This window comes from Streptomyces aureus (assembly GCF_000725495.1).
GTDB classification, from domain to species: Bacteria; Actinomycetota; Actinomycetes; order Streptomycetales; family Streptomycetaceae; genus Streptomyces; species Streptomyces aureus_B.
This window is the reverse complement of sequence record NZ_JNZD01000037.1, coordinates 1-49,131: the sequence shown is the minus strand read 5'-3', so window position 1 is coordinate 49,131 and position 49,131 is coordinate 1. Positions and strand designations below refer to the sequence as shown.

Annotated in this window: 31 protein-coding genes, 1 tRNA gene and 1 pseudogene; 25 read left to right on the top strand and 8 right to left on the bottom strand. The window is 72.3% G+C overall.

Translation table 11 applies throughout. The features are described 5' to 3' along the window. Positions 1 to 122: 122 nt before the first annotated feature. Positions 123 to 2,510 carry a SulP family inorganic anion transporter gene (locus IO36_RS33245; protein WP_037625446.1) on the bottom strand — a complete coding sequence of 796 codons (2,388 nt, stop codon included), beginning with the start codon at positions 2,508 to 2,510 and terminating at the stop codon, positions 123 to 125. Between the two features lie 328 nt (positions 2,511 to 2,838). Between IO36_RS33245 and IO36_RS33240 the strand changes: the two genes are divergently transcribed. Next, on the top strand, positions 2,839 to 4,110 hold the full coding sequence (locus tag IO36_RS33240; protein ID WP_037625444.1) for a polysaccharide deacetylase family protein: 1,272 nt from the start codon (positions 2,839 to 2,841) through the stop codon (positions 4,108 to 4,110). Positions 4,111 to 4,234: 124 nt separating this feature from the next. On the opposite strand, the gene IO36_RS33235 is transcribed toward IO36_RS33240, so the two are convergent. Beyond that, a complete protein-coding gene (locus IO36_RS33235; RefSeq protein WP_037625442.1) occupies positions 4,235 to 5,215 on the bottom strand; it encodes an ATP-binding protein in 981 nt (326 codons plus the stop codon). Positions 5,216 to 5,316: 101 nt separating this feature from the next. Here IO36_RS33235 and IO36_RS33230 point away from each other — a divergent pair, with 101 nt between their 5' ends. Then, positions 5,317 to 6,141, top strand: coding sequence for a Fic family protein (locus tag IO36_RS33230; RefSeq protein WP_037625440.1), 825 nt, complete (start codon positions 5,317 to 5,319; stop codon positions 6,139 to 6,141). A 411-nt stretch (positions 6,142 to 6,552) separates the two neighbouring features. On the opposite strand, the gene IO36_RS33225 is transcribed toward IO36_RS33230, so the two are convergent. After that, the gene (locus IO36_RS33225; RefSeq protein ID WP_037625437.1) at positions 6,553 to 7,386 is read right to left on the bottom strand and encodes an HAD family hydrolase; all 834 of its coding nucleotides are present in this window, start codon (positions 7,384 to 7,386) and stop codon (positions 6,553 to 6,555) included. A gap of 572 nt (positions 7,387 to 7,958) precedes the next feature. Between IO36_RS33225 and ssd the strand changes: the two genes are divergently transcribed. The 7 genes and pseudogenes from ssd to IO36_RS33190 all read left to right on the top strand — a co-directional run bounded on the left by ssd (position 7,959) and on the right by IO36_RS33190 (position 13,437). Then, positions 7,959 to 9,053 (top strand): septum site-determining protein Ssd, encoded by a 1,095-nt coding sequence (gene ssd / locus IO36_RS33220; protein WP_037625435.1) that lies wholly within the window; start codon positions 7,959 to 7,961, stop codon positions 9,051 to 9,053. Continuing rightward, positions 9,050 to 10,444, top strand: coding sequence for a TadA family conjugal transfer-associated ATPase (locus IO36_RS33215; RefSeq protein WP_078943601.1), 1,395 nt, complete (start codon positions 9,050 to 9,052; stop codon positions 10,442 to 10,444). The genes ssd and IO36_RS33215 overlap by 4 nt, the downstream gene beginning before the upstream one ends. 11 nt (positions 10,445 to 10,455) lie before the next feature. Further along, positions 10,456 to 11,313: a type II secretion system F family protein gene (locus IO36_RS33210; protein ID WP_245173577.1), complete on the top strand. Its 858-nt coding sequence runs from the start codon at positions 10,456 to 10,458 to the stop codon at positions 11,311 to 11,313. Continuing rightward, entirely contained in the window at positions 11,310 to 12,092 is a 783-nt protein-coding gene (locus tag IO36_RS33205; RefSeq protein WP_037625433.1) for a type II secretion system F family protein, read from the top strand. The genes IO36_RS33210 and IO36_RS33205 overlap by 4 nt, the downstream gene beginning before the upstream one ends. A 214-nt stretch (positions 12,093 to 12,306) precedes the next feature. After that, positions 12,307 to 12,444 (top strand): DUF4244 domain-containing protein, encoded by a 138-nt coding sequence (locus IO36_RS33200; RefSeq protein ID WP_382783924.1) that lies wholly within the window; start codon positions 12,307 to 12,309, stop codon positions 12,442 to 12,444. Further along, positions 12,431 to 12,832: pseudogene (locus IO36_RS33195) on the top strand (TadE family type IV pilus minor pilin); the annotation flags it as partial. The gene IO36_RS33200 and the pseudogene IO36_RS33195, both read left to right, overlap by 14 nt. A gap of 179 nt (positions 12,833 to 13,011) precedes the next feature. After that, the gene (locus IO36_RS33190) at positions 13,012 to 13,437 is read left to right on the top strand and encodes an Rv3654c family TadE-like protein (RefSeq protein ID WP_078943599.1); all 426 of its coding nucleotides are present in this window, start codon (positions 13,012 to 13,014) and stop codon (positions 13,435 to 13,437) included. Between the two features lie 183 nt (positions 13,438 to 13,620). Here the strand turns inward: IO36_RS33190 and IO36_RS33185 are convergent, their stop codons facing one another. Then, the gene (locus tag IO36_RS33185; RefSeq protein WP_037625429.1) at positions 13,621 to 16,131 is read right to left on the bottom strand and encodes a DEAD/DEAH box helicase; all 2,511 of its coding nucleotides are present in this window, start codon (positions 16,129 to 16,131) and stop codon (positions 13,621 to 13,623) included. Between the two features lie 80 nt (positions 16,132 to 16,211). On the opposite strand from IO36_RS33185, the gene bldG reads away from it, so the two are divergent. The 11 genes from bldG to IO36_RS33130 all read left to right on the top strand — a co-directional run bounded on the left by bldG (position 16,212) and on the right by IO36_RS33130 (position 33,708). Then, positions 16,212 to 16,565, top strand: coding sequence for an anti-sigma factor antagonist BldG (gene bldG / locus IO36_RS33180; protein WP_037625427.1), 354 nt, complete (start codon positions 16,212 to 16,214; stop codon positions 16,563 to 16,565). Positions 16,566 to 16,667: 102 nt separating this feature from the next. Beyond that, positions 16,668 to 17,105: an ATP-binding protein gene (locus IO36_RS33175; RefSeq protein WP_037625424.1), complete on the top strand. Its 438-nt coding sequence runs from the start codon at positions 16,668 to 16,670 to the stop codon at positions 17,103 to 17,105. Positions 17,106 to 17,417: 312 nt separating this feature from the next. Further along, positions 17,418 to 19,826: a sodium-translocating pyrophosphatase gene (locus IO36_RS33170; RefSeq protein ID WP_037625422.1), complete on the top strand. Its 2,409-nt coding sequence runs from the start codon at positions 17,418 to 17,420 to the stop codon at positions 19,824 to 19,826. Positions 19,827 to 20,057: 231 nt separating this feature from the next. Next, a complete protein-coding gene (locus IO36_RS33165; protein WP_037625420.1) occupies positions 20,058 to 20,654 on the top strand; it encodes a hypothetical protein in 597 nt (198 codons plus the stop codon). Positions 20,655 to 20,869: 215 nt separating this feature from the next. After that, entirely contained in the window at positions 20,870 to 22,399 is a 1,530-nt protein-coding gene (locus IO36_RS33160; RefSeq protein ID WP_209441307.1) for a DUF7059 domain-containing protein, read from the top strand. 795 nt (positions 22,400 to 23,194) lie between these two features. Further along, entirely contained in the window at positions 23,195 to 23,392 is a 198-nt protein-coding gene (locus IO36_RS33155) for a hypothetical protein (RefSeq protein ID WP_037625419.1), read from the top strand. Positions 23,393 to 23,640: 248 nt separating this feature from the next. Beyond that, the gene (gene topA / locus IO36_RS33150) at positions 23,641 to 26,457 is read left to right on the top strand and encodes a type I DNA topoisomerase (RefSeq protein ID WP_037625417.1); all 2,817 of its coding nucleotides are present in this window, start codon (positions 23,641 to 23,643) and stop codon (positions 26,455 to 26,457) included. A gap of 255 nt (positions 26,458 to 26,712) precedes the next feature. Continuing rightward, on the top strand, positions 26,713 to 30,135 hold the full coding sequence (tmk, locus tag IO36_RS33145) for a dTMP kinase (RefSeq protein WP_037625415.1): 3,423 nt from the start codon (positions 26,713 to 26,715) through the stop codon (positions 30,133 to 30,135). Positions 30,136 to 30,538: 403 nt separating this feature from the next. Then, the gene (locus IO36_RS33140; RefSeq protein ID WP_037625414.1) at positions 30,539 to 31,744 is read left to right on the top strand and encodes a DNA polymerase III subunit delta'; all 1,206 of its coding nucleotides are present in this window, start codon (positions 30,539 to 30,541) and stop codon (positions 31,742 to 31,744) included. 183 nt (positions 31,745 to 31,927) lie between these two features. Then, positions 31,928 to 33,523: an alpha/beta hydrolase gene (locus tag IO36_RS33135; protein ID WP_037625412.1), complete on the top strand. Its 1,596-nt coding sequence runs from the start codon at positions 31,928 to 31,930 to the stop codon at positions 33,521 to 33,523. Positions 33,524 to 33,631: 108 nt separating this feature from the next. Continuing rightward, positions 33,632 to 33,708: transfer RNA gene (locus IO36_RS33130), tRNA-Thr, on the top strand. Positions 33,709 to 33,962: 254 nt separating this feature from the next. Here the strand turns inward: IO36_RS33130 and IO36_RS33125 are convergent. Next, positions 33,963 to 34,931 (bottom strand): CU044_5270 family protein, encoded by a 969-nt coding sequence (locus IO36_RS33125; protein ID WP_037625410.1) that lies wholly within the window; start codon positions 34,929 to 34,931, stop codon positions 33,963 to 33,965. Positions 34,932 to 34,933: 2 nt separating this feature from the next. Continuing rightward, complete coding sequence (locus IO36_RS33120; protein ID WP_037625408.1) at positions 34,934 to 35,539, bottom strand: RNA polymerase sigma factor; 606 nt, start codon at positions 35,537 to 35,539, stop codon at positions 34,934 to 34,936. A 249-nt stretch (positions 35,540 to 35,788) separates the two neighbouring features. Here IO36_RS33120 and IO36_RS33115 point away from each other — a divergent pair, with 249 nt between their 5' ends. Then, positions 35,789 to 36,463 carry an ABC transporter ATP-binding protein gene (locus tag IO36_RS33115; RefSeq protein WP_037625406.1) on the top strand — a complete coding sequence of 225 codons (675 nt, stop codon included), beginning with the start codon at positions 35,789 to 35,791 and terminating at the stop codon, positions 36,461 to 36,463. Continuing rightward, positions 36,460 to 38,748 (top strand): FtsX-like permease family protein, encoded by a 2,289-nt coding sequence (locus IO36_RS33110; protein WP_037625404.1) that lies wholly within the window; start codon positions 36,460 to 36,462, stop codon positions 38,746 to 38,748. The genes IO36_RS33115 and IO36_RS33110 overlap by 4 nt, the downstream gene beginning before the upstream one ends. 104 nt (positions 38,749 to 38,852) lie before the next feature. Here the strand turns inward: IO36_RS33110 and IO36_RS33105 are convergent, their stop codons facing one another. Next, on the bottom strand, positions 38,853 to 40,415 hold the full coding sequence (locus IO36_RS33105; RefSeq protein WP_051901134.1) for an APC family permease: 1,563 nt from the start codon (positions 40,413 to 40,415) through the stop codon (positions 38,853 to 38,855). A 246-nt stretch (positions 40,416 to 40,661) separates the two neighbouring features. On the opposite strand from IO36_RS33105, the gene IO36_RS33100 reads away from it, so the two are divergent. The 3 genes from IO36_RS33100 (at position 40,662) to IO36_RS48595 (ending at position 46,876) form a co-directional block, all read left to right on the top strand. Continuing rightward, positions 40,662 to 41,087: a hypothetical protein gene (locus IO36_RS33100; protein WP_037625403.1), complete on the top strand. Its 426-nt coding sequence runs from the start codon at positions 40,662 to 40,664 to the stop codon at positions 41,085 to 41,087. Positions 41,088 to 41,234: 147 nt separating this feature from the next. Then, positions 41,235 to 42,149, top strand: coding sequence for a glycosyltransferase family 2 protein (locus tag IO36_RS33095; RefSeq protein ID WP_037625401.1), 915 nt, complete (start codon positions 41,235 to 41,237; stop codon positions 42,147 to 42,149). A gap of 593 nt (positions 42,150 to 42,742) precedes the next feature. Then, the gene (locus IO36_RS48595) at positions 42,743 to 46,876 is read left to right on the top strand and encodes an AfsR/SARP family transcriptional regulator (RefSeq protein ID WP_051901132.1); all 4,134 of its coding nucleotides are present in this window, start codon (positions 42,743 to 42,745) and stop codon (positions 46,874 to 46,876) included. 315 nt (positions 46,877 to 47,191) lie between these two features. Here IO36_RS48595 and IO36_RS33085 read toward each other — a convergent pair whose 3' ends face one another. After that, positions 47,192 to 48,883 carry a bifunctional 3'-5' exonuclease/DNA polymerase gene (locus tag IO36_RS33085; protein ID WP_037625398.1) on the bottom strand — a complete coding sequence of 564 codons (1,692 nt, stop codon included), beginning with the start codon at positions 48,881 to 48,883 and terminating at the stop codon, positions 47,192 to 47,194. Positions 48,884 to 49,131 lie beyond the last annotated feature (248 nt).

Sequence of the window (49,131 nt, the reverse complement as noted above, 5' to 3'; positions counted from 1 at the left end):
CGTCGACACCCCGCCCCGTGACCGGTGTGTCGACGCCCCGCCCCAGCCCGGTGCCGGTGCACCGGCACCGGGCCTTGCGTGGTGCGCGGCCCCGTCGGCCAGGGCCGCGCACCACCGTTCGATCACACGGGATGCGGCATCTCCTCCGCCGTCACCACATGGTCGAACGCGCCTACGTGAGCGAACAGTTCGGCTCCGTCGGCCTCGGTCAGCAGATACGCCTGGGCCTCCCCGACGTGGAAGTACATCCCCTGCAGTTCGAGCACGCCCGCCTTCAGTGCGCGCGCGACGGACTCATGGGCCCGCAGGTGCTCCAGCTGCTGCACCACATTGGTCAGGCAGAGCTGCTCCACCGAGTCGGCGGGAGCCCGGCCGACGATCCGTGCCCGGGTTCCTCCGTCGGCGGCCATCCGGTCAAGGCTCGGCCGCCCGTGCCGCAGCCACCGCTTGAGCGGCGTGAGGGCGCCCTTGGGCTCCGACGCCAGCAGGGCCTGCATGGCGCCGCATCCGGAGTGCCCGCACACCGTGATGGACCGCACGTTCAGTACGTCCACCGCGTACTCGATGGCGGCGGCCACAGAGTCGTCCCCACTCTCCTTGCCGGGCAGCGGCACGAGATTGCCGACGTTCCGCACGACGAAGAGGTCGCCCGGACCACTGGATGTGATCATCGAGGTGACGAGCCGGGAGTCCGCACAGGTCAGGAACAGCTGGGACGGCTGTTGCCCTTCCCGGGCCAGCCGGGCCAGCTCGTCGCGCACGAGGGGTGCGGTGTTGCGCTGGAACGCGCTGATTCCGCGGGCCAGTTGGTGTCCGCTCGGTCTGGCTTCGCCGGTCTCCTCCTCCTGTCGGTCCGAGGGTGTCATCGAGAGAGTGGACTCCGGTTCCGTGGCGGTGTCGCACTGGTGGTTCCGCCAGGGTGTCCACGGCCGGCAGCGGCAGTGTCCGGAGCTCACGGGTTCGGCGATCCGCGTCCCGGTCCGTCCGCCGAGGTCGACCGTGCCGCCCTGGGCGACGTGGGTGGTCTGCCAGTCCTGCAGTGCCTCGTACGCGGCGTGGTCCATGAACGAGCCGTCCAGTCTCACGACGACGTCCGCCCCGCGGGGGACGAGGTGCAGGGTGCGGCTGAGCCGGGGCACGGCGAGGAACGTCAACTGGCCTCGTACGTGGACGTGATGGACTCCTTCCTTCTCGTCGTGGGTGATGCGGGTGCGGCCGAGACGGTGCAGGGCGACGCCGACGGCCACGGCGACGCCGAGGGCCACACCCTCGAGAACTCCGAGGAACACGACGCCGAGCGTGGTGACGACGTACACCAGAACCTCACGGTGGCGGGTGACCGTGCGGATGTGGAGCAGGGAGACCATCTGGATGCCGACGGCCATCACCAGGGCGGCGAGCGACGCGAGGGGGATCAGCTCGAGGATCGGGACCATCAGCAGCGCGGCAATCACTACGAAAACGCCGTGCAGGATCGTGGAGTTCCGGCTGACGGCTCCCGCTTGCACATTCGCGGAACTTCGCACGGCGACCCCGGCGACGGGCAGGCCGCCGAGTGCGCCGGAGACGACATTGGCGGCGCCCTGCCCGAGCAGCTCACGATCGAGGCGGGAACGGCCCACGCGGCCCTGGAGCTCCGGGCGGCCGCTCACGAGCTTGTCCACGGCGACGGCGCCGAGCAGCGACTGCACGCTGCACACCAGCGTCACGGTCAGGACGGCGGCGACGACCCCGAGCACCGGGCCCTCTGGCAGCCCCGCGAGCGCGTGGCTTCTCCAGGAGGGCAGCTCGACCCGGGGGAGCTTCAGCCCGGCGAGGGTGGCGGTCAGGGTGGCTCCGGCGACGGCGATCAGCGCGGCGGGAACCTTGCGCAGCAGCTGCCCGGTCCGCCCCGGAAGGCGCGGCCAAGCGAACAGCAGCACCAGGGTCAGCACGCTCATCGACACGGCCGCGGAGTGCATGGCGGCCACCTGGTCCGGCAGTGCGATCAGGTTGTCGAGGACGGAGCTCTCCGGCACGCCCCCCAGCACGATGTGCAGCTGGGCGACGGCGATGGTCACCCCGATGCCGGCGAGCATGCCGTGCACGATGGCGGGGCTGACGGCCAGGGCCGTACGGGCCACACGCAGGCAGCCGAGGCCCATTTGGGCGACGCCCGCGAGCACGGTGATGGCGCAGGTGGCGCGCCAGCCGTAGCGCTGGATGAGCTCGGCCGTGACGAGGGTGAGCCCGGCGGCGGGGCCGCTCACCTGGAGCGGTGAGCCGCCGAGCCGTCCCACGATCAGTCCGCCGGCGGCGGCGGCGACCAGGCCGGCCTGGAGCGGCGCGCCGGTGGCGAGGGCGATGCCCAGGGACAGGGGTAGGGCGATCAGGAAGACCGCGATGGAGGCGGACAGGTCGGCGCCCGCGACGCGGAAGCGGCGGGGCGGGGTCGGCGGGGGGCTGTGGGGCTGGTGGCTCTGTGCGGGCCGAGTGGGGTCGGCGGCGCGGGTGGGGACGCAGGCAGACATGGTTCCCGTCTCCTCCGGGGCAGCGCGGTCGCGGAACAGGTGATCCCCCGTCGGTGGTGGCGGGGGGCGGGTCGCGGCCGTGGGTCACGGCGTGCAGCGGCGGGATTCTTCAACGCTCGGTAAATGGATCGTAATGCAGAGTAAAGGGTTGATGTCGAAAATAGGAGCAAATGGGGCATCAATTCATCCCTTGGGGTGGCTTGGGCATTTGATCGGCTTGTCGTACTTATTTCTTTTCGGTCCCGTGAAACCTTGACGGCGCCGCCGGCCCACAGCCGCGCCAGCGCCCCCGCCGGCGCTGCCCGACCGAGGAGAAGGAGGGCGGAACATGGCCGCCACCCAGAGGATCGCCACGGGCGCGGCACTCGCCGCTGCCTGCGCCACGGCGCTCGCCGGTTGCACGGGCGGCACCATGGGACCGCGGGAGGGCGCGCAGGGCACGAAGAAGGCGGCGCCGCACCCGGCGCCCCGGGCTGCGGTCCGCCTGATCGGCGACGGTTCCACCTCGTACACCGGGGCGCAGCCGCATCTGCCGCGGCCCGAACGGCTGAAGCAGGGCCGGCGGCCGCCTCAGTTCGTGGTCTTCTCCTGGGACGGCGCCGGCGAGGACGGCCAGAAGCTCTTCTCCCACTTCCGCCGCCTCGCCAAGGCCAACAGGGCGACGATGACGTACTTCCTGAGCGGCGTTTACATGCTGCCGGAGGACAAGCGGGACCTGTACCGGCCTCCGCAGCACTCGCCCGGCAGCTCGGAGATCGGCTTCAACGACGAGCGGGGCATCAAGGACACCGTCGAGCAGCTGCGCGGAGCGTGGCTGGAGGGCAACGAGATCGGCACGCACTTCAACGGGCACTTCTGCGGCGCGGAGGCCGGGGTCGGCCAGTGGTCGGTCGCGGACTGGAAGAGCGAGATCGCCCAAGCGAAGTCGTTCGTGAAGTCTTGGCGGACCAACGCGGGCCTGAAGGGCGAGGCGTCGCTGCCCTTCGACTACGACAAGGAGCTCATCGGTGCCCGAACCCCCTGTCTGGAGGGCCGGGAGAACTTCATGAAGGCGGCGCGCGAGCTGGGCTTCCGCTACGACACGAGCGGTGTCGGCGACCAGGTCTGGCCGAAGCGGAAGGAGGGGCTGTGGGACCTGTCGATGCAGCTCGTGCCCTTCCCCGGACACTCCTACGAGCAGCTCACCATGGACTACAACTTCATGGTCAACCAGTCGGGCACGAAGACCCAGGGCGACCCGGCCAAGCAGGCGCTCTGGGGCGACCAGATGCGCGACGGACTGCTGAAGGGCTTCGACCGCGCCTACGACGGCAACCGGGCGCCCCTGATCATCGGCAACCACTTCGAGTCCTGGAACGGCGGTGCCTACATGCGTGCCGTCGACGAGGTCGTCGAACGCGTCTGCACCAAGCCCGAGGTGCGCTGCGTCTCCTTCCGGCAGCTGGCCGACTGGCTCGACGCCCAGGACCCGGCCATCCTCGGCAAGCTCCGCGGCCTCCAGGTCGGAGAGGCGCCGAAGCAGGGATGGGCGGCCTTCCTGGCCCGGCGTCCGGCTCCGGCCCCGAAGGGGGTTCCCGGGGCGCCGGCCGTCAAGCCGTAGCGGAGCCCCGGGTCGTCCCGTCCCTCAAGCCCTGGTGACGCTAGGGGCTTGTTTGTCTCTCAAGCTCTGGTGATGCATCGGTCCGGCCGGTGCTCAGCGGGGAACGTGCGCTCTGGCCGGGCGGTCACGCGGTGGCCAGGGGGCTCTCGCCGAGCACGAAACCGGGGTCGACCTGCTCCGTGAGGTCCGCTCCGGTCCTGGCATTGCCCCAGCCGGCGGCGTTCTTCAGGTGGAACTGCACCATCTGGCGTGTGTACCGCTCCCAGTCGCGTGTCTCGTAGGTGGCGTCGGCGGCGGTCCGCAGGGCCTGCAGCGAGCGCCGGTTGGCTTCCTCCAGGACCTCGAACCGAGGCGGGCGGCCCTTCTCCATGGCGCGCACCCAGTCCGAGTGCCCGACCGTGACCAGGAGGTCTTCGCCGACCTCCGCTCGCAGGAAGTCGACGTCGTCCTCGTTCTGCACCTTGTTGCCGACGACCTTCAGGGTGACGCCGAAGTCGCGGGCGTACTCCTTGTACTGGCGGTAGACGGAGACTCCCTTCCGGGTCGGCTCGGCGACGAGGAACGTGATGTCGAAGCGGGTGAACAGGCCGGACGCGAAGGAGTCGGAGCCCGCCGTCATGTCGACGACGACGTACTCGCCCGGGCCGTCGACGAGGTGGTTCAGGCAGAGCTCCACCGCGCCGGTCTTGGAGTGGTAGCAGGCCACCCCCACATCGGCCTCGGTGAACGGGCCGGTGACCATCAAACGGACGACGCCGCCGTCGAGTTCCACCGGCCGGGCGCATGCGTCGTACACCGGATTGGTCTCGCCGACCCGCAGCAGCCGGGAGCCCGTCCCGGGCGGGGTCGTCTTGATCATCGTCTCGGCGGACGCGATGCGGGGGTTGGAGCCGCGCAGATAGTCCTTGATGAGCGGCAGCCGCTCTCCCATGGCGGGGAGCGCCGCGGCCTCCGTCTCTTCGAGCCCGAGCGCGGCCCCCAGATGCTGGTTGATGTCGGCGTCCACGGCGACGACAGGTGCCCCCGAGGCGGCGAGGTGGCGGATGAAGAGCGACGACAGCGTGGTCTTGCCGCTGCCGCCCTTCCCGACGAAAGCAATTTTCATGTTCACCAAGAGTAGTGCGACCGTCGCTCCTGGTGCTCGCACTGCGTGAAGAAGACCACTCCTTCGTGGGGTGCGGGCCCGGGGTGCGTAATGTCGTACTCATGAGTACGACAGGTGCGTCCGCCGATCCGCTCGCGGCCCTCGGGTCACTTCCCGGGGTGGCCGATTCCGTGGAGTCCGTGCGCAAGGCCGTGGACCGGGTCTACGGACACCGGATCATGCGCCGCCGCAGCAACGCGATCACGTCGGAGGCCGCGCTGCGCGGGGCCCGTGGTTCCGCGGCGCTGTCCGGTGCCGACTGGGCCCTCGAGGAGGTGCGCCGGCGTACCGACTTCGGCGTGGAGGAGGAGGACCGTACGGTCGGCGCCGCGCTGCGGCTGACCGCCGAAGCGGGCCAGCTCCTGTCCATCTGGCGCCAGTCGCCCCTGCGTGTCCTGGCCCGGCTCCACCTGGTGGCCGCGGCCGACCGGGGTGACGCGGTGGGCCGGCCGAGGCAGGCCGGGGAGACGGCGGACGAGCCCCTGGTGGAGCTGCCGCTGCCGGACGCGGACGAGGTCGCGGGCCGTCTGGAAGGGCTGTCCCAGCTGATCATCGCCGGTGGTTCCGCCCCTGCGCTGGTCACGGCGGCCGTCGTCCACGGCGAACTGATCGCCCTGCGCCCCTTCGCCTCGTACAACGGACTGGTCGCGCGCGCGGCCGAGCGCATCGTCCTGATCGGCAGCGGTCTCGACCCGAAGTCCATCTGTCCGGCGGAGGTCGGCCACGCGGAACTGGGCCGTGCGGCCTATCTCGCGGCGCTGGACGGCTACGTGTCCGGAACCCCGGACGGCATGGCTGCCTGGATCGCGCACTGCGGCCGGGCCGTCGAGCTGGGCGCCAGGGAGTCCGCCGCGGTCTGTGAGGCGCTGCAGCGCGGCGCCGCGTAAGCGACGGTCAAAGGCCCGTACAAGGGTTGCGGCGGTACGAGGACTCGTACCGCCGCTGGCATGTTCACCGGGGTACCAAGCGTCCTCGAAATATGCCCATCAGGCCGGGAACTTTTGCCCGTCACCTGGTGCGGCTGGCCCGTAATCGACGGGTCGACGTCGCGTGGGTGCTCGATGTCCATGCTCGGTCCGTGGGGCCTAAATGCGTTTGAAGGTGATCCTCGCGGATGTCCTTGGTCTCGCGGGCCGTTAAACCCTTTGTACTCCAGGTCCCGGGCAAGCGAAACCCCTGACCCCACTTCTTTACTTTTAGGTTCAAAAGGGTGATATATGGACTTCTTCAGAGTCGCCCCGCCGGCGAACGGGCCGGCGGCGTCGTGATCGTCGCCTCGACGCCCCGCCCGTGATCGCTCACACCGCCGTCGCGCGGCGCCGGCTGGCGTACCAGACGAGACCCGCCGTGGCCGCCGCGGCGCCCACCGCCGCCGCGACGACGAGGGCGGGCCGGGGAGGCACGGACAGGGCGGGCAGCCGCTGCTTCAGCCGGACCGGGCGGTGGAAGTCCAGAATCGGCCACGAGCGGGCGACGGCCTCGCGGCGCAGCGTGCGATCCGGGTTCACCGCGTGCGGGTGCCCGACGGACTCCAGCATCGGCAGGTCGGTCGCGGAGTCGCTGTAGGCGTAGCAGCGGGGCAGGTCGTACCCCTCGGACGCCGCCAGCTCCTTGATCGCTTCGGCCTTGGTCGGCCCGTAGGCGTAGTACTCCACTTCGCCGGTGAAGCAGCCGTCCTCGCCGACGACCATGCGCGTGGCCACGACCCGGTCGGCGCCGAGCAGCTCGCCGATCGGCTCGACGACCTCGGCACCAGACGTGGACACGATCACGACGTCCCGGCCGGCCTTGTGGTGCTGCTCGATGAGCGAGGCCGCCTCGTCGTAGATGATCGGGTCGATGAGGTCGTGCAGCGTCTCGGCGACGATCTCCTTGACCTGCTGGACGTTCCAGCCGCGGCACATCGCCGACAGGTACTTGCGCATCCGCTCCATCTGGTCGTGGTCGGCGCCGCCCGCCAGGAACACGAACTGGATGTATGCGGTGCGCAAGGCCGCCCTGCGGCTGATCAGTCCGCCTTGGTAGAACGACTTGCTGAAGGTGAGCGTGCTCGACTTCGCAATGACCGTCTTGTCCAGGTCGAAGAAGGCCGCTGTACGAGGCAAGGAGTGGTTTTCCACGAGGTCGAGCATAGGGCCCACCATTCGGCGTAAGGTGAGGCGCGTGGGTTTGCCTGAGAGGGCTCTCGGGTACACCATGGAAGTCACGGATCGTTCGCGACCGTGCTAACCCGGCCCGACTCCTCCCCCCCCGAGTCGGCCGTGGGGACGACCCCCGCTCTCCCCCCCGGCGGGGGTCGTCGCATGTCCGGACGGGTTTTCCCCTCCTCTGCGCGACCCTGTCGCCTCCCCTGCACCGATGGTTCCGCACCTTTCGTGTGCTCATGATCCATCACTGTGCGTAGCCGTCGGGATGCTCTGCGGAAGTCGTTGAGCGTTCACCGTTAGGCGTGAAGGCGATATTCACAGCCGTCGAGTTGTCCACAGTTTTCGACCAAGATCCACACGATTTCCGGGATCGCTGCACCGTGAATCCCACGCGCTCCGTTCGCGGCCAGTTCATGGCCGGGTTCCGTTTACCGGACGCGTTCGGCCGGTTCGTATCGGCCGTTCATATGGAGGCCGCTTGACGGCTCTTCACACGAGCGGGAATCGCGGGGTCCTGGAGGGCCCCGCGCAGGAAGCAGCGAAGGGGGCTGGAGAACGTGGCGGGAACCATCATCCATGACCGGCCGCCCACCGCCGACGGGCGGCAGGGCGGACCGTTGATCGTCACCGAGGACGTCGACCTCCTCGACGACCTGCTGCGCCTGTGCGCGGCGGCGGGCGCCCGGCCCGAGGTCCATCACGGGATTCCGGAACACAGGGGCGGCTGGGAGGCGGCACCGCTAGTCCTGGTCGGGGACGACGCGGTTCCGCGCGTGCGGGGCGCCGCGCGGAGAAGGGGAGTGGTCCTGGTCGGCAGGGACCAGGACGACCCCGGGGTCTGGCGGCGTGCCGTCGAGATCGGCGCGGACCATGTTCTGGTGCTGCCGGACGGCGAGCAGTGGCTCGTCGACCGCATCGCCGACGTGGCCGAGGGAGTCGGCCGGCCCGCTCTGACCGTCGGCGTGCTCGGCGGCCGTGGCGGGGCCGGGGCGTCCACGCTGGCCTGCGCGCTCGCCGTCACCTCGGCGCGTGAGGGCAAGCGCACCCTGCTCGTGGACGCGGACCCGCTCGGAGGCGGACTCGACGTACTCCTGGGCGGGGAGGCGGCCGAGGGGCTGCGCTGGCCGGCGTTCGCGGCGTCCCGCGGCAGGGTCGGCGGCGGCGCGCTGGAGGAGTCCCTGCCCCGGCTGCACTCCCTGCGGGTCCTCAGCTGGGACCGGAGTGACGCCGTCACCGTTCCCCCGCAGGCCGTGCGCGCGGTGCTGGCCGCCGCCCGGCGGCGCGGCGGCGTCGTGGTCGTCGACCTGCCCCGCCGCATCGACGAAGGCGTCGTCGAGATCCTCGCCCAACTCGACATGGGGCTGCTGGTGGTCCCCGCAGACCTGCGCTCCGTCGCGGCGGCGGGACGGGTGGCGTCCGCGGCCGGCATGGTCCTGCGCGATCTGCGGATCGTGGTCCGCGGACCCTGCGCACCGGGTCTAGGCGACCGCGATGTCGCCCGTCTGCTCGACCTGCCCTTGGTGGGTGAACTGCCTTCGGAATCCTTCCCGTTGGAGGGCGGTCCGCCGCCGGGGAGCGCGGCGAAGGGGCCCCTGGCCCGTTTCTGTTCGGCTTTCTGGGAGCGGGTGCCGGTCGAGGGAGCGGGCGTATGAACGGGAGTCTCGTGTCCGCGGGCGCGGGGGCGTCGGAGGGGTCCGGGGGCGGGCCGGACGGTGGCGTGGGGCTGCTCGACGGCGTGCGGCAGTGGCTGGCCGAGAGCGGGGCCGAACCGACCCCCGCCCACGTGGCACAGGCGCTGCGCGCGCAGGGGAGGGTGCTCGGAGACGCCGAAGTCCTCGGCGCGGCGGAGCGGTTGAGGTCCGAACTGGTCGGCAGCGGCCCGCTGGAACCACTGCTCGCCGACCCGTCCGTCACCGACGTGCTCGTGTCCGCCCCTGACCGGGTCTGGGTGGACCGCGGCCGCGGCCTGGAGCTGACGTCCGTCTCCTTCCCGGACGCGGCGGCCGTGCGGCGTCTGGCCCAGCGCCTCGCGGCCGTGGCCGGCCGACGGCTCGACGACGCCCGTCCCTGGGTGGATGCCCGGCTGCCGGACGGAACACGTCTGCACGCCGTGCTCCCACCGGTCGCCGTCGGATCGACCTGCCTGTCCCTGCGGGTCGTACGGCCGCGCGCCTTCACCCTCGACGAACTGGTGGCGGCGGGAACCGTCCCGCCCGGCGGGGACCAGGTGCTCGGAGCACTCGTGGACGCCCGGCTGTCCTTCCTCATCAGCGGAGGCACGGGCTCGGGGAAGACGACCCTGCTGAGCGCGCTGCTGGGGCTGGTGGGCCCGGGAGAGCGGATCGTGCTCGCCGAGGACTCGGCCGAGCTGCGGCCCGATCATCCGCACGTGGTGCGCCTGGAAGGGCGTCCCGCCAATCAGGAGGGCGTCGGCCTCGTCTCGCTCCAGGATCTCGTCCGGCAGGCCCTGCGCATGAGACCGGACCGGCTGGTCGTCGGCGAGGTGCGCGGTCCCGAGGTCGTCTCGCTGCTCGCCGCCCTGAACACGGGACACGAGGGCGGCTCGGGGACGCTCCACGCCAACGCGGCGGCGCAGGTCCCGGCCCGCCTGGAGGCCCTGGGCACCGCGGCCGGACTCGACAGGGCCGCGCTGCACAGCCAGTTGGCGGCGGCCCTCTCCGTGGTTCTGCACCTCGTGCGGGATCCGGCGGGACGGCGCCGCATCGCCGAGGTGCATGTGCTGGAACGCGATCCGTCGGGGCTGGTGGTGACGGTGCCCGCGCTGCGGTGGGGCGAGGACGCGTTCGTCCGTGAGCGGGGATGGGAGCGGCTGAGCGACCTGCTCCGGGCGGGAAGCCGGGGATGGCGGGGCCCGGTATGCGGAGACGGGCGAGGTCGTGGTCAGGGCCGGCACGAGTCGACCGGTCTCGGGAGAGGGGGAAGTCCGTGCGGACAGGCGCAGCGCGAGGAGCCCTTCGCGTGTGGTGCCGACCGAGGTGCTGATCAGACCCGGACGCCGGGATGCGAGAGGGGACGGGGATGAGGATCGGCGAGATGGCGGACGCACCGGCGGGAGCGGCCGTTGCGTGTGCGGGGATCGCGGCCTGGTTGATCGGCGGTCACAACTCCGGCGCGCGCAGGGCGAGGGTGCTCCTCGCCGGTGGAGGGGCGGCGACCGGACCGCCCCGATGGGAGCGGGTTCGCGTCGACTGGCCAGGACTGCGCGCGCGGCTTGGACCCGAAGCCTGGTCACTGGTGGCCGGCGGGGTGATCGCGGTGCTGGGCGCCTCGCTCGTGCCCCTCTTCCTCGGCGCCGCTGGCATGCCCCTGCTACGCCGGGTGCGGCGGGCGGGGGAGGCTCGGCGCGAGCGGGAGCGACGGGGCCACGCGGTGATCGCCCTGTGCGGCGCGCTCGCCGGGGAGGTGAGGGCCGGCCGCCAGCCCGGCGAGGCGTTGCTCGCGGCCGCACGCGATGCCGGAGGACTCGCCGAGGCGCAGCCGTTGGTCCTGGCCGCGGCGAGATTCGGCGGGGATGTCCCGGCTGCCCTCACCGAGGCGGCGGGGCAGCCCGGCGCCGAGGGGCTGGTGGGTCTCGCCGCCTGCTGGCGCGTGGCCGTGGACCGGGGAGCGGGATTGGCGGCCGGACTCGACCGGCTGGAGGCCGCTCTGAGAGCCGAACGCGATCAACGAGCGGACATGCGAGCTCAGTTGGCGGGATCGCGTTCGACGGCATCGATGCTCGCGGGCCTGCCCGTCCTCGGCCTCCTGCTCGGCACCGCGCTGGGTGCGGACCCCCTGCACGTGCTGCTGCACACAGCTCCCGGACTGGGCTGCCTGGCCGTCGGCGGAGTGCTGGAGAGCGTGGGGCTGTGGTGGGCGCTGCGGATCGTCAGAGGAGCTGAGGCCGCATGAACGCGGAAGTTGTCCACAGGCTGGGGGTATTGGTGTGCGGAGCGCTCCTGATCGGTTCGCCGGCACGCTGGCTCGGGACGGTGCGGCGGGCGAGGAAGGCGCGCAGACGGCTGGCCGAGCTGCTGGTCCCGGCAGCAGCGCCGACACCGCGCCGACCCGAGATGAGGGGCTACGCCCGACGGTGGCTGCCCTTGCTGGGAGTGGTGTGCGCCGGCTGGGTGCTGGTCGGCGGTCTCGTCGGGGTTCTGGTGGGACTGGCGGCGGGTGTCGGCGTCCGGTGGTGGCTCCGGCGACGGAATCCGGTACCCCCGGAGGAGTACGACGTGACGCTCGCCGCCCGCCAACTCCCGCTGGCCGCAGATCTGGTGGCCGCCTGCATCGCGGCGGGCGCGAGCCCGGTGGCGGCCGCCCACGCCGTCGGTGAAGCACTGGGTGGACCGGTGGGCGAGCGGCTGGCGAGAGGCGCGGCAGAGGTACGCCTCGGCGGTGAACCAGTCGATGCCTGGCGGAAGTTGGCGGCCCTGCCGGGAGCCCGGGGGCTCGCGCGCCTGCTGGAGCGGGCGGGTGACTCGGGTGTTCCGGCCGCCTTGCCGGTCGGCCGGCTCGCGGCGGAGGCACGTGCCGAGTGGGGGCGCACCGCCACGGCGCGGGCGCGCAGGGCGGCCGTCATGGTCACCGCGCCGGTGGGGCTGTGCTTCCTGCCCGCCTTCCTCGCGATCGGGGTGCTGCCCGTGGTGATCGGGCTGGCCGGCGGACTGCTGAGAGGAGGTGGTGGGTGACGGGCGGAGGGGGCGGCGAGCCGCGGGCAGCGAATGGGCGAAGTAGCCAACAGGACTGACATACATGGAGGTTGAGATGAGCAGGACGGTGCGTGTTTCCGGGCTGGAGCGAGGACGAGGATGGGGACGGAGCCGGCGGAAGGTGCGCGGGCATCGGTACGCGCGGACGCGGGCCCGGGCCCTCGCGGCGGTCGCGGCGCGGAAGGACGCGGGGATGGTCACGTCCGAGTACGCGGTGGGCGTCATCGCTGCCGTGGCCTTCGCGGCGGCCCTCTACAAGGTGGTGACGAGCGGGCAGGTCGGTGAGGAACTTCAGGGCATCGTGGGGCGGGCCCTCAATGTCCAGATGTGAACACGGGCCGGGAACGGCTCGGTTGGGGGACGGGCCGGTTCCACGGCGGGACGGTGGATTCGTCACCGCGGAGGCCGCCGTGGTGCTGCCCTCCCTGGTGCTCGTCGGCCTGGCGCTGGTCTGGGCCCTGCTCGCCGCGTCCGCGCAGATCCAGTGCGTGGACGCGGCGAGGGCGGGTGCCCGGTCGGCGGCGCGCCAGGACCCGCCGGAAACGGTCCTGGCGACGGCCCGCGGGGCGGCCCCGCCCGGTGCGACGGTCACGGTGGGACGGGAAGGCGACCTGGTCCGGGTGACGGTCGCCGCGAGAACACCAGGGCCTGCCGCGCTGTCGCTGGAGCTGAAGGACGCGGCGGTGGCACTGGCGGAGGAGACGGTCGGGCACGGGACCGAGAGGGGCTCGACGGCGGGAGGCTCGTCGGCAGGGGACGGGACTGAGGGGGACGCGGCGACAGGGCGCACGGCGAGGGATGGGACTGAGGGGGACGCGGCGGTGGGCCGCTCGACGGTGAGGGACGGGACCGAGGGGGTCACGACGGTGGGGCGCTCGACCGTGGGGGTGAAGGGGAGATGAGGAGCCGGAGCCAGCGGTGCCTGCAGCGACGGAGGTGGCCACGTGCTGGGCGAAGAGGACGCCATGCGCCATGGAGTGCCTCCCGCGACAGAGGGTCGGCGACGGTGTGGACGGTGGGCGCGATCGCCGTGCTGTGTGCCGTCTTCGGGGCGGTGCTGTCGATGGGGCAGGCCGTCGTGGTCAGGCATCGGGCGGCGGGGGCCGCGGATCTGGCGGCCCTCGCGGCGGCGGATCACTGGAGCGACGGAGGCACGGCTGCCTGCGCCCGCGCGGAACGGGTGGCCCGGGCGCAGGGCGCGCGGATCGTGCGGTGCTCGGTCGACGGCCAGATCTCGGAGGTGACGGCGGCGTCCGGTACCGGTCTGATCACCGCCGAGGTGAGATCGCGGGCTGGGCCGGCAGGTCTCGCAGGCCGTTCCTGATGCCTCGGCCCTCCTTCGGGCTCCCCGTCAGGCTCCCGGCACCGGTCGAATCCCACCCGCGTTCAGCCGTTCGGCCGTACGCACCCAACTTTTGTCCAACCGGCCGACGACTGACTCTCCCCCGACCCGGCGGGTCCCCACCCGACTGCACCCGCCCTGTCGTCCCGCCCGGCTGCCGCCCACCTACACCCCGTCCGGCTGCACCGCACCCGAAGGCTCTCCACCCGAACGCTCCCCACCTGGCTCCTCCGGTGCCGCCCGGAGGAGTTCCGTGAGGAGGCGTACGGCGCCCCGTTTGTGCAGGGGTTCGTTGCCGTTCCCGCATTTGGGGGACTGGATGCAGGACGGGCAGCCGGCGTCGCACTCGCAGGAGGCGATGGCCCCCCGGGTGGCCGTGAGCCAGGAGCGGGCGGTGTGGAAGGCGCGCTCGGCGAATCCGGCGCCGCCCGGGTGGCCGTCGTAGACGAAGACGGTGGGCAGGAGCGTGTCCGGGTGGAGGGGGACGGAGACGCCGCCGATGTCCCAGCGGTCGCAGGTGGCGAACAGCGGGAGCATGCCGATAGAGGCGTGCTCGGCTGCGTGCAGGGTGCCGCCGAGGATCTCCGGGTTGATCCGGGCCGCGTCCAGCTGGTCCTCGGTGACCGTCCACCAGACGGCACGGGTGCGGAGGGTCCGGGGAGGGAGATCGAGCTTGGTCTCCCCGAGCACCTCACCCGTGATGACACGTCGACGGAGAAAGGAGACGACCTGGTTGGTGACTTCCACGGAGCCGTAGCACAACCGCCCGTCGCCCCAGGGGATTTCGGTGTCGGTCTCCAGGACGGCGATCGTGGTCGTGTCGCGGGCGACCGTCGAGTACGGCGGGCTGGCCTCCTCGACCAGGGCGACGGAGTCCTCCAGGTCCAGCGAGCGCACCAGGTACGTACGGCCCTGGTGCAGGTGGACCGCGCCCTCGTGGACCGCCGTGTGCGCGGCGGCCTCGTCGACCGTGCCCAGCAGGCGGCCGGTCCCTTCCTCGACGATCTGGACGGGGCTGCCGCCGCCCCCGCGGATGTCGGTCAGGTCGACGGCCCGCTCCCGGCGGGTCCAGTGCCAGGCCGCCGTCCGGCGGCGCAGCAGCTTCGCGGCCTCCAGCTGCGGCAGCAGGCCCGCGGCGGCGGGGCCGAACAGCTCCAGGTCCTCGTCCGTGAGGGGGATCTCGGAGGCGGCGGCGCACAGGTGGGGGGCCAGTACGTAGGGGTTGTCGGGGTCGAGGACCGTGGATTCCACCGGTTGGTCGAACAGGGCCTCGGGATGATGGACGAGGAAGGTGTCCAGCGGGTCGTCGCGGGCGACCAGGATCGCCAGCGCGCCCTCCCCGGAGCGGCCCGCGCGGCCGGCCTGCTGCCACAGGGAGGCGCGGGTGCCCGGGTAGCCGGAGATGACGACGGCGTCGAGGCCGGAGATGTCGACGCCGAGTTCGAGGGCGGTCGTGGCGGCGAGGCCGAGGAGTTCCCCGGAGTGCAGCGCGCCCTCCAGGGCTCGGCGCTCCTCGGGGAGGTAGCCGCCGCGGTAGGCGGCGACGCGCCGGGCCAGCGAACGGTCGATCTCGGCCAGGCGTTCCTGGGCGATGACGGCGATCAGCTCGGCGCCGCGCCGGGACCGTACGAAGGAGATCGAGCGCATGCCCTGGAGGGTCAGGTCGGTCAGCAGGTCGGCCGTCTCGGCGGTGGCGGTACGCCGAACGGGTGCACCTTTCTCGCCGTGGAGTTCGGTGAGCGGGGGCTCCCAGAGGGCGAACACGAGTTCCCCCCGCGGGGAGGCGTCGTCGGCGACCTCGACGACCGGGAGGCCGGTCAGGCGCCTCGCGGCGACCGAGGGCTCGGCGGCGGTGGCGGAGGCCAGCAGGAAGACGGGGGAGGCGCCGTAGCGGGCGCAGAGGCGGCGCAGGCGGCGCAGTACCTGGGCGACGTGGGAGCCGAAGACGCCGCGGTAGGTGTGGCACTCGTCGATGACGACGTAGCGCAGGGCGCGCAGGAAGGAGGACCAGCGGGGGTGGGAGGGCAATATCCCGCGGTGCAGCATGTCGGGGTTGGTCAGGACGTAGTTGGCGTACTGGCGCACCCATTCGCGTTCCTCGAAGGGGGTGTCGCCGTCGTACACGGCCGGGCGCACGGCGTTGCCCAGCGGCAGTGAAAGTTCCTTCACCGAGCGGCGCTGGTCGGCGGCCAGGGCCTTGGTGGGGGCCAGGTAGAGGGCGGTGGCGCCCCGGCCGTTCGGGGCCTCGGAGCCCTCCAGGAGTGCCGTCAGGACGGGGGCGAGGTAGGCCAGGGACTTGCCGGAGGCGGTGCCGGTGGCGACGATCACCGACTCGCCGTCCAGGGCGTGCTCGGCGACGCGCGCCTGGTGGGCCCAGGGGTGCTCGATGCCGGCGGCCTGCACGGCCGCGATGACCTCCGGACGGATCCGGTCGGGCCAGACGGCATGACGACCCTCTCGCGGGGGCAAGTGCTCCGTATGAGTGATGCGCGAAGACCGGCTCGGCCCCGAGGCGAGCCGGTCCAGGACGGTGCTCGGCGACGGGCGGGACGCGGTGTCCGCCGTGGATCGATCGGATCGGTGATTCTTGGCCATCGGCATCGAGTGTGTCACTGGCGTGACGGACAATGGGCCCAAGGCGTCGTGCACGCCTGCCGGTAAGTGATTGAATGCCATCGCGGCTGGCGAACCGTCCCGGGGGCTCTGCCGAGGTGTCCCATGGGGCGACCGCTCGATAGCAAGGTGCTGGAGGATCCGTGGACCTGTCCCTGTCGACTCGCAATGTGTCCGGCCCTAACGGCGACCGTACGGTCGTCGAGGTCGGCGGCGAAATCGATGTATATACCGCGCCCAAGCTGCGCGAGCAGCTGGTCGAGCTGGTGAACGACGGCAGCTTCCACCTCGTCGTCGACATGGAGGGCGTGGACTTCCTCGACTCCACCGGCCTCGGCGTTCTGGTGGGCGGCCTGAAGCGCGTCCGGGCCCATGAGGGCTCGCTGCGTCTGGTGTGCAACCAGGAGCGCATTCTGAAGATCTTCCGTATTACCGGTCTCACCAAGGTGTTCCCGATCCACACCTCGGTGGACGAGGCGGTCAACGCGACCGACTGACGGCCGGTCTCCCGGGTCGTGGGCCCGGCAACGCACAACACCGGGGACCGGGCCCCACGGCCCGGCCCCCAGACAGCACGCCCGTAGTTCAGAGGGGGATGCATGGCCACCGTTGAACTCCGCTTCAGCGCGCTGCCCGAGCACGTCAGGACCGCCCGACTGGTGGCGGCAGCGGTGGCGCGCAGGGCCGGAGTGGACGAGGCCGTCCTCGACGAGGTCCGGCTCGCTGTCGGTGAAGCTTGCACGCGTGCCGTCGGACTGCACCAGAGCGGCGGTATCTCGGCGCCGGTGCATGTGGCGCTGATCGAGGAGGAGAAGCAGTTCTCCATCGAGGTCGGCGACGAGTCGCCGGGCTCGGTGCCCGGTGGGTCGGCGTCCGGCGCCAACCCGGACGGCTCGGACACGGAGACCGAGGAGGACGAGATGGGCCTCGCGGTCATCAGCGGCCTCGTCGACGACGTGGAAGTCATCGCCGGAGAGCACGGCGGACTGATCAGGATGAGCTGGCCCACCACGCCGCCGGCCGTCGCTCTTCCCTGACAGCAGCCTCTCTTTATTTGTCCTGAAGGGCCCTACTCGGTGGGGCCCTTCGGCATGTCCGGGAACTTTCGTTCGTCCATATGGTGATCGCACTCGGCGTTTCGTGAATTGATTCACGATCAGTGGCGCGATAATTGGATCAAGCGTCCACGCTTCTGGGGCATTACTGCATTGGGGTCCGTAGACGCCTGTCGATCATTTGCCGAAGAGCAAGTGAAGGCTAATTCCGCTTACCGCGCACTGTTTTGATCAGGTTCCGGTACCTAGAATCCGTCCACATCTTGAGCTCAGCCCAAGCGTCAAGGAGGACGAATGGCGGGGCTTTCTACCCCTCATCAGTTTGATCACCCCACAACCCTCGCAGCCGCGGTTCTGACGTCCGGCAACCGTCTGATCGTGATGGTCATCGCGGTCGTCGCCGTGGCGGCACTCGTGGTCGCCGGGATCCTGGTGCGCCAGGTTCTCGCGGCCGGCGAGGGCACCGACAGCATGAAGAAGATCGCGACGGCGATCCAGGAAGGCGCGAACGCCTACCTGGGGCGTCAGATGCGCACGCTCGGCGTATTCGCCGCCGTGGTGTTCTTCCTGCTCATGCTGCTGCCCGCGGACGACTGGAATCAGCGTGCCGGAAGGTCGATCTTCTTCCTGATCGGCGCGGTGTTCTCGGCGACCACCGGCTATATCGGTATGTGGCTCGCCGTACGGAGCAATGTCCGCGTGGCCGCCGCGGCAAGGGAAGCGACCCCGGCGAAGGGTGAACCCGCAAAGGATCTCACCGCCGTCTCGCACAAAGCCATGAAGATCGCTTTCCGCACCGGTGGCGTCGTCGGCATGTTCACGGTGGGGCTCGGTCTGCTGGGAGCCTCCTGCGTGGTGCTCGTGTACGCGGCCGACGCGCCGAAGGTCCTCGAGGGCTTCGGTCTGGGCGCGGCGCTGATCGCCATGTTCATGCGTGTCGGCGGCGGCATCTTCACCAAGGCCGCCGACGTCGGGGCCGACCTGGTCGGCAAGGTCGAGCAGGGCATCCCGGAGGACGACCCGCGCAACGCCGCGACCATCGCCGACAACGTCGGCGACAACGTGGGCGACTGCGCCGGTATGGCCGCGGACCTCTTCGAGTCCTACGCCGTGACGCTCGTCGCCGCGCTGATCCTCGGCAAGGTGGCGTTCGGCGACTCCGGGCTCGCGTTCCCGCTCATCGTGCCCGCGATCGGCGTCCTGACCGCGATGGTCGGCATCTTCGCGGTGGCGCCCCGGCGCTCCGACCGCAGCGGCATGTCCGCGATCAACCGCGGGTTCTTCATCTCCGCGGTGATCTCGCTCGTGCTGGTCGCCCTCGCCGTCTACATCTACCTTCCGGGGACCTACGGCGAACTGGACGGGGTCACGGACGCGGCGATCAAGGCCAAGGACGGCGATCCGCGGGTCCTCGCGGTCGTCGCGGTCGCGATCGGCATCGTCATGGCCGCGCTCATCCAGCAGTTGACCGGCTACTTCACCGAGACCAGCCGCCGTCCCGTCCGGGACATCGGCAAGAGCTCACTGACCGGCGCGGCCACCGTCGTCCTCGCCGGAATCTCCATCGGTCTCGAATCGGCCGTCTACACCGCCCTGTTGATCGGCCTCGGCGTGTACGGGGCGTTCCTGCTGGGCGGTACGTCGATCATGCTGGCGCTGTTCGCCGTGGCACTCGCCGGAACGGGCCTGCTCACCACGGTCGGTGTCATCGTCGCGATGGACACCTTCGGGCCCGTCTCCGACAACGCGCAGGGCATCGCAGAGATGTCCGGCGACGTCGAGGGCGCGGGCGCGCAGGTGCTCACCGACCTGGACGCCGTCGGCAACACCACCAAAGCCATCACCAAGGGCATCGCCATCGCGACCGCCGTCCTCGCGGCCTCGGCCCTCTTCGGCTCGTACCGCGACGCGATCACCACCGCCGCGAACGACGTGGGGGAGAAGGTCTCGGGCGCGGGCGCTCCGATGAACCTGATGATGGACATCTCGCAGCCCAACAACCTCGTGGGTCTCATCGTCGGCGCCGCGGTCGTCTTCCTCTTCTCGGGGCTGGCGATCAACGCGGTGTCGCGGTCCGCCGGGGCCGTGGTCTACGAAGTACGGCGGCAGTTCAGCGAACACCCCGGGATCATGGACTACTCGGAGAAGCCCGAGTACGGGCGCGTCGTCGACATCTGCACCAGGGACGCGCTGCGCGAACTCGCCACGCCGGGCCTGCTCGCGGTGCTCACGCCGATCGCGATCGGGTTCACCCTCGGGGTCGGCGCGCTCGGTTCGTTCCTCGCGGGCGCGATCGGCACCGGCACGCTGATGGCGGTCTTCCTCGCCAACTCCGGTGGCGCGTGGGACAACGCCAAGAAGCTCGTCGAGGACGGCCACCACGGCGGCAAGGGCAGCGAGGCCCATGAGGCGACGGTGATCGGCGACACCGTCGGCGACCCGTTCAAGGACACGGCCGGCCCCGCGATCAACCCGCTGCTGAAGGTCATGAACCTGGTGTCGCTGCTGATCGCCCCGGCCATCGTCAAGTTCTCGTACGGCGACGACAAGAGCGTCGGCGTACGGGTGTTCATCGCCATCCTCGCCCTCATCGTGATCGTGGGCGCCGTGTACGTCTCCAAGCGGCGCAGGATCACCATGGGCGACGAGGAGGACGACGACGAGGGCATCGCCAAGTCGGCCGATCCCGCGGTGGTTTCCTGACTCACGGGTTCCGAACCCCGAAACGGCACCGATTTCCCTGCCGGACCGGGTGATGGGCCAACGGGCGGGCGCACGGCGCGTGTTGACGCGTCGTGCGCCCGCCCCGTTCGTGTTCGCTCCGCGGTCGTGAGCCTTCTCTCGCTTGGTGCAAATGGCTTCAATAAGCTTCTTAACGGACATTCGCCTTGGGGTTGTCGCCCGCATGGCGTGTATGTTCCGGGGCCGAGAGCCATGGAAGGGACCAAACCGGTGAACAAGAAGCTCGCGGCCGCACTGTCCGGCGGTGCGGTACTGGTGATCGCGCTGTCGGGATGCAGCAGCAGTGACGACGGCGGCAACGACAAGCTGAACTCCTGGGCCAAGCAGGTCTGCGACGCGGTGAAGCCGCAGGCGCAGAAGATCGAGGAAGCGAACGCCGCGATCCAGAAGCAGACCTCGGACAACAGCACGCCGGAAGCCGTCCAGAAGACCGACGCACAGGCCTTCCAGGACATGTCCGACGCCTACAAGGCGATCGGCACCGCCGTCGACAACGCGGGGCCGCCGGACGTCGAGGACGGCAAGACGAAGCAGACCAACGCCGTCAAGGAGCTCAACACCATCTCGGCTTCGTACGCCGATCTGAAGACCCAGGTCGCCAAGCTCGACACCAAGGACCAGGCCAAGTTCGCCGAGGGCCTCAAGGGCATCGCCACCCAGCTCGGCAAGCTGAGCCAGAGCGGCAGCGACGCCCTGAAGCAGCTGGAGGAGGGCGACGTGGGCAAGGCGATGGCGCAGCAGGAGAGCTGCAAGTCGGCGTCCGGCACCCCGTCGGCGGCCAAGGGCTGAGTCCGTCCGCAGGGCCACACCCACAGGGCCACGGGAGAGCCCGGCACGCTTTCGTGCCGGGCTCTCGGCCTGTGCCGTGCGTGCCCGCGGACCCGACGTGCGGCACGCACGGCCGCGGGCCCTGGCGCGCGGTGTCGTGCCCTCCGCTCCACCCCGTTGTCCACAGGTGCGGCTCTGTCCACAGGTGTGGGTACCGATGGGCGACAGCGGACACAATGGGAGGCGTGAGCCACACCAGCCTGTCACCGTTGCCCTCGTCCGATCGTTCCGACATCGCCGCCCGGCTGCGGAGAGCCCTCCTCGACGCCTCGTTCACCGCGGACGGTCTCCTCGACCTGCTCGGCGCCCCCGCGTACGCGGCGCTGGCGCGCAGCGAGACCGTGCCCGCGCTCCGGGCGACCCGCGGGGACACACCGCTGGAGACGCTCGTACGGCTGTTCCTGCTGCAGCAGCCCGTGCCGCACGAGCGTGTGGCGGACGTGCTGCCCGTCGAGGACGCCCTGGAGAGCGGCTGGCTCACCCGGACGGGCGGCGACGAGGTGGCCGCGAGCGTCGACATCCGGCCCTACGGCGGACCCGACGGCGAGGACTGGTTCATCGTGTCCGACCTCGGCTGCGCGGTCGGCGGCGCCGGGGGCATCGGCAGCCGTGAGGAGGGCGTCGTCCTCGGAGTCGGAGGCGCCTCCACCACCCTCGCCGGCATCACCGTGCGGGAGCCCGTCGGCTCCGCGCTCGACCTCGGCACCGGCTCCGGGATCCAGGCCCTGCACGTCGCGCAGCACGCCACGCGGGTGACGGCCACCGATCTGAACCCCCGCGCGCTGGAGATCGCCGCGCTCACCCTCGCGCTCTCCGGTGCCCCGGCCGCCGACCTGCGCCAGGGTTCCCTCTTCGAACCGGTCCGCGCCGACGAGACCTACGACCTGATCGTCTCCAACCCGCCGTTCGTGATCTCGCCGGGTGCCCGGCTGACCTACCGCGACGGCGGGATGGGCGGCGACGATCTGTGCCGCACGCTCGTTCAGGAGGCGGGGGACCGGCTGAACGAAGGCGGGTACGCACAGTTCCTGGCCAACTGGCAGCACGTGGAGGGCGAGGACTGGCAGGACAGGCTGCGCTCCTGGGTGCCGCGCGGCTGTGACGCGTGGATCGTGCAGCGCGAGGTGCAGGACGTCACGCAGTACGCGGAGCTGTGGCTGCGCGACTCGGGCGACCACCGGGCCGACCCGGCCGACTACCAGGCGCGGTACGACGCGTGGCTCGACGAGTTCGAGGCCCGCAAGGTCAAGGCCGTCGGCTTCGGATGGATCACCCTGCGCCGGACGGCGGCCGCCGAGCCGTCGATCACCGTCGAGGAGTGGCCGCACTCCGTCGAGCAGCCGCTCGGCGACGCCGTGCGCGAGCACTTCGACCGGGTCGACTACCTGAGACGGCACGACGACGCGGGTCTGCTCGCCGGGCACTTCAGACTCGTGGCGGAGGTCGTGCAGGAGCAGGTCGGACTGCCCGGCGCCGAGGACCCGGAGCACGTGGTGCTGCGCCAGCACCGGGGCATGCGCCGGGCCACCAAGGTGGACACGGTCGGCGCGGGCTTCGCCGGTGTGTGCGACGGCACGCTGAGCGCGGGGCGCATCCTCGACGCCATCGCCCAACTCGTCGGCGAGGACCCGGTGATGCTGCGGGACCGCACGCCCGCGCAGATCCGCCTGCTGGTCGAGCAGGGCTTCCTGGAGCCGGTCGAGTAACCGGTCCACGCCGGTGATCCCGGAGGGCCGCGCCACGCCGAGGCGAGGACGGAGGCTCGCGCGGGCCTGCCGGTCCTCCGGTCGGCTGGGCCTGCCGCCTACCGGCCAGCTGGGCCTGCGCCCTACCCGTCCTTCGGCCCACCGGTTGTCACGGCCGTGCGATCCCTTCGGCCTCCCCCCCCACCCACCGGCCGGCAGGACCCGCGGCCCCTTCGGCTTGTGGCCCGCCGGCTGTCAGGCCCCCGCGGTCCCTTCGGCCCCGGCCCGCCGCCCGACAGGCCCGTGGCCCCCCTCGGCCCCGGCCCGGTCCCTCCGCCGTCTCGGCGGTCGCGGACCGGCTCAGAGGCAGGGAGCGCAGGGGCACGCGACGCCCCTCCCAAAACCGGCCAACATCCGAGGAGCCGCGGACCCTCCGCCACCCGTGGCTCATGCTCTTCCCCGTATACGTCTCCTCTGTCTCCGCCCCCGTGCCTGCTTCCGCTTTCACTCCGTTTCCGACTCCGCTTCCGGCTCAGCCCCCGAGCCTCCGCCGCCTCCCTCTTCCTCCCCGTCCTCGCCCCGCTCCTCCTGCCGCGACCCTGCGTCGGCCTCCCCGGTGACGACGGATTCGCCACAGTCGGTGGCGTGACGGAGGCGTCGGCGGGAAGCGGACGGGTGGCGTGGACCGAGGGGCCGGGTGCCGGGGCGGGGCCTCATGGGGTGCCGGTCGCCCGGCGTTCACCGTGGGTTCGTACGCAGGCCGCCGGGGCGTGTCAGCCTCCCGATCCTGAGGTCCCGGGGTGAAAGGAAAGAGCCATGGAAAGCGGGCCGGCGATCTTCGCGGGGCTGGTGTTCGCCCTGTTCGGAGGCGCAATCCTGGCCTGGACGATGGTCCGGGTGCGGCAGGGCGAGCCGGTCGCCCACGGTGTGAACCGCGTCGCATCGGCGACCCTCGCGAGCGTCGCCGGAAGCATGGCCCTGGCGCTCGGGGTGTGGTGCTTCACGCGCGTGTGAGACCGCGCGTGAGGGACGCGGCCCGGGTAACTGGGAAGTTACCCTCCGGATAGGCGCGGAAGGGCAGGTCGACACTCCGGGCGGCAGGAATGGCGGTAGTCGGGTTACCGTTCGAGTGGCCGTTGCGGGCTTTTCCCGTTTGACACGGGGGCGGGATGTACCGTCACACTCCGCAGCGTCAGCATGACCCGACCCCTCGGGAGCCGAGCCCCGAGGAGATTCCGCGTCGACCGGAGAGAAGAGCGAAGTTGTCCCCGACCAGCGACACCGCACACGGCGGCCGCCGACTCGTCATCGTCGAGTCGCCTGCCAAGGCGAAGACGATCAAGGGCTACCTCGGCCCCGGCTATGTCGTCGAAGCGAGCGTCGGGCACATCCGCGACCTCCCCAACGGCGCCGCGGAGGTGCCGGAGAAGTACACCGGTGAGGTCCGCCGCCTCGGTGTGGACGTCGAACACGACTTCCAGCCGATCTATGTGGTCAACGCCGATAAGAAGGCCCAGGTCAAGAAGCTCAAGGACCTGCTGAAGGATTCCGACGAGCTCTTCCTCGCCACCGATGAGGACCGCGAGGGCGAGGCCATCGCGTGGCACCTCCTCGAGGTCCTGAAGCCCAAGGTCCCCGTCCACCGCATGGTCTTCCACGAGATCACCAAGGACGCGATCCGCAGCGCCGTCGCCAACCCGCGCGAGCTGAACAAGCGCATGGTCGACGCGCAGGAGACCCGCCGCATCCTCGACCGCCTCTACGGCTACGAGGTCTCGCCGGTCCTGTGGAAGAAGGTCATGCCGCGGCTGTCGGCGGGCCGCGTCCAGTCCGTGGCGACCCGCCTCGTCGTCGAGCGGGAGCGCGAGCGCATCGCGTTCCGCTCCGCCGAGTACTGGGACCTGACCGGCACCTTCGGCACCGGCCGCACCGGTGACGCGAGCGACCCCTCCAACCTCGTCGCCCGTCTGACCTCGGTCGACGGCAAGCGGGTCGCCCAGGGCCGCGACTTCGACTCGCTCGGCCAGATCAAGAGCGCGAACACGCTCCACCTGGACGAGACGAACGCCCGCGCGCTCGCCGCCGCCCTCCAGGACACGAACTTCGCCGTCCGCTCGGTCGAGTCCAAGCCCTACCGCCGCTCGCCGTACGCGCCGTTCCGCACGACGACGCTCCAGCAGGAGGCCTCGCGCAAGCTCGGCTTCGGTGCGAAGGCGACCATGCAGGTGGCGCAGAAGCTGTACGAGAACGGCTTCATCACCTATATGCGTACGGACTCCACGACCCTGTCGGACACGGCGGTCACGGCCGCGCGCGCCCAGGTCACCCAGCTGTACGGCGCCGACTACCTGCCGGCGCAGCCGCGTACGTACGCCGGGAAGGTCAAGAACGCCCAGGAGGCGCACGAGGCGATCCGCCCTTCGGGTGATCGTTTCCGCACCCCCGCCGAGACGGGACTGACCGGCGACCAGTTCAAGCTGTACGAGCTGATCTGGAAGCGGACCGTCGCCTCCCAGATGAAGGACGCGGTCGGCAACTCCGTCACCGTGAAGATCGCCGGCACCTCGGCCGACGGCCGGGACGCCGAGTTCAGCGCGTCCGGCAAGACGATCACATTCCACGGCTTCCTCAAGGCCTACGTCGAGGGCGCGGACGACCCGAACGCCGAGCTCGACGACCGTGAGCGCCGGCTGCCGCAGGTCGCCGAGGGCGACCCGCTGTCCGCCGAGGAGATCACGGTCGACGGCCACGCCACCAAGCCGCCGGCCCGCTACACCGAGGCCTCGCTGGTCAAGGAGCTCGAAGAGCGCGAGATCGGCCGCCCGTCGACGTACGCGTCGATCATCGGCACGATCCTCGACCGCGGTTACGTCTTCAAGAAGGGGACGGCCCTCGTGCCCTCCTTCCTGTCGTTCGCCGTGGTCAACCTTCTGGAGAAGCACTTCGGGCGGCTCGTCGACTACGACTTCACCGCCAAGATGGAGGACGACCTCGACCGCATCGCCCGCGGTGAGGCGCAGGCCGTGCCGTGGCTCAAGCGCTTCTACTTCGGCGAGGGCGACGCGACCGGTGCCGCCGACGCGGGCAACGGCGACGGCGACCACCTGGGCGGCCTCAAGGAGCTCGTCACCGACCTGGGCGCCATCGACGCCCGCGAGGTGTCCTCGTTCCCGGTCGGCAACGACATCGTGCTGCGCGTCGGCCGCTACGGCCCGTACGTCGAGCGCGGGGAGAAGGACGCCGAGAACCACCAGCGCGCCGACGTCCCCGAGGACCTGGCCCCGGACGAGCTGACCGTCGAGCTCGCCGAGGAACTGCTCGCCAAGCCGAGCGGTGACTTCGAGCTGGGCGCCGACCCGCAGACGGGCCACCAGATCATCGCCAAGGACGGCCGCTACGGCCCGTACGTCACCGAGGTGCTCCCCGAGGGCACCCCGAAGACCGGCAAGAACGCCGTGAAGCCGCGTACGGCCTCGCTGTTCAAGTCCATGGCCCTCGACACGGTGACGCTCGAGGACGCGCTCAAGCTGATGTCGCTGCCCCGCGTCGTCGGCACGGACGCCGAGGGCGTCGAGATCACCGCGCAGAACGGGCGCTACGGGCCGTACCTGAAGAAGGGCACGGACTCCCGGTCGCTCACCGCCGAGGACCAGCTGTTCACCATCACGCTGGAAGAGGCGCTGGAGATCTACTCCCAGCCGAAGCAGCGGGGCCGCGCGGCCGCCAAGCCGCCGCTGAAGGAACTGGGCACCGACCCGGTCAGCGAGAAGCCGGTCGTGGTCAAGGACGGCCGCTTCGGACCGTACGTGACCGACGGCGAGACGAACGCGACCCTGCGCTCCGGCGACAGCGTCGAGGACATCACGCCGGAGCGCGGGTACGAGCTGCTCGCCGAGAAGCGTGCCAAGGGCCCGGCCAAGAAGACCGCGAAGAAGACGGCGGCCAAGAAGGCTCCCGCCAAGAAGGCACCGGCCAAGAAGACCGCCGCCAAGAAGACGACGGCTGCGAAGACGACGGCCACGAAGGCACCCGCCAAGAAGACCGCCGCAGCGAAGAAGACGGCCGCCTCCGAAGGCTGAGCCGTCGGCCCGGCGAGGGCGGGAGCGGGCAGGTGCCCGAGCCCGCCTCGGCGCGGCAGCCCGCCTCGGCCCGCCGCAGCCGGCCCGGGCCCGCGTCGGCCCGTCTCAGCCCTCCGAAATTTCCGCGATTTCGGTGGCCGGGGACCGGCCCGGACCCACGTCAGAGAGCGGAAGCCCCTACACCATTTGGTGTGGGGGCGTCCGTTTGTTCGGGCACCCCTTCGGGGAGTCAGCGGGTCCGGATAGGCTGGCAGGATGACGCGAGCCGAGCAGCCAACGGCCCACAACTGGGCCCCCGACGAAGCCCTGGTCGCGGATTCGCGCGAGCGTGCCGTCCGCGCGCTGCTGCGGCAACCGCAGCTGAAGCGGTTGTGGAGCGCCCACCTCGTGGGAGGAGTCGCGGACGCGCTGTCCCTGCTCGTCCTGGTGATCCTTGCCCTCCAGGCGGCGGTCTTCGAGGGCTCCTTCGGCGGCGGCGTCCGTGGTGCCGCCCTAGCCGTGGCGGCCGTCTTCGGAACCCGCGTCCTCGCGACCCTCCTCTTCGGAGCCGTGCTCCTCGGGCCGCTGACGTCGCTCACCTCGCCCGACGGACCCCTCGACCGGCGCTGGACCATGCTCGGAGCCGACGGCCTGCGGGCCGCGCTCCTCATCGTCGCGCCCCTGTTCATCGACTGGACCCCGGACAACGCGCTCGCCGTGCTCCTGGTGATCGTCTTCGTCACCGGGGTCGCCGAGCGGTTCTGGACCGTGTGCCGGGAGAGCGCGGCCCCCGCGCTGCTGCCCGCGCCGCCGCTGGAGGGCGCCACCGTGCGCCCCCTGCCGGACCACATGGACGCGCTGCGGCGGCTGTCCCTGCGGACCTCGTTCGTCTCCGTGCCGCTGGCGGCGCTCGCCCTGGTCGCCGTCTCGCTCGTCAGCAACATGCTGGGCGCCGGGATCGACTGGTTCCACCTGCACCAGGCGGCCCTCGCCTCGTACGTCGCGGCCGGACTGTTCGCGGCCTCCCTGTCGGTCGTCACCTTCCTCGAACTGCCCGACGCCCGCACCCCGCGCCCCCGGTCGCCGCTCGAAGGACTGCGCCGCCCGAAGACGGGCACCGCGGGCGACAAGGGACGCACCGGCGCGATCCCGCTCCTGGTACCCGCCTGCGCGGCCGTCGCCGGCGCGATCTCCGCCGCCGTCGCCGTCTCCGTGCTCGACGCCATCGACCTGGGCGGCGGACCGGTGCTGTACGGGCTGCTGGTGCTGGCCCTGACCGGCGGTGTCGTCGCCGGCATCCGCACCGCGCCCTCGCTGCTCCCGTCGCTCTCGCGGCGCAGGCTGCTCGCCCTCGCGATCGCCTTCACCGGGATCATGCTTCTGGCCGCCGGGCTCGTCCCGGACGTCACCACCGTGCTGCTGATCGTCGCCTTCGCCGGAGTCGGCGCGGGCGTCGCCGCCAACACCGGGCACGCACTGCTCGACCAGGAGACCGAGGACTACCGGCGCGCCCGCACGACCGAACACCTCCACGCGGTCGTGAGGGTCTTCGTGGCGGTCGGCGCGATCGTGGCGCCGCTGGTGGCCGCGGCCATCGGCCCGCACCGGCTGGAGAACGGCAAGTTCGTGTTCGCGCACGGCGGCGCCGCCTTCACCCTCATGCTGGTCGGCGCGCTTCTGCTGCCCGTCGCCGCGCTGGTGCTCGCCAAGGTCGACGACCGCTCCGGCGTGCCGCTGCGCAAGGACCTGCTGGACGCCCTGCGCGGCGGGGACGACCCGGCGCAGGTGCCCGCGACGAACGGCTTCTTCATCGCCCTGGAGGGCGGCGACGGAGCCGGCAAGTCCACCCAGGCGCAGGCCCTCGCCGACTGGATCCGGGCCAAGGGCCACGAGGTCGTGGTGACCCGTGAGCCGGGCGCCACGCCGGTCGGCAAGCGGCTGCGCTCGATCCTCCTCGACGTGTCGTCCGCGGGCCTCTCGCACCGCGCCGAGGCGCTCCTGTACGCCGCCGACCGCGCGGAGCACGTCGACACGGTCGTCCGTCCCGCGCTGGAGCGGGGCGCCATCGTCATCTCCGACCGCTACATCGACTCGTCCGTGGCCTACCAGGGCGCGGGCCGCGACCTGTCGCCCACGGAGATCGCCCGCATCAACCGCTGGGCGACCAACGGACTCGTCCCGCATCTGACCGTTCTGCTGGACGTGTCGCCGGAAGCCGCCCGCGAGCGGTTCACCGAGGCGCCCGACCGGCTGGAGTCGGAGCCGCTGGAGTTCCACGCGCGTGTGCGCTCCGGTTTCCTGACGCTCGCCGCCGCCGACCCGGGCCGCTACCTGGTGGTCGACGCCGCGCAGGAGCCCGAGGCCGTCACCACGGTCGTACGGCACCGTCTCGACGTCCTGCTGCCCCTGTCCGAGGCCGAGGTGAAGGCCCAGGAGGAGGCGCGCAGGGCGGCCGAGGAGGAGGCCCGGCGCAAGGCCGAGGAAGAGGCCGCGCGCAAGGCCGAGGAGGAGCGTCTGGAGCGCGAGCGCCAGGCCCAGCTCGCCAAGCTGCGCGCCGAGGAGGAGGAGCGCAAGCAGCGGGAGCTGGAGGAGGCCCAGCGCCGTGAGGCCGAGCGCCAGGCGGAGGAGGCACGGCAGCGTGCCGAGGAGGCCCGTCGCCGCGCCGAGGAGGAGCGGGCCCGGCTGCTCGCCGAGGAAGAGGCCCGCGCCGCGGAGCAGGAGCGGGCGCGCCGGCAGGCCGAGGAGGAGGCGCGGCTGCGCGCCGAGGCCGAGGAGCGCCGGCTGGAGAAGCAGCGCAAGGCCGAGGAGGCGTTGCTGAGGGCCGAGGAGGCCCGGCGGATCGCCGCGGAGGCGGCCGCCGCCTCGGCCGCCGCGGCGGCTTCGGCCGAGGCCGCGGTCTCGGGCACCGCAGCCGCTCCGAAGGCGGACGGCCCCGAGGGGGACGGTCCGAAGGCGGACGGTCCGAAGGGATCTGAGTCCAAGGCCGGGACGGGACGCGACACCGGTGGCACCGCGCCGGCCAAGGCATCCCCGTCCGCGCCCGCTTCGTCCGCTTCCCGTTCCGCGTCCAAGCCCTCGTGGCCCGCGGCCGCTTCGGCGTCGGACAACGAGACGACGGTTCCCACGCCCGTGGTCGCCGATCCGGCGGCCTCTGCCGACGAGACCGCCGTGCTCCCGCCGGTACGACCGGACGAGGACCGTCGGGGCTCCCGCCGGGGCTCCCGTTCCGACGGCGAGGACACGGCCACGCTGCCGAAGCCGCCGGTTCCGGGCGGAGCGGCGGACGAGACGGCTGTCCTGCCGCCGGTATCCACGGGCGCTGCGGACGAGACGGCGGTGCTGCCGCCGGTTCCCCCGCGCGCGGCCGACGAGACGGCCGTCCTTCCTCCGGTACGGGACAGGGGCGCGGGGAGCCGCGGCGACGGACCGTCCCGTGATGCCGCGGACCGGATGCCCCGGGGCTTCTTCCGCGACGAGCGGCCGGCGGGATCCCCGGGCCCCTCGGACCGCACCCGGGAGCTGCCGCAGGTGGACGAGTCGGGCGCTCCCCGCCGCAGGCCCCGCCCCGACTGGGCCGAGGAGACCCCGCTCGACGACCTCCCGACCCTGGCGGACGAACTGCTGGGCCCGCGCGACGACGAGGACGACTGGGACGAGGATCCCGGGCGTGGCCGTGGTCGCGGCGGTCGGCGGCGCTAGTCCGGAGCCGGTGCGGCGCCGACACGGCCTCGGCACGGCGAGGCCGCCCCTGCCAGGAGTGGGGGCGGCTGATCCGGTGGGCGCCGATCCGAGCCGTGCCGGGTGGTGCCGAGCTGTGTTGGCCGGGCCGTTCCGGGCCGTGCCGGTCATCGGCCGGGGTCCGACGGCTGAACATCGAGCCCGGACCCGGGCTCGACCCGGGCCGGCCTGACCCGGACCGGGCCTGACTTGGGCCCGAGCCTGACGAGGGTCTGAGCCTGACTTGGGCCCGAGCCCGACGAGGGTCTGCGCCTGACCTGGGCCCGAGCCCGACCTGGACCCGGTCGGCCGGGTGGCCCGCGTTGTCAGTGGCGACCCGCACAATGGACGACGCGAGACAAAGTGCGACGGAAGGGCGGAGCCCGTGCCTGTGTGGGACGACCTGGTGGGCCAGGAGAAGGTGGGCGAGCAGCTCGCCGCCGCTGCCCGGGACGCCGACGCGCTCGTCACGGCGGCCGCCACGAACGCCCCGCTCCCCGAGGCGTCCAAGATGACCCACGCCTGGCTGTTCACCGGCCCGCCCGGCTCGGGCCGTTCCACGGCGGCGCGCGCCTTCGCCGCCTCGCTGCAGTGCGTCAGCCCTGACCGCGCGCTCGGCGGAGTCCCCGGCTGCGGGTTCTGCGACGGCTGCCACACGAGCCTGGTGGGCACCCACGCCGACGTGGAGATCGTCCGTACCGATCTGCTGTCCATCGGCGTCAAGGAGACCCGTGACCTGGTCCGTCGGGCCCAGCTGTCGCCCGCGGGCGGCCGCTGGCAGGTCATCGTCCTGGAGGACGCGGACCGCCTGACCGAGGGTGCGGGGAACGTCCTGCTCAAGGCCGTCGAGGAGCCCGCTCCCCGCACGGTCTGGCTGCTGTGCGCGCCGTCCATCGAGGACGTACTGCCCACCATCCGCTCCCGCTGCCGGCTGCTCACGCTGCGCACCCCGCCGGTGGAGGCCGTCGCCGACATCCTCGTCCGGCGTGACGGCATCGAGCCCGCCGTCGCCGCGGCCGCCGCGCGCGCCACGCAGGGCCACATCGGGCGGGCCCGCCGCCTCGCGACGGACCCGAGCGCCCGGCAGCGCCGTGCCGCCGTCCTCAAGCTCCCGCTGCGGATCGACGACATCGGTGGCTGCCTCAAGGCCGCCCAAGAGCTGATCGACACGGCCGCGGAGGACGCGAAGCAGCTCGCCGAGGAGGTCGACGTCAAGGAGACCGAGGAGCTGAAGGCCGCGCTCGGCGCCGCTCAGGGCGGTCGGATGCCGCGGGGCACGGCGGGCGTCATGAAGGAGCTGGAGGACCGGCAGAAGCGCCGGAGAACGCGGACGCAGCGCGACAGCCTGGACCTGGCCCTGATCGACCTCACCGGCTTCTACCGCGACGTGCTCGCCCTCCAGCTCGGTTCCCGGCTCGCCATCGCCAACGTGGAGGCGGAGGACGCGCTGGAGCGGCTGGCCCGCGGCAGCTCGCCGGAGTCCACCCTGCGCCGTATCGACGCGATCGCCGCCTGCCGCGACGCGCTCGACCGCAACGTCGCTCCGCTGCTGGCGGTGGAGGCGATGACGATGGCACTGCGCGCGGGCTGACCCGGCGGGATCGTGGCGCGGGCCCGTCTCGGGGTCGGGTGGCTCGACAGCGCGACAGCGACGGATCGACAGCGGCGGCTCGACAGCTCGGCGGCCCGGGTCGACCGATTGACCGCGTCACTCGTACGAGCCGCTTCGGCGACTGAAGGTGATCGATCGATCGCGCAAGGTTACGCTCGCGAGATGCACATGAGGCGCACCACTCGGACGACCCGATCCCTCCGTGCGAGCGGCGTGCTGCTGGCCGCGGCGGCGCTGTTCGTCTCCGCCTGCTCCTCGGGGAGTTCCACGTCGGCCTCCACGAGGACGGCCGCGACGGCCGAGACGGTGCTCACCGCGCTGCCGAGCGCCACGCCGTCGGATCTGGCGCCCTACTACGAGCAGAAGCTGAACTGGCGCAGCTGCGGTGTCCCAGGCTTCGAGTGCGCCACGATGAAGGCACCCCTCGACTACGACAAGCCCGGCTCGGGCGACGTGAGACTGGCGGTCTCCCGCAAGAAGGCGACGGGGCCGGGCAAACGGCTCGGCTCGCTGCTGGTCAATCCCGGAGGGCCGGGCGGTTCGGCGGTCGGCTATCTCCAGCAGTACGCGGGGATCGGCTATCCGGCGGACGTGCGGGCCCGCTACGACATGGTCGCGGTCGACCCGCGCGGGGTGGCCCGCAGCGAGCCGGTCGAGTGCCTCAACGGACGCGCGATGGACGCGTACACGCAGACGGACACCACGCCGGACGACGGGCGGGAGAGGGACCTGCTCGTCAAGGCGTACAAGAAGTTCGCCGAGGGGTGCGGCGCGCACTCGCCGGAGCTGCTGCGGCACGTCTCCACCGTCGAGGCGGCTCGTGACATGGACATCCTGCGGGCCGTGCTGGGCGACCAGAAGCTGTCGTACGTGGGGGCGTCGTACGGGACGTTCCTCGGGGCGACGTACGCGGGCCTCTACCCGGACCGGGTGGGCCGGCTCGTCCTGGACGGCGCGCTGGACCCGTCGATCGACGCGCGCAAGCTGAACGAGGAGCAGACGGCCGGGTTCGAGACGGCGTTCCAGTCGTTCGCGAAGGACTGCGTGCAGCACAGCGACTGCCCGCTCGGCGACGCGGGCACGAGCCCCGACGAGGTCGGCAGGAACCTGAAGGCGTTCTTCCAGAAACTGGACAAGGAGCCGATCCCGACGGGCGACCCGGACGGCCGCAAGCTCGGCGAGGCGCTCGCGACGACCGGTGTGATCGCGGCGATGTACGACGAGACGGCCTGGCCGCAGCTGCGGGACGCGCTCACCGCCGCGATGAAGCAGAACGACGGGGCCGGGCTGCTCGCCCTCTCCGACAGCTACTACGAGCGGGACGCCGACGGCAAGTACGCGAACCTGATGTCCGCCAACGCGGCCGTGAACTGCCTCGACCTGCCCCCCGCCTTCTCCGGCCCGGACCAGGTGGAGCAGTCGCTGCCCGCCTTCGAGAAGGCGTCGCCGGTCTTCGGGGAGGGACTGGCCTGGGCCTCGCTCAACTGCGCGTACTGGCCGGTCCGGCACACCGGCGAGGCCCACCGGATCGAGGCGAAGGGAGCGGCCCCGATCCTCGTCGTCGGCACCACCCGAGACCCGGCGACCCCGTACCCCTGGGCCCAGTCCCTGGCCTCGCAGCTCTCCTCGGGCACCCTTCTGACGTACGTCGGCGACGGCCACACCGCCTACGGCCGCGGCAGCGCCTGCATCGACTCCGCGATCAACCGCTACCTCCTCCAGGGGACCCCTCCCGAGAAGGGAAAGCGCTGCTCATAGCCCTGCCGGCGGCCCGGTCGGCGCCCGCCCCGGGCCGTGTACGGAGCACCCTCGGAAACTGTGTAGACTTACCGACGTTGCTGATCGCACCATAGGTGCGGACAGCGCGCCGCCTTAGCTCAGATGGCCAGAGCAACGCACTCGTAATGCGTAGGTCTCGGGTTCGAATCCCGAAGGCGGCTCCACCGAAACCCCAGGTCGGATTGTCGCTGACCTGGGGTTTCTGCATGTCCGGATGCGGCGGCGGGTACGAGATCGGGCCGTGAGGACGTCCGCAGTCGCGGTTCCGGTCTCACTTGCGAGGTGTAGCTGGACCTCCGGCTTTCGGGCCGGGCACGTGCTCGTTGCGCGTCCAGCACGTCTGCCCCGCCCCGGGCGTCGCAGGGGCGGGTGCGGGCGGCCCGCACCCGTGGTGCGGGCCGCCCGGGATCGTGGCCGGTCAGCTGCGGTCGCCCGCCTTGTCCACCACGGCCGTCGTGACGAGCGAGTCGCCGCCCAGGACCTTGCCCTCGCCGGAGACGAACCGCATGCCGACGGGCCGGTAGGTCCCCGGGTCGATCAGCCACTGGTCGAGCATGGACGAACCGTCCTTGGGGTTGGTCCCGCGGAGGTACTCCAGGGCGATCACCCGGCGTCCGGCGGCGGTGTGGACCAGGTGGCCGGTGACCTTTCCGCCCGGCAGGAGTGCGAGGGCGCGGTAGAGAGAGGCCAGGCCCTCGGCCGGCATCACGTCGGCCCGCAGCAGGACGCTGATCTCGGAGTAGTCGTTGCGCGCCTGCGATTGCTCCTTGTCGTCGGCGAGGGCGTTCCGCTCGCGGAGTGCCCTCAGCGTTCCCTTGCCGTCGGCAGGCAGGGCGGCGAGGACCCGGTACAGCTCGCGCGGCGAGCGGTCGTCGCCCTCGGCGCCGTTCTCCAGGTGCATCTTCATGATCTGGAGCGGCTGGTCCTTCCGTAGCCGGGAGGCGGTGGCGGAACCGTCGAAGCGGATCCAGCTCTCCTCCGCACCGGAGAACCTGTCGGACTTGTTCGGAGGCTCCTGCGCCGCCTTGTTGTAGATCCACTGCTTGGCCGTCGGAACCGTGCCGTTCGGCTGTGTCCGGACCGCGTCGGCGGCCTCGCGCAGGAACTCGGCCGCGCTCACCCCCTTGTAACGCACACCCGGCGTGCCCGCGGGCGGCGTCGCGCCTCGCGAGTCCTTCCCGCCCACCAGCAAGCCGGCGGTGACGGCGACGGCGGTCACCGCGGCCACGGCCGCGACGATCGCGAACTCCCACCGCAGCCACAGCGCGCGGCGCGACCGCCCGGCCCGCGCGGCCTCGGCGAGCCGCGCCCGTCCCGGTGCGATCCGGGCCCGATCGGGTGCCTGCACGTGGTCGCGCAGTGCGCGCACCTCGGTCATCTCGTCCATGGCTACGCCACCTCCGCCACGTCGGTCATGAATGCGGGATCGGCACCCAGCGCCGTACGGACCTTGCGTCGTGCCCGGTTCAGCCGCGAACGGACCGTGCCGACCGGGATGTCCAGCGCCTCCGCGACCTCCTGATAGGTGAGTTCGGCCCAGGCGACGAGCAGCAGGACATGCCGGTCCGGAGCCGACAGGCCCGCGAGGGCGCCGGCCAGCGGGCCCTGCGCCGCGATCCGGCGGTCGGTGTCCTCGAGCCAGAACTCGCCCCCGGATCCGGCGAGCGGGTCGTGGCCGGTGCGGGCGAGCGCCCTGAGCGCCCGCACCTCGGCGCGGCGCTGCTTGCCCACGAGGTTTCCCGCGATGCCGTACAGCCAGGGGCGGGCGTTGGCGCGGGTGCGGTCGTAGCGGGACCGGATCCGGAAGGCCACCAGGAAGGTGTCGGCGGTGATGTCGTCGGCCGCGGAGGCGCCGAGGCGGCGGGCCACGTAACGGTGGATGTCGGGAGCGTGGCGGTCGTAGAGCAGCGCGAACAGCTCCGGCTGCTCCAACGACTGCGCGACTATGTCCGCGTCTTCCTCCGCCCGCGCCACTGACGGCGGTGGTCCGCTCACGATGGTTCCCCTGACTCCTCGGTGAGTGCCTGTCACCTGCTGTTCCCCGATGTCCCCCGAAGAGTTCACGGTTCGCGGAAGTCGTATCACCAGCGGTGAACACGGCCGATCCGTCGTGGCGGTGGCGCGGGACGCACGTCGACCAGGCAGGGTGGGGCGAGCAGTGCCTGTGCTGCGGGATGCCAGGCGAGACCGCGGGTCCAGGGCGTTCTCCTGGGCCCGCTCGCTTCTTTGGGGGAAGCCGACAGCATGTCAGAAATACTCGTTGCCACGGGAGTCGACCTCTCCTACGGCAATCAGCCGGCCGTTCTCGACGCTCATCTCTCGGTGTCCGTCGGGGAGGTCGTGGCGATCACCGGGCAGAGCGGGTCCGGCAAGTCCTCGCTGCTGTACTGCCTCGCCGGGGTCCTCCCCGTCAAGCGCGGTCACGTGCGGTTCGAAGGGCGGGCGCTCGGCGATCTCGACGACGACGAGATCAGCGCGCTCCGCCGGGAACGGTTCGGATTCGTCTTCCAGTACGGCGAGTTGCTGCCCGAGCTCACCGTCGAGGAGAACACCGCCCTGCCGCTGCGACTGGCCGGGCAGCGCAAGGGCCCCGCGCTGGCGGCCGCCGGCAAGGTGCTCGAGCGCCTCGGGCTCGGGGAACTGCGCGAGCGCCGCCCCGGGCAGGTCTCCGGCGGGCAGAGCCAGCGCGTCGCGGTCGCGCGCTCCTTGGTGCACCGGCCGGCGATCGTCTTCGCGGACGAGCCGACCGGTTCCCTCGACAGCGCCAACGCCTCCGCCGTGCTCAAGGAGTTCCTCGGTCTGGCCCGGTCGCAGGGGACCGCCGTCATCCTGGTGACGCACGACCCGGCCGTCGCCGCCCAGGCCGACACCCGCTACACGATGGCGGACGGGGTCCTGAGCCCACGGGGTACCGCGTGAGGGAATTCCTGCTCGGCCTGCGCCTGCTGTTCGGGGCCGGGCGCGGCAACCGCATACGTTTCTTCCTCATGGCCGCCGGCGGCTCGATCGGCGTCTGCTGCCTCGCCCTCGTCCTCACCGTTCCGGCGATCCTCGACGCGCACGACGGCCGCGATGCCGCCCGCCAGCCCGTCACCTCCGCCCACGGGCCCGCCGACGGAACCCTCGTCCTGCAGCGCGACGACGCCTACGGCTCCCGGTCCTTCACCCGGGTGTTCGTCGCCAGGGGGACCGGCGGACCGCACGCGGTTCCTCCCGGCCTGAGTGAACTCCCCGCTCCTGGAGAGGTGTTCGTCTCCCCTCGGGTGCACGACCTGCTGCGTGACGCGCCCGCGGCCAAGGCGCTGCTGCCGGGCCGCGAGGCGGGCGTGATCGGGCCCTCCGGGCTCGCCCATCCCGACGAGCTCTACGCCTACGTCGGCACCGACCGGGCCGCGCTGGCCCGCGAGGGCCGGACCCTCAAGGGCTTCGGCTACAGCTATGCGCCCTTCCCGGCCGTCGAACCCTCCACCCTCACCGACGTTCGGTTCGCCCTGGCCACGCTGGTCCTGCTGCCCCTGGGCATCTTCCTGTCGGTCTGCGCCCGGCTCTCCGCCGCCAGCCGGATGCGCCGCCTCGCGGCCCTGCGGCTGCTCGGTCTGAGCATCAAGGGCACCCAGCGGGTGAACGCCGCCGAGACCGTCGTCGCCGCACTGCTGGGCGCGGTGCTGGGACTCGGCGAGTACTGGCTGCTCAACCAGGTGATGTCCCGGGCCGGTCTGCCGGGGCTGCGGTGGTACCCGGACGACGGTGCACTCTCCGTCGTCACCATCGTCGTCTGCCTGGTCGGCTCTCCGCTCCTCGCCTGGCTCGTCAGCCGCAAGAGCGCGCGGGACGCCACCGCCAACCCGCTCGCGGTACGGCGTACGGCGGTGCCGCGGCCTCCGTCCAAGTGGGTCGGCCTGCTGCTGGTCAGCGGGCTCGGCATCGTCTGCGGCTTCTGCGCCACCGGCCTGATGGGGCATCCCGCGTCCAGCCTCGGCGTCAACGCGCTGCTGATCGTCGCGGGGGTCGTCCTGACCGGCGTCGGCCTGGTGCTCACGCTGCCGCTGCTGTCGTACGTGCTGGCCAGACGGGTGGCGCGGACCACCCAGTCCCTGACGCTCAACCTGGCGATGCGGCGCAACGAGGCGGAGCCCGGCAGCACGATGCGGGTGGTCACCAGTCTCGTCCTGCTCGTGTACGTCGCCTCGCTCGCCCAGGGTGTGCTCATCCAGCTGGAGCAGGTCACCCGGCCGTCGGGTTCCGTCCAGGAGTACTCGCTACCGCTCTCGGGGCTCGACTCGAGGCAGCAGCGCGACCTCACCCATGTGCCCGGGGTCGACGCGCACGCGGTCCTCATGAACTCCTGGGCCGATCCCCACGGCACGTCCGGCACCGACCCGGCGTGGGAAACGGTGCTCGTGGCCACATGCGCCCAACTCGACCGGATGACCGTGCACACGAACGGCTGTGTCGACGGCAAGGTGATGAGGCTCGACAACACCGACTCCAGTTCGGGTTCCTATCTCAGAACCGGCATGTCGTTCACCTTCCGCTTCCGCCCCGACAACGGGCAGGACAGGAAGCTGAACATTGCCGTGCCCGCCGAGCGGATCACCTACAACGGCTATTCGGCATCCTCGGTCGACAGCGCCGTGCTCCTCGTCCCGCCCTCCGCCCTCCCCTCCGACGCCCGCCCCCGCGACGCGGAGATCCTGCTCGCCGGTGGTTCCGACCCCGGTCAGGTGCGGGGTGTTCTCGACCGGATCGCCGCCGTCGCCCCGATCGCGGAGATCGAGCTGGTCGGGCTGAACGTCCAGGGGCTGGAGCAGATCACCGTGGTCGAGACCCTGCTCGCGCTGGGCATGATCATGGGTCTGATCATCGGAGTGGCCGCCTTCCTCGTGTCCGTCACCGACCGGGCCGTGGAGCGCCGTGCGCAGGTCACCGCCGTCACGCTGATCGGTGCCCGGGCGAGGACCATGCGGGCCGTCCAGTGTGCCCAGGTCGTGCTGCCCCTGGGCCTCGGCCTCGTCCTGGCCCTGGTCTCGGGGAAGGTCGCCGAGTCCAGCTACCTGATCACCGGCGGCGGCGCGATCCGCTGGGACACGGCCGGCGTCCCCCTGCTCGTCCTCGCCGCGGCGGGCGTGGTGGGGATGGCCGCACTGGGCTCACTGCCCCTGGTGGGACGCCGCATCGACCCGGAACTGATCCGCCGGGACTGACACGGCGCCGCGACTTCCACGAGGGGCCGTCCGGCCGCGTTCCGGGCGGCCCCTCCGCCGTGCGGCGCCCGTAGGCCGGTCACGCCGTCGGTACCCCCGCCCGGTCAGTGGCCGCTCCGGTCGTGGGACGAGACCGGGATCGTCTCCTTGTGGAAGAAGGACGGGCGCATCGCGTTGTAGACCAACATCAGGATCGCGCCGAGCAGCAGCGCGCCGATGCCGGTGACGAAGACGCCGCCGAGCTGCCAGTGCGGCGGGAACGGCAGGGTCCACGAGGTGCTGCCGTAGTCGGCCGCGGCGTACACGAAGCAGGCGTTGACGAAGAAGTAGAGCAGCAGCAGCCCGCCGAGGCCCGGCATGATTCCGCGCGTCCACAGGTCGCGCGAGCTGCGGGTGAGGACCTTGCGGTAGTACCAGACGCAGGCGAAGCCGGTCAGCCCGTAGTAGAAGGCGATCATCAGGCCGACCGAGCCGATGGAGTCGGCCAGGACGTTCTCGCTCACCCGGGTCAGGATGACGTAGAAGACGATCGAGGCCAGGCCCATGCCCACGGTGGACCAGGTCGGGGTGAGGAACCGGGGGTGGATGCGGGCGAAGCGCTGCGGGATCGCCTTGAACGCCGCCATGGACAGGGTGGTGCGGGCCGTCGGGAGGATCGTCGTCTGGGTGGAGGCCGCCGCCGAGGTGAGGACCATGACGATCAGGAGTTTGGTGGCGACCGTGCCCCAGCCGCCGGTGCCGAAGACCTCGGCCCCGAGACTGGAGAGGACGTCTCCGGAGTTGTCCGGGTTGCCCAGGCCGATGCCCTTGTCACCGACCCCGGCGAACGCCTGCGCGGACGTGGTGACCATGACGTAGACGAGCAGCAGGATGACGGTCGAGATGACGGCCGCGCGGCCGGGGGTGCGGTCCCGGTCGACGGTCTCCTCGTTGACGGACACCGCGGTGTCCCAGCCCCAGTAGATGAACACGCCGGCGAGGATGCTCTTGGTCAGGTCGTCGAACGAGTTGATCTCGAAGGGGTTGAACCACGACCACGAGATCTCCGACGAGACGTTCGGTGCCGTGCCCCCGTACACCTTGACCAGCGCGGTGATCGACAGCAGGAACAGCACCACGACCTCGATGGTGAGCAGCGCCTTCTGCAGGTTGGCCGAGAGCTCGATGCCGATGTAGCAGATCAGGGTCATCAGGGCGATCCACAGGACGCCGACGAAGGTGACCCAGAAGGTGTTCTGCGCCAGCCCGTCCGCGCCGATGAGCTGGAAGCCGTACGCGCCGGCGATCTGCGCCAGGTTGGCCATGACGATGATGTCGGCCGCGACGATGCCCCAGCCGCCCAGCCAGCCGGTGCGGGGGCCGAAGGCCCGGGCCGCCCAGGTGAACGTGGTGCCGCAGTCGGGGTCGGCCCGGTTCAGTTCCTTGTAGCCGTAGGCGATCAGGAACATCGGGACGAACGCGAGGATGACCACGATCGGCGACTGGAAGCCCACGATCCCGACGATGACGCCGAGCGTCGCGGCGAGGCTGTACGCGGGGGCCGTGGAGGCCAGCCCGATCACCGTGCTGGAGAACAGGCCCAGCGCGCCGCCCTTGAGGCCCTTGTCCAGGCTCCCCGGTCCGAGCGGGGGCAGTGGCGCGGGCGGCGGGACGGATGGTGAGCTCATGGCGCCCTCCGGAACCTGGTGGCGCCCTCCGGGGTGGACCGGGCGCACGCTGTCCCCGGCCCGGAAGGCTCGGGCGTACCGGCTTCCACCGGTGACGCCCGGAGACGTCGGGCCGCTCCCACCAGCATGAACCCGCTCGCCGACAACCGGTAGTCGAGCCGCTTCCGGGTGGCCGTCCCCTGCGCGCCCGCGCCCGGCGGGGGCGCGTAACGCCCCGGCAGGGCCGGGCGGTGTCATCCTGCGGGGATGACGGGATCCAGCGCGGCGGGCGGCGGGTACTCCGGTACTCCGCTGGCCCGGAAGATCGGCATCAAGGCGGGGCACCGGGTACGGCTGGTCGACGGGCCGCCGGACTGGGAGATCCCCGGGCTGCCCGAGGACTGCGAGGTCGGGGAGGGCGGTCCCGAGGGGGCGGACGTGACCGTCGCCTTCTTCCGCGAGCACGCCCGGCTCGCCTCGCGGGCGGCCGGTCTGGTCGCGGACCTGTCCGACCCGGCCATGCTCTGGATCGCCTGGCCCCGCCGCGCGGCCGGACACCGGAGCGACATCACGGAGAACGGTCTGCGGGACCTCTTCCTGCCCCTCGGCGTCGTCGACGTGAAGGTGGCGGCGCTGGGGGAGGACTGGTCGGGGCTGAAATTCGTCCGCCGCAGGGAGAACCGGCGGACCTGAGCCCGGGCACGGGACGGGGGCACGGCGGACGTATGGGCGCAGACCAGTACGTTCGTACGACTGACATATGGGCGTACCCGAGGGCGTACGTGAGGGGTCGTCCCGGTGAACGACTAGCATCGCGGCACAGTTGTCGGCCGGGATGGGGTGGGTGTCGTGTCACAGGCGGAGGAGGGGCCGCGGATCGCCGTTGCCGTGGTGACCATGGGCAACCGGCCCGCCGAGGTCGACGCTCTGCTCACCTCCGTGGCCAAGCAGGACGTGGTGCCGGCCCGGATCGTGATCATCGGCAACGGCTGCCCGCTGCCCGAGTTCGCCGAACGCCTCGGCCTGCCGGGCGAGGTGACGACCATCGAGGTGGACGACAACCTCGGCTGCCCCGGTGGCCGGAACGTCGGGCTGAGCCGGCTGCGGGAGTTCGGTGACGTGGACGTGGTCGTCGAGCTCGACGACGACGGACTCCTCGTCGACGGCGACGTGCTGCGCAAGGTGCGCGACCTGTACGCGGCCCGCCCGCGGCTCGGCATCGTCGGCTTCCGCATCGCCGACGAGAACGGCGAGACGCAGCGCCGTCACGTGCCCCGGGTCGGGGCCAAGGACCCCATGCGCGGGGGACCGGTCACCGGCTTCCTCGGGGGCGGCCACGCGCTGTCCATGCCCATGCTCGCCGAGACCGGGGACTGGCCCGCCGAGTTCTTCTTCGCGCACGAGGAGACCGACCTCGCCTGGCGGGCCATCGACGCCGGCTGGACCGTGCTGTACGAGCCCGAACTGCTGCTCCAGCACCCCAAGACCTCGCCCGCCCGGCACGCCATCTACTACCGCGTGACCGCCCGCAACCGGGTCTGGCTCACCCGCCGCCGGCTGCCGCTCGCGCTGATCCCCGTGCACCTGGGGATCTGGATCGTGCTCACGCTGCTGCGGACGCGGTCGGTCGGCGGGCTGCGGGCCTGGTTCGGCGGATTCGCGGAGGGGCTGCGGCGCTCCGGCGGAGAACGGCGCCCGATGCGGTGGCGCACGGTCTGGCGGCTCACCCGTCTCGGGCGTCCGCCGGTCATCTGAGCTTCGGCCGTTCGGCGGTCGTCCGAGCCTCGGGCGTCCGCAGGTGATCTGAGCTTCGGGCGTCCGCCGGTGATCTGGGCCTCGGCCGTTCGGCGGTCGTCCGGCCCCGGTTCGGGCGCCCGGCGGCTGCCCTGACCCGGCTCGGCCGCCGGCCGATCGCCCGGAACCGCCCGGTGGTCGGCTGTACCCGGAGGGCCGGTCGTGAGCGTCGTCCGGCGACGGGATTTCGCCACGGAAGTCCCGTCCGGAGGCCCGTCCAGGGCCTCGCGCGGGCGGCGGGGAGAAGTAGGTGAATTACGTACGGGTTGCGCAAACGTGTCCCCCGTACGGACGGAGGCCCCGGTCGATCACCTCGACGACCGGGGCCTCTGACGTCCCCGGATCCGGCCACGGCGGCGACACTCCCCCGAGTTACGCGTAGTACGCGCGCACCGTCGGGCCAGATCCGATGGAATGATCACATCAGGCCACGCCAACGGATCGCTAACATGAGGCCAACGGTTCCCTCGGGAACGATCACTTGACCGGCGAGAACCCGTCCCGGGAGGACGAGAACCGCCGTGGTGCGCGGCCGGCGGCCGGGCGGAAAGGCTATGGGCGGCGTGATGCGGAACGGGCTGCGGTTCGGACTGCTGGGGCCGCCGGTCCTGTACGACGCCAACGGCGAGATCGGCTCGATCGGCAGCCGGAAGATGCGTGCCCTGCTGGCCGCGCTGCTCCTCGAACCGGGCCGGGTCGTCTCCGTCGACGTGCTCAAGGACGCGCTGTGGGGCGGGGCGCCGCCCGCCTCCGCGCAGGCGTCCCTCCAGAACCACGTGACCCGGCTGCGCCGCCTCCTCGACGATCCGGAACGGCTGCGCGCGGTACCGCCCGGGTACGTCCTGCGGGTCGGCGAGGGCGAGTTGGACGTCCGCGTCTTCGAGCGGCACGCCACCGTCGCACGCGACGCGCACGCCGAACGCGACTGGGAACGGGCGCTGCGCGAGTCCGCCGCCGCGCTCGCGCTGTGGCGCGACACCCCGCTGAGCGGCCTGCCGTCCGAGATCGGCGGGCACGCCTTCGTCCAGCGTCTGGAGGAGGCCCGGCTGCTCGTCCTGGAGTGGGGGTACGAGGCGGAGCTGTGCCTCGACCCGACCGCCTCCCGGCTCGACCGGCTGGCGCCGGAACTGGCCGCCCGTACCGCCGAGCATCCGCTCCGCGAGTCGTTCCACCGGCTCCTGATGCTGGTCCTCCACCGCGCCGGACGCCAGGCCGAGGCCCTCGCCGTGCACCGCGACCTGCGGGCCCGGCTGCTCGACGAACTCGGCGTCGAGCCGGGTCCCGCCGTGCGCAGGGCCCACCTGGAGATCCTGCGCGACAACGACCGGGACTCGACAGGGATCGGCGCCGCCGACGGGGCCCCGGGCGGAGCGAGCGCCGGGGACCGCCTCATGGGCGGCGGCACCTTCGGGGCCGAGGCCGGAGGCCGGGGCGGGCGCCGGGACGGCGGCTGGATCCCCGGTGGGGGAGTGGAGCGGAGGAAGGGCGGCGACCGGCGCAGGAACGCCGGCCGGGACGGGGCCGGAGACCGGGGCGGCGAGGGTGCCGAGGGCGGCGACAGGCGCAGAACCGGCTCCGACGGCGTGGACCGGGACGGGAGCGGCGGCTGGAGCTCGGACCGGGACGTGATCGACGGCCGGGACCTTGGCGTGGGCCGGGACAGTGACGTGGGCCGTGACGGTGGCCTCGGCCGAGACGGGGTCGGTGGCCAGGGCGGTGGTGTCGGCCGGGTCGGGAACGTCGATCGGGACGGGACCGATGGCCGGGACGGCGGGGCCGACGGGTTCGGCGGCGTGGGTCACGACGGCGGCGTGGGTCACGATGGTGGCGCGGGCCAGGACGGGGGCGCGGGCCGGGGTCGAGCCGGGAGTACGGGCCAGGACGCGGGCCGAGTTCGGGACGGAAGTGCGGGCCAGGACGGACGCCGGGGCCAGGACGGGAACTCGGGCCAGGACGGAGGCCGGGGCCGGGACGGGAACGCCGGCCCGGGCGGTGACGACCGGGCCGCGGAGCCGTCGGCCGACGCCGCCCGCGACGGACAGGACACCGTCGCCCCGCCCCGCCCCGCCCAACTTCCGCCGCCCCCGGCCCACTTCACCGGACGCGAGGACGTCCGCGACCGGCTGTGCCGGCTCCTGGACCCGGAACGCCCCGCGCGCCTCCCGCGCCCCGAGGAAGCCGCGTACCCGGGTGACGGCCCCGACGGCCGGACATCCTCCCCGGCATCCGTCGGCGTGGACGCCGGCGCGGACGGCGGTGCGCCCGCAGGCCGGCCCGGTGACGCGGCGAACTCGGGTCAGCCCGACGGGACATGGGAGGAGGCGCACGGCCGGTCCTCCGCCGGGGGCTTCGCCACCGGGATGCCCCGTGTCGCGGTGATCAGCGGGATGGCGGGCGTCGGCAAGAGCGCCCTGGCGCTGCACGTCGCCCATGGACTGCGGGAACGTTTCACCGACGGTCAGCTGTACGTCAACCTGCACGGCGCCACCCCCGGCATGGCCCCGCTCACCGCGGGCCAGGCGCTCGCCGCACTCCTGCGCGACCTGGGGGCCGAACCCCGCCACATCCCCGAACACCCCGACGCCGCGGCGGCGTTGCTCCGCTCGATGCTCGCGCCGACCCGCATCCTCATGGTGCTCGACGACGCGGCGCACGCCGCCCAGGTGCGGCCGCTGCTCCCGGCCGGCGCGGGCTGCGCGGTCATCGTCACGAGCCGCTCCCCGCTCACCGCCCTGGACGGCGCCGACCGCTTCCCGCTCGCGCCGCTGTCGGACGAGGACAGCGCGGCCCTGCTCCGCGCGGTCTCCGGCCGCCGCGAGGGTCTCGACGGCGGGCACCGCCTGGTCGAGCTCACCGGCCGGCTGCCGCTCGCGCTGCGGGTCGTCGCCGCTCGGCTGGCCGCCCGCCGCGCCCTGACCCCCGACGTCCTCGCCGGTCAACTGGCCGCCACCGAAGGACGGTTGCACCATCTCGAGTACGACGACCTGAGCGTGCGCCGGTCGCTCGCGGTCGCGCACGACGCACTGCGCGCCTCCGAGCGCGAGGCCGACCGGGACGCGGCGCTCGCCCTGTGCCGGATCGGCGCGCTCGACCTGCCCGTCTACGGAGCCGCCCTCGTCGCCCGCCTCACCGGCACCGACGAGCGCCGCGCCGAGGCCGCCCTCGACCGTCTCGTCGACGTGGCGCTCCTGGAGGAGACCGCGTACGGGCGGTACGCGCCGCACGACCTCGTACGGGACTTCGCCCGGGAGATCGCGGGCGCGGCGGAGTGCGTCCTGCCGGCGACGGGCGTGGGCGGCGGTACGGACGCCCCGGCCCCCGGGACCGTCTCCGCGGACCGGAGCACCGCCTCGGGCGGCACCGCCTCGGGCGGCACCGGCACCGGCGGCACCGGCACCGGCGGGACCGGCATCGGCGGGACCGGCATCGGCGGGACCGGCATCGGCGGCACCGGCACCGGCGGGACCGGCATCGACGATCGGGTCGTCCTCGGCGGCACCGGCGCCTCCGGTCGGGCCGTCCCCGCCGTTGACGGCCCCGCCGTGCCGTCCGGACATGACGCGGTGGTCGCCGAACGGGCCCTGCGCTGGTACGCCGGTGTCGCCGCCCGCTCGCTGGAGGCGATCCTCGAACCCGGTCTCGACCGGGAGGACCGCGTCAGACCGACCGCCTCGCAGCCGGCCGGGCACGCGGCGGACGTGGCGGCCGTCCCTCCGTTCTGCTCCGCCCGCGAGGCCTTCGCCTGGGGCGACACGGAGCTGGCCAACGTGGTCGCGCTGGCCGAGCGGTACGCGCACGGCTCGCCGTACTTCCCGCTGCTGGCCCGCATGCTCAATCCGTACGTCCAACGCAGCGGCCGGGTGGCCGAGTTGGAGGTGCTCCAGCGGGCCGCGCTGCACGCGGCGCGGCTGCTCGGCGACGAGGCGGCCGAGGCGTACGCGCTCGGCGACCTCGGGGGCCTGCATTTCATGACGGGCCGGGTGGGCGAGGCGCTCACCCTGAACGACGACGCGCTCGCGATCTGGAGCCGGCTGGGCGTGCGGTCCTGTCAGCGACGGGCCCTGAACAACCGGGGCATGCTCCTCGAATCCCTCGGCCGCCACGAGGAGTCCGGCGAGGCCCTGCTCCAGAGCCTCACGTTCTCGCGGGAGTTGGGCGACCCGCACATGGAGGCCATCACCTACAGCCACCTGGGCAACCTCTACGAGCACACCGACCCGCGGGCCGCCATCGACCACCACAAGCGCAGCCTCGCCATCGGTGACGCGATGCAGGACGTGATCATCCGGCACTCCGCGCACTGCAACATCGGCTACGCCCATCTGACGCTCGGCGAACCGGCCGCCGCGCTGCCGCACTTCGAGGAGAGCCTGCGCATCCTGGGCGGCCACGGCGACTGGCACGGCGAGTCGCAGACCAGGCTCGGCCTGGTGCGGGCGCTGCGCGGGGTCGGCCAGGGGGAGCGGGCCGAGCGGGAGTGCGATCTGCTGCGGTGCCGCGCCGATCGTCGCGCCGACGGCTACACCGGCGGCCTCGCCCGTCACCAGCGGGGCCTGCTGCTGTGGGAACGCGGCGACACGGAGGCGGCCCACGAGGAGTGGGCGTCCGCACTGGAGGCTCTGGCGGGGACGGACAGCCCGGTGACGGGCGAACTGCGGGAGCTGCTGGCACGCCGGACCACGGGGTGACGGGCCCGCCCGGACGAACCGCGAGGGCGGTCGGCACCTGCGCCGGCACCCGGGCCGGCACCTGCGCCGGCACCCGGGCCGGCACCCGGGCCGGCACCTGCGCCGGCACCCGGGCCGGCACCCCGACAGCCCGCCGTCCGACAGGTCGGGTCACCCGCCATCCGACGGCCTACGGTCCGACGCGCCGGGTCGCCCACCGTCCGACGGCCCACGGTCCGACGGACCGGGTCACCTACCGCCTGACGGCCCGGCGGACCAGGTCACCTACCGTCCGCGGCGTCCGCGTCCCCCCGGGCAACGCGCTTGCCGGACCGGTCACTTCGCGTCCGCGTAGCACTGGACGACCGCCGTGGTGAACGGAAAGCGCACCGGGGTCCGTCCGAAGGTGAGCCGGCCCGCCAGTTCGGCCGCGTCGCGGATGGCGGCCACGACGGTGTCGGCCTCCTCGGCGGGGCAGTGCACGATCACCTCGTCGTGCTGGAAGAAGACCAGCTCGGCGGCGAGGGGGGAGCAGGCGCGGCGCAGGCCCGCCAGCATCAGCAGGGCCCAGTCGGCGGCGCTGCCCTGGACGACGAAGTTGCGCGCGAACCGTCCGCGGGCGCGGGAGTCGGAGGACGCGTACCCCGGGACCCAGCCCTGGTCGACGGCGGTCTCGGCGGGATCGTCCTGCGGGATGCCCGCCTCCTCCCCGGCGCCGTCGCCCGCCCCGGCCGCGGGAGGGCTGGTCCGGCCCAGCCAGGTCCGCACGAGCCGGCCCTCCTCGCCCGCCCTGGCCGCGTCGTCGACGTAGGCGACGGCCTTGGGGAAGCGGCGGCGGAGCAGGGCGAGGTTCTTCAGCCCGTCGCCCGACGTCTGGCCGTAGACCGCGCCGAGCACCGCGATCTTCGCCTGGTCCCGGTCGCCGGAGAACGCCCGGTCCGACACCGACTGGTAGAGGTCGCTCTCCCGGCCCGCGACCTCCATGAGGCCGGGGTCGCGGGAGATGGCCGCGAGGACGCGCGGTTCCATCTGGTCGGCGTCGGCGACGACCAGCCGCCAGCCCGGGTCGGCGACGACGGCACGGCGGATCACCTTGGGGATCTGGAGCGCGCCGCCGCCGTTCGTGACCCAGCGTCCGGTGACGGTTCCGCCCGGCAGGTACTCGGGCCGGAACCGCCCGTCGCGCACCCAGTCCTGGAGCCAGGACCAGCCGTGGGCGACCCAGATGCGGTACAGCTTCTTGTACTCGAGCAGCGGTTTCACGGCCGGATGGCCGATCGACTCGATCTCCCACCGCCGGGTGGATCTGACCTTGATCCCGGCCTGCGCGAACGCCTTGACGACGTCGGCGGGCAGGTCGGGTCTGACCCTTCTGCCGAAGGCGGCGGACACCTCCTCGGTGAGCTCGGCCAGGCGCCGGGGCTCGCCTCCCCCGGTGTACCGGTCGCCGAGCAGTTCGTGCAGGACGTCCCGGTGGACGTCGGCGCTCCAGGGCAGCCCCGACCGGTTCATCTCGGCGGCGACCAGCATTCCCGCGGACTCGGCGGCCGTGAGCAGCCGCATCCGTTCCGGGTGCGCGGTGGTCTCGTGGCGGCGCTGCTGGTCGGCGTAGACCGCGAGGAGATCGGTCAGCGGCACGTGCACCGGGCGGGGTTCGAAGAGGGAGGACTGCGAACCGGGCTCGGCGGAACGCTGGGGCGGGTCGGCCGGCACGGGGCCGCCGCGCAGTCTCGCCAGCGCGGCGGCCGCCGACCGGGGCTCGCCGAGCCGCCCCTCGTGTCCGAGCAGCAGGGACTCCGCGGCCTCGATGTCGTAGCACCGCTCCACTCGCACCCCCGTGGCGAGCAGACGCGGATAGACGTCGGAGGTCGACCGCCACACCCACCGGCTCACGTCCGGCCGGGCCCGTACGGCCTCCGCGAGGTCCGCCTCCCGGCGGACCTCTCCCACGGGCAGCCCGTCCGGGCCGAGGGCGGCGAGCTCGACGCCACCGTCCTCGGCCGGAGCGACTGCCCAGCGCTCGGTCATGATTCCGAGTCTCGCAGGGGGGTCTGACAACGCCGTCCGCCGACGCGTCCGAGGGTCCGGAATCCCCGGGCGCGTCCGCGAGGTCCCGCCCGCCCGGCGACGCCCGGCACGCCCTAGGGCCTGTCTGACAATTCCCGTCTGCCCGGCGACGCCATGCACGCTCCCCCAAGCTCTTCGAGCAGGGGGTACCCCCACTCGCCGCACCGGCCCCAGACCCGAGTACGCCCAGTACGCAGGTCTGGGGCCGG

What these genes read in the sequence shown, in the direction of transcription:
- IO36_RS33245 (WP_037625446.1), bottom strand. Translation starts at nt 2,510, where the DNA reads ATGTCTGCCTGCGTCCCCACCCGCGCCGCCGACCCCACTCGGCCCGCA.
- IO36_RS33240 (WP_037625444.1), top strand. Translation starts at nt 2,839, where the DNA reads ATGGCCGCCACCCAGAGGATCGCCACGGGCGCGGCACTCGCCGCTGCC.
- IO36_RS33235 (WP_037625442.1), bottom strand. Translation starts at nt 5,215, where the DNA reads ATGAAAATTGCTTTCGTCGGGAAGGGCGGCAGCGGCAAGACCACGCTG.
- IO36_RS33230 (WP_037625440.1), top strand. Translation starts at nt 5,317, where the DNA reads ATGAGTACGACAGGTGCGTCCGCCGATCCGCTCGCGGCCCTCGGGTCA.
- IO36_RS33225 (WP_037625437.1), bottom strand. Translation starts at nt 7,386, where the DNA reads ATGCTCGACCTCGTGGAAAACCACTCCTTGCCTCGTACAGCGGCCTTC.
- IO36_RS33215 (WP_078943601.1), top strand. Translation starts at nt 9,050, where the DNA reads ATGAACGGGAGTCTCGTGTCCGCGGGCGCGGGGGCGTCGGAGGGGTCC.
- IO36_RS33210 (WP_245173577.1), top strand. Translation starts at nt 10,456, where the DNA reads ATGGCGGACGCACCGGCGGGAGCGGCCGTTGCGTGTGCGGGGATCGCG.
- IO36_RS33205 (WP_037625433.1), top strand. Translation starts at nt 11,310, where the DNA reads ATGAACGCGGAAGTTGTCCACAGGCTGGGGGTATTGGTGTGCGGAGCG.
- IO36_RS33200 (WP_382783924.1), top strand. Translation starts at nt 12,307, where the DNA reads ATGGTCACGTCCGAGTACGCGGTGGGCGTCATCGCTGCCGTGGCCTTC.
- IO36_RS33190 (WP_078943599.1), top strand. Translation starts at nt 13,012, where the DNA reads ATGAGGAGCCGGAGCCAGCGGTGCCTGCAGCGACGGAGGTGGCCACGT.
- IO36_RS33185 (WP_037625429.1), bottom strand. Translation starts at nt 16,131, where the DNA reads ATGGCATTCAATCACTTACCGGCAGGCGTGCACGACGCCTTGGGCCCA.
- IO36_RS33175 (WP_037625424.1), top strand. Translation starts at nt 16,668, where the DNA reads ATGGCCACCGTTGAACTCCGCTTCAGCGCGCTGCCCGAGCACGTCAGG.
- IO36_RS33170 (WP_037625422.1), top strand. Translation starts at nt 17,418, where the DNA reads ATGGCGGGGCTTTCTACCCCTCATCAGTTTGATCACCCCACAACCCTC.
- IO36_RS33165 (WP_037625420.1), top strand. Translation starts at nt 20,058, where the DNA reads ATGGAAGGGACCAAACCGGTGAACAAGAAGCTCGCGGCCGCACTGTCC.
- IO36_RS33160 (WP_209441307.1), top strand. Translation starts at nt 20,870, where the DNA reads ATGGGAGGCGTGAGCCACACCAGCCTGTCACCGTTGCCCTCGTCCGAT.
- IO36_RS33155 (WP_037625419.1), top strand. Translation starts at nt 23,195, where the DNA reads ATGGAAAGCGGGCCGGCGATCTTCGCGGGGCTGGTGTTCGCCCTGTTC.
- tmk (WP_037625415.1), top strand. Translation starts at nt 26,713, where the DNA reads ATGACGCGAGCCGAGCAGCCAACGGCCCACAACTGGGCCCCCGACGAA.
- IO36_RS33135 (WP_037625412.1), top strand. Translation starts at nt 31,928, where the DNA reads ATGCACATGAGGCGCACCACTCGGACGACCCGATCCCTCCGTGCGAGC.
- IO36_RS33125 (WP_037625410.1), bottom strand. Translation starts at nt 34,931, where the DNA reads ATGGACGAGATGACCGAGGTGCGCGCACTGCGCGACCACGTGCAGGCA.
- IO36_RS33115 (WP_037625406.1), top strand. Translation starts at nt 35,789, where the DNA reads ATGTCAGAAATACTCGTTGCCACGGGAGTCGACCTCTCCTACGGCAAT.
- IO36_RS33105 (WP_051901134.1), bottom strand. Translation starts at nt 40,415, where the DNA reads ATGAGCTCACCATCCGTCCCGCCGCCCGCGCCACTGCCCCCGCTCGGA.
- IO36_RS33100 (WP_037625403.1), top strand. Translation starts at nt 40,662, where the DNA reads ATGACGGGATCCAGCGCGGCGGGCGGCGGGTACTCCGGTACTCCGCTG.
- IO36_RS48595 (WP_051901132.1), top strand. Translation starts at nt 42,743, where the DNA reads ATGGGCGGCGTGATGCGGAACGGGCTGCGGTTCGGACTGCTGGGGCCG.
- IO36_RS33085 (WP_037625398.1), bottom strand. Translation starts at nt 48,883, where the DNA reads ATGACCGAGCGCTGGGCAGTCGCTCCGGCCGAGGACGGTGGCGTCGAG.